At 71.9% G+C, this 44,207-nt stretch carries 39 protein-coding genes; 12 read left to right on the top strand and 27 right to left on the bottom strand.

What is annotated here, in order from left to right:
• From ACZ6R6_RS45085 to menC, 3 genes are all read left to right on the top strand, one after another.
• The coding region (locus tag ACZ6R6_RS45085) for a M20/M25/M40 family metallo-hydrolase (protein WP_470103246.1) at window positions 1-916 on the top strand (916 nt) is incomplete at its 5' end.
• The gene (locus ACZ6R6_RS45080; RefSeq protein ID WP_470103245.1) at window positions 913-1,734 is read left to right on the top strand and encodes a GNAT family N-acetyltransferase; all 822 of its coding nucleotides are present in this window, start codon (window positions 913-915) and stop codon (window positions 1,732-1,734) included. The genes ACZ6R6_RS45085 and ACZ6R6_RS45080, both read left to right, overlap by 4 nt.
• A gap of 162 nt (window positions 1,735-1,896) precedes the next feature.
• Window positions 1,897-2,997, top strand: a complete 1,101-nt coding sequence (gene menC, locus ACZ6R6_RS45075; RefSeq protein ID WP_470103243.1) for an o-succinylbenzoate synthase — start codon at window positions 1,897-1,899, stop codon at window positions 2,995-2,997.
• A 241-nt stretch (window positions 2,998-3,238) separates the two neighbouring features.
• Here the strand turns inward: menC and bla are convergent, their stop codons facing one another.
• On the bottom strand, window positions 3,239-4,216 hold the full coding sequence (bla, locus tag ACZ6R6_RS45070; protein WP_470103242.1) for a class A beta-lactamase: 978 nt from the start codon (window positions 4,214-4,216) through the stop codon (window positions 3,239-3,241).
• A gap of 112 nt (window positions 4,217-4,328) precedes the next feature.
• Between bla and ACZ6R6_RS45065 the strand changes: the two genes are divergently transcribed.
• Entirely contained in the window at window positions 4,329-5,222 is an 894-nt protein-coding gene (locus tag ACZ6R6_RS45065; protein WP_470103240.1) for a LysR family transcriptional regulator, read from the top strand.
• Entirely contained in the window at window positions 5,219-6,121 is a 903-nt protein-coding gene (locus ACZ6R6_RS45060) for a serine hydrolase (RefSeq protein WP_470103238.1), read from the top strand. Before ACZ6R6_RS45065 ends, ACZ6R6_RS45060 begins: the two co-directional genes overlap by 4 nt.
• Before the next feature lie 150 nt (window positions 6,122-6,271).
• Here the strand turns inward: ACZ6R6_RS45060 and ACZ6R6_RS45055 are convergent, their stop codons facing one another.
• The 17 genes from ACZ6R6_RS45055 to ACZ6R6_RS44975 form a co-directional block, all read right to left on the bottom strand.
• Window positions 6,272-6,964, bottom strand: coding sequence for an ABC transporter ATP-binding protein (locus ACZ6R6_RS45055; RefSeq protein ID WP_470103236.1), 693 nt, complete (start codon window positions 6,962-6,964; stop codon window positions 6,272-6,274).
• The gene (locus tag ACZ6R6_RS45050; RefSeq protein ID WP_470103234.1) at window positions 6,961-8,787 is read right to left on the bottom strand and encodes a dipeptide/oligopeptide/nickel ABC transporter permease/ATP-binding protein; all 1,827 of its coding nucleotides are present in this window, start codon (window positions 8,785-8,787) and stop codon (window positions 6,961-6,963) included. The genes ACZ6R6_RS45055 and ACZ6R6_RS45050 overlap by 4 nt, the downstream gene beginning before the upstream one ends.
• The gene (locus ACZ6R6_RS45045; RefSeq protein ID WP_470103232.1) at window positions 8,787-9,794 is read right to left on the bottom strand and encodes an ABC transporter permease; all 1,008 of its coding nucleotides are present in this window, start codon (window positions 9,792-9,794) and stop codon (window positions 8,787-8,789) included. The genes ACZ6R6_RS45050 and ACZ6R6_RS45045 overlap by 1 nt, the downstream gene beginning before the upstream one ends.
• Window positions 9,795-11,381: an ABC transporter substrate-binding protein gene (locus ACZ6R6_RS45040; protein ID WP_470103231.1), complete on the bottom strand. Its 1,587-nt coding sequence runs from the start codon at window positions 11,379-11,381 to the stop codon at window positions 9,795-9,797.
• Between the two features lie 95 nt (window positions 11,382-11,476).
• Window positions 11,477-13,060, bottom strand: a complete 1,584-nt coding sequence (locus tag ACZ6R6_RS45035; protein ID WP_470103229.1) for a PucR family transcriptional regulator — start codon at window positions 13,058-13,060, stop codon at window positions 11,477-11,479.
• Between the two features lie 29 nt (window positions 13,061-13,089).
• Window positions 13,090-13,968: a serine hydrolase gene (locus tag ACZ6R6_RS45030; protein ID WP_470103227.1), complete on the bottom strand. Its 879-nt coding sequence runs from the start codon at window positions 13,966-13,968 to the stop codon at window positions 13,090-13,092.
• Window positions 13,961-15,301, bottom strand: a complete 1,341-nt coding sequence (locus tag ACZ6R6_RS45025) for a serine hydrolase domain-containing protein (protein ID WP_470103226.1) — start codon at window positions 15,299-15,301, stop codon at window positions 13,961-13,963. Before ACZ6R6_RS45025 ends, ACZ6R6_RS45030 begins: the two co-directional genes overlap by 8 nt.
• Before the next feature lie 9 nt (window positions 15,302-15,310).
• The gene (locus ACZ6R6_RS45020; protein ID WP_470103224.1) at window positions 15,311-16,636 is read right to left on the bottom strand and encodes a serine hydrolase domain-containing protein; all 1,326 of its coding nucleotides are present in this window, start codon (window positions 16,634-16,636) and stop codon (window positions 15,311-15,313) included.
• A complete protein-coding gene (locus ACZ6R6_RS45015) occupies window positions 16,585-18,513 on the bottom strand; it encodes a S9 family peptidase (RefSeq protein WP_470103223.1) in 1,929 nt (642 codons plus the stop codon). Before ACZ6R6_RS45015 ends, ACZ6R6_RS45020 begins: the two co-directional genes overlap by 52 nt.
• A 166-nt stretch (window positions 18,514-18,679) precedes the next feature.
• Window positions 18,680-19,852: a hypothetical protein gene (locus ACZ6R6_RS45010; RefSeq protein WP_470103221.1), complete on the bottom strand. Its 1,173-nt coding sequence runs from the start codon at window positions 19,850-19,852 to the stop codon at window positions 18,680-18,682.
• Window positions 19,842-22,460, bottom strand: coding sequence for a heat shock protein Hsp90 family protein (locus ACZ6R6_RS45005; RefSeq protein ID WP_470103219.1), 2,619 nt, complete (start codon window positions 22,458-22,460; stop codon window positions 19,842-19,844). Before ACZ6R6_RS45005 ends, ACZ6R6_RS45010 begins: the two co-directional genes overlap by 11 nt.
• Before the next feature lie 509 nt (window positions 22,461-22,969).
• Window positions 22,970-24,544 carry a M20/M25/M40 family metallo-hydrolase gene (locus ACZ6R6_RS45000; protein WP_470103217.1) on the bottom strand — a complete coding sequence of 525 codons (1,575 nt, stop codon included), beginning with the start codon at window positions 24,542-24,544 and terminating at the stop codon, window positions 22,970-22,972.
• Window positions 24,541-25,947: an MFS transporter gene (locus ACZ6R6_RS44995; protein ID WP_470103216.1), complete on the bottom strand. Its 1,407-nt coding sequence runs from the start codon at window positions 25,945-25,947 to the stop codon at window positions 24,541-24,543. Before ACZ6R6_RS44995 ends, ACZ6R6_RS45000 begins: the two co-directional genes overlap by 4 nt.
• Window positions 25,944-26,882 (bottom strand): ornithine cyclodeaminase family protein, encoded by a 939-nt coding sequence (locus ACZ6R6_RS44990; protein ID WP_470103214.1) that lies wholly within the window; start codon window positions 26,880-26,882, stop codon window positions 25,944-25,946. Before ACZ6R6_RS44990 ends, ACZ6R6_RS44995 begins: the two co-directional genes overlap by 4 nt.
• Complete coding sequence (locus ACZ6R6_RS44985) at window positions 26,879-27,391, bottom strand: MaoC family dehydratase (RefSeq protein ID WP_306869560.1); 513 nt, start codon at window positions 27,389-27,391, stop codon at window positions 26,879-26,881. The genes ACZ6R6_RS44990 and ACZ6R6_RS44985 overlap by 4 nt, the downstream gene beginning before the upstream one ends.
• Window positions 27,388-28,224 carry an HpcH/HpaI aldolase/citrate lyase family protein gene (locus ACZ6R6_RS44980; RefSeq protein ID WP_470103212.1) on the bottom strand — a complete coding sequence of 279 codons (837 nt, stop codon included), beginning with the start codon at window positions 28,222-28,224 and terminating at the stop codon, window positions 27,388-27,390. Before ACZ6R6_RS44980 ends, ACZ6R6_RS44985 begins: the two co-directional genes overlap by 4 nt.
• Window positions 28,224-29,456, bottom strand: coding sequence for an aminotransferase class I/II-fold pyridoxal phosphate-dependent enzyme (locus tag ACZ6R6_RS44975; RefSeq protein WP_470103210.1), 1,233 nt, complete (start codon window positions 29,454-29,456; stop codon window positions 28,224-28,226). Before ACZ6R6_RS44975 ends, ACZ6R6_RS44980 begins: the two co-directional genes overlap by 1 nt.
• A 997-nt stretch (window positions 29,457-30,453) precedes the next feature.
• Here ACZ6R6_RS44975 and ACZ6R6_RS44970 point away from each other — a divergent pair.
• The gene (locus ACZ6R6_RS44970; protein ID WP_470103208.1) at window positions 30,454-31,776 is read left to right on the top strand and encodes a carotenoid oxygenase family protein; all 1,323 of its coding nucleotides are present in this window, start codon (window positions 30,454-30,456) and stop codon (window positions 31,774-31,776) included.
• A gap of 37 nt (window positions 31,777-31,813) precedes the next feature.
• Here ACZ6R6_RS44970 and ACZ6R6_RS44965 read toward each other — a convergent pair whose 3' ends face one another.
• Window positions 31,814-32,359, bottom strand: a complete 546-nt coding sequence (locus ACZ6R6_RS44965; protein WP_470103207.1) for a ferritin-like domain-containing protein — start codon at window positions 32,357-32,359, stop codon at window positions 31,814-31,816.
• 242 nt (window positions 32,360-32,601) lie between these two features.
• Window positions 32,602-33,558, bottom strand: a complete 957-nt coding sequence (locus ACZ6R6_RS44960; protein ID WP_470103205.1) for an FAD-dependent oxidoreductase — start codon at window positions 33,556-33,558, stop codon at window positions 32,602-32,604.
• On the opposite strand from ACZ6R6_RS44960, the gene ACZ6R6_RS44955 reads away from it, so the two are divergent.
• On the top strand, window positions 33,551-33,898 hold the full coding sequence (locus ACZ6R6_RS44955; protein ID WP_470103203.1) for a DoxX family protein: 348 nt from the start codon (window positions 33,551-33,553) through the stop codon (window positions 33,896-33,898). The genes ACZ6R6_RS44960 and ACZ6R6_RS44955 overlap by 8 nt on opposite strands.
• Window positions 33,899-34,114: 216 nt before the next feature.
• On the opposite strand, the gene ACZ6R6_RS44950 is transcribed toward ACZ6R6_RS44955, so the two are convergent.
• Both ACZ6R6_RS44950 and ACZ6R6_RS44945 read right to left on the bottom strand, forming a co-directional pair.
• Window positions 34,115-34,636, bottom strand: a complete 522-nt coding sequence (locus ACZ6R6_RS44950) for a GNAT family N-acetyltransferase (RefSeq protein WP_470103202.1) — start codon at window positions 34,634-34,636, stop codon at window positions 34,115-34,117.
• A 320-nt stretch (window positions 34,637-34,956) separates the two neighbouring features.
• On the bottom strand, window positions 34,957-35,817 hold the full coding sequence (locus tag ACZ6R6_RS44945; protein WP_470103201.1) for an NAD(P)H-binding protein: 861 nt from the start codon (window positions 35,815-35,817) through the stop codon (window positions 34,957-34,959).
• A gap of 79 nt (window positions 35,818-35,896) precedes the next feature.
• Between ACZ6R6_RS44945 and ACZ6R6_RS44940 the strand changes: the two genes are divergently transcribed.
• Window positions 35,897-36,508 (top strand): TetR/AcrR family transcriptional regulator, encoded by a 612-nt coding sequence (locus tag ACZ6R6_RS44940; RefSeq protein ID WP_470103200.1) that lies wholly within the window; start codon window positions 35,897-35,899, stop codon window positions 36,506-36,508.
• Window positions 36,509-36,717: 209 nt separating this feature from the next.
• Here the strand turns inward: ACZ6R6_RS44940 and ACZ6R6_RS44935 are convergent, their stop codons facing one another.
• The gene (locus ACZ6R6_RS44935; protein ID WP_470103198.1) at window positions 36,718-36,984 is read right to left on the bottom strand and encodes a LysE family transporter; all 267 of its coding nucleotides are present in this window, start codon (window positions 36,982-36,984) and stop codon (window positions 36,718-36,720) included.
• On the opposite strand from ACZ6R6_RS44935, the gene ACZ6R6_RS44930 reads away from it, so the two are divergent.
• The gene (locus ACZ6R6_RS44930; RefSeq protein WP_470103196.1) at window positions 36,929-37,222 is read left to right on the top strand and encodes an Lrp/AsnC ligand binding domain-containing protein; all 294 of its coding nucleotides are present in this window, start codon (window positions 36,929-36,931) and stop codon (window positions 37,220-37,222) included. The genes ACZ6R6_RS44935 and ACZ6R6_RS44930 overlap by 56 nt on opposite strands.
• A 261-nt stretch (window positions 37,223-37,483) precedes the next feature.
• Here ACZ6R6_RS44930 and ACZ6R6_RS44925 read toward each other — a convergent pair whose 3' ends face one another.
• The 3 genes from ACZ6R6_RS44925 to ACZ6R6_RS44915 all read right to left on the bottom strand — a co-directional run bounded on the left by ACZ6R6_RS44925 (window position 37,484) and on the right by ACZ6R6_RS44915 (window position 39,588).
• Window positions 37,484-38,011 (bottom strand): GyrI-like domain-containing protein, encoded by a 528-nt coding sequence (locus ACZ6R6_RS44925; protein WP_470103195.1) that lies wholly within the window; start codon window positions 38,009-38,011, stop codon window positions 37,484-37,486.
• The gene (locus ACZ6R6_RS44920) at window positions 38,008-38,859 is read right to left on the bottom strand and encodes a MerR family transcriptional regulator (RefSeq protein ID WP_470103193.1); all 852 of its coding nucleotides are present in this window, start codon (window positions 38,857-38,859) and stop codon (window positions 38,008-38,010) included. Before ACZ6R6_RS44920 ends, ACZ6R6_RS44925 begins: the two co-directional genes overlap by 4 nt.
• A gap of 102 nt (window positions 38,860-38,961) precedes the next feature.
• On the bottom strand, window positions 38,962-39,588 hold the full coding sequence (locus ACZ6R6_RS44915) for an ABATE domain-containing protein (protein ID WP_470103192.1): 627 nt from the start codon (window positions 39,586-39,588) through the stop codon (window positions 38,962-38,964).
• A 91-nt stretch (window positions 39,589-39,679) separates the two neighbouring features.
• Between ACZ6R6_RS44915 and ACZ6R6_RS44910 the strand changes: the two genes are divergently transcribed.
• The 3 genes from ACZ6R6_RS44910 (at window position 39,680) to ACZ6R6_RS44900 (ending at window position 42,961) form a co-directional block, all read left to right on the top strand.
• Window positions 39,680-40,489, top strand: coding sequence for an MBL fold metallo-hydrolase (locus ACZ6R6_RS44910; protein WP_470103191.1), 810 nt, complete (start codon window positions 39,680-39,682; stop codon window positions 40,487-40,489).
• A 421-nt stretch (window positions 40,490-40,910) separates the two neighbouring features.
• Window positions 40,911-42,179, top strand: coding sequence for an MFS transporter (locus tag ACZ6R6_RS44905; protein WP_470103189.1), 1,269 nt, complete (start codon window positions 40,911-40,913; stop codon window positions 42,177-42,179).
• Between the two features lie 314 nt (window positions 42,180-42,493).
• Window positions 42,494-42,961: a hypothetical protein gene (locus tag ACZ6R6_RS44900; protein ID WP_470103187.1), complete on the top strand. Its 468-nt coding sequence runs from the start codon at window positions 42,494-42,496 to the stop codon at window positions 42,959-42,961.
• A 202-nt stretch (window positions 42,962-43,163) separates the two neighbouring features.
• On the opposite strand, the gene ACZ6R6_RS44895 is transcribed toward ACZ6R6_RS44900, so the two are convergent.
• Window positions 43,164-43,898 (bottom strand): DUF998 domain-containing protein, encoded by a 735-nt coding sequence (locus tag ACZ6R6_RS44895; RefSeq protein WP_470103185.1) that lies wholly within the window; start codon window positions 43,896-43,898, stop codon window positions 43,164-43,166.
• Between the last annotated feature and the right edge of the window lie 309 nt (window positions 43,899-44,207).

Here is a 44,207-nt window from a genome sequence, read left to right as displayed (position 1 = left end):
GGCCGGGCTGGTGCAGGCCTTCCACGCGCTGGCCGCGCTGCCGTCGCCGGACGGGGTGTGCCTGCTGGTCACCGGGGACGAGGAGGTCGGGTCGCTGACCTCGCGCGCGCTGATCGAGGAGTCGGCGCGTGGTTGCGCGGCCGCGTTCGTGCTGGAGGCCAGCGCCGACGGCGGCGCGCTCAAGACCGCGCGCAAGGGCACCTCCAACTACGAGCTCGTGGTGCACGGCAGGGCGGCGCACGCGGGCCTGGAGCCTGCGATGGGGGCCAACGCCGGGATCGAGCTGGCCCACCAGATCCTCGCGCTCGGCGCGATCGCCGACCAGGTGAACGGCGGCTGTCCAGACGTTCCGACGGCGGAGACCCCACCCGCGGCCGCGCGTGGACTGCCCCTTCCCCCGGGCCCCGCGGCACCGGGAACGTCGTCCGCCGCGGCGGCGCCCGGCGGACCTGGCGGCCTCGGACCGGTCACCGTCACCCCGACGGTGCTGTCCGGGGGCACCACGACCAACACCGTGCCCGCGCTGGCCAGCGTGGAGGTGGACGTGCGGGTGCCCACCCTCGCCGCGCAGAACCGGGTGGACGAGCTGATGAAGGCCCTGTCCCCCCGGACCCCGGGGACCCGGCTGGAGGTCCTGGGAGGGCCGAACCGCCCTCCCCTGGAGGAGGCCTCGTCGGCCGGACTGTTCGCCCTGGCCCAGCGGATCGCCGCCGGCCTCGGGCTCGCCCCCCTCTCCGGCGTCGGAGTGGGCGGCGCGTCCGACGGCAACTTCACCGCGGGGATCGGCTGCCCCACCCTCGACGGGCTCGGCGCGGTGGGCGGCGGCGCCCATGCCGCACACGAGCACGTGGTCGTGGCCGAGATGCCCGGCCGTACGGCACTGCTGACCGGCCTGATCCGGGCGGTGCTCGGATGATCGGCGCCGCTGACCGGCCCGGTCCGGGCGGTGCCCGGCTGAGCGGCGTGGAGCTGCGCGAACTGCACTCCATCGAGGAGCTGGAGGAGGTCTTCCGGCTGTTCGGCGACATCTGGCGCCCCGCCCCGGGCAGCGCGCCCATCACCGTCGAGCTCATGCGGGCGTTCTCGCACGCGGGCAACTACGTGGCCGGTGCCTACGAGGGCGGCCGCCTGGTCGGCGCGTCGGTCGGTTTCCTGGCAGCCCCCGCCGGGCAGGTGCTGCACTCCCACGTCACCGGCGCCTCCATCGGGCGCGGCATCGGCTTCGCGCTCAAACTGCACCAGCGCGCCTGGGCCCTGGAACGGGGCCTGGAGCGCATCACCTGGACCTACGACCCGCTGGTGCGGCGCAACGCCCACTTCAACCTGGTCAAACTCGGCGCCCGCCCCGAGGAGTACCTGCCCTCCTTCTACGGCGTCATGGCAGACGCGATCAACACCGGCGACGAGTCCGACCGGATGCTCGCCGTCTGGCGGCTGACGGAGCCGCGGGTGCTGGCCGCCGTCCGGGGCGAACCGCACCGGCCGCAGATCCCACCGGACGCGGTGGCCGCCCTGGCCGAACGCGACGGCCGCCCGGTCGCCGGACGGACCGACGCCCCCACGGTACTGGTCGCGGTCCCCGCCGACATCGAGACGCTACGCCGCGCCGATCCCGGCGCGGCCAAGGCGTGGCGCCACGCCGTACGCGACGTGCTGGGCGGACTGATGGAGGAAGGCGCCCAGGTGACCGGGTTCCAGGGCAGATCCTGCTACGTCGTGGAGCGGACCGCTTGATCGGCCCGATCCGCGAGCGGTCCGGCACGGGCCGTGAGACCACCCCGAGCGGCCGCCCGGCCGGCGGAGCGCTCGGGACGCGGCGCGAGCCGCTCGACATCCTGTAACGGGTCGCCTGACCGGCGGCGCTATCGGAAGGAGACGCGGCGGAGGCCGCACACCATGAAGATCACTGGAATCGAACTGCGGCGGATCGCGATGCCGCTGGTCGCCCCCTTCCGCACCTCGTTCGGCACCGCGACCAAACGCGACGTCCTGCTCCTGCGCGTCGTCACCCCCGACACCGAGGGCTGGGCCGAGTGCGTCGCCATGACCGACCCCCTCTACTCCTCCGAATACGTCGACGGCGCCGCCGACGTCCTGCGCCGCTTCCTCATCCCCGCCCTGCCCGCCCACCCCGACGCCCACCGCGTGCACCGGGCCCTGCAACCCTTCAAAGGCCACCGCATGGCCAAAGCCGCCCTGGAGACCGCCGTCCTGGACGCCCAGCTCCGCACCGGCGGCCAATCCCTGGCCGCCTTCCTCGGCGCCACCAAAGACCGCGTCCCCTCCGGCGTATCGGTCGGCATCATGGACTCCATCCCCCACCTGCTCGACGCCGTCGGCGGCTACCTCGACGAGGGCTACCTCCGGATCAAACTCAAGATCGAACCCGGCTGGGACATCGCCCCCGTCCGCGCGGTACGCGAACGCTTCGGCGACGACCTGCTGCTCCAGGTCGACGCCAACGCCGCCTACACCCTCACCGACGCCCCCCACCTGGCCAAGCTCGACGACCTCGACCTGCTGCTCATCGAGCAGCCACTGGCCAACGACGACCTCGTCCAGCACGCCCGCCTCGCGACACTGATGAAGACCCCGATCTGCCTCGACGAGTCCATCGAGTCGGCCGAACACGCCGCCGCCGCCATCACCCTGGGCGCCTGCTCGATCATCAACGTCAAGCCCGGCCGGATCGGCGGCTACCTGGAGGCCCGCCGGATCCACGACCTGGCCCGCGCCCACGGCGTCGCCCTGTGGTGCGGCGGTATGCTGGAGACCGGCGTCGGCCGCGCCGCCAACCTCGCCCTGGCCGCCCTGCCCGGCTTCACCCTGCCCGGCGACACCTCCGCCTCCCGCCGCTACTACGCCACCGACATCACCCCGCCCTTCGAACTGCGCGACGGCCACCTCGACGTCCCCACCGGTCCCGGCATCGGCATCGACCCCGTCCCCGGCATCCTGGACGAGGTCACCACCTCCACCGAATGGATCCCCCTCTGACGGCCGACCAGGGCGATCACAGCACCCGTTGAGGGCCGCGGCGGCGCTCGACAGACCGGTTCCGTCTTCGAAGACGGAACCGGTCTGTCGAGACTGGAGCATCTCGCCCACCCTGCGGGCGACCGCCCGGAACAGCTCCGCTCCGTCGAAGAGGTTCACTCATGGTCCCTGTGGCGAGTGAGGAAATCGAGGCTGGACGACGAGAGGAGACGTACGGTCTTCAATCCCCTCCCGTGTGGCGTCAGAGCTTGCCGAGGCCGCGGGCGAGGATGGCGGCGGTGTCCGCGACGACTCTGTCGTCGGCGGCGGCGTCCACGGCCCTGCGGTTGGTGTAGATCGACATGATGATGGGGGCGGCCGACTTTCCGGGCCAGACGACCGCGATGTCGTTCCCGGCCCCGTACTTCGAGTTCGTGCCGGTCTTGTCGCCGACCGTCCAGGTCTTGGGCAGGCCCGCGCGGATGCGGGCGTCCCCGGTCTTGTTCGCGATCAGCCAGGCGTTCAGCCGCTCCCGGTCCCTGGCGTCGAGGGCGTCACCTGTCGTGACCGCGCGCAGGTCACGGCCCATCGACGCGGGCATCGTGGTGTCCCGCTTCTCCTTGGGGCTCCAGTCGTTGAGCTCGGTCTCCCACCGGTCCAGCCGGGAGGTCGGATCCTTCAGCGTACGGAAGTACGCGGTCAGCCCGGCAGGGCCGCCGATCTGCTTCAGCAGCATGTTGGCCGCGGTGTTGTCACTTCGGGTGATGGCCGCCTCGCACAGCCGGGCGACGGTCATCCCGTCCTTCACGTGCTTCTCGGTGACCGGGGAATGCTCCTGCAGCTCGGCGGTCGTCCAGTGCACGACCTTGTTCAGCAGGCCGGGGTCGGAGGTGCGGGCCTTGTGCAGCACGGCCGCCGCCGCGATCGCCTTGAAGGTGGACAGCAGCGGGAAACGCTCGCCCGACCGGTACGTGATCGTCTTTCCGGTGGCGGTGTCGACGGCGTACGCGCCGATGCGGCCCTTGAAGGACGCCTCCAGCGTGCGCAGCTCCTTCCTGGCCCGGGCTCCGTCCGGTGCCGCCCGCATCGCTGTCGCCGGAGCCGCCGCCGGCGTTGCCGTCAGTGCTGTCGCGGACGGAGCGGCGGACGCGTGACCGGTCGCGGCGGCACCCGTCAGGGGGATGAGCACGAGTGAGGCCAGCGCCGACAGCGGGGCACGTCGAATGAGCTGAGTGGGCATGGGAATGCCTTTCGGCCGCGGATTGGATGCGACGGGAAGTCTCGCGCCGTCCTTTGATGCCGTCAAAGACGGAAGCAGTTGGTTCCATGCTGAAATGGCATAGGGTTACCTCGTGGACGTCCTCGGAGCCTGGCGAGCGTTCGTCAATGTGAGCGAGCGGGGAAGCTTCACGGAGGGCGCGGCGGCCACGCGAGTGCCGCAGTCGGTCGCGAGTCGCCGGATCGCCGCCCTGGAGAAGCACTTCGGGGAGCGGTTGTTCGATCGGTCGTCGCGCGGGGCGATGCTCACGCAGTTCGGCCGTGACATGCTGCCGTCGGCGAAGCGTCTCGTCCGCCTGGCCGACGACATGGAGTACGAAGCGGAACGGGCCAAGCTCAATCCCCTCCGCCTCGCCGTTCCCGACATCTGCACCGTGCGCGACCTGGCACGGCTCGACGCGGATGCGCGCCGGAGCGGCGTCTATCTCGACTTTCACGCCGCCCCGCCGGCCGCGCGGGCGGAACTCGTCCGATCTCGCGAGGTCCGCGCCGCCCTCACGGCGGTACCGCCGAGTGACGCGATCTGGTCCGTGCGGCTCGGGCTCGCCGGCGCCACGGACCTCCTCGCGGCAACCGTCTACGTCGAGACCCTTCGAGCCGGCCGAGCCGCTCAGTCGTCGCGGAGGAGCCGGATCTGGATCCAGCCCGAGGACGACGTCCCCCATATCCGCGACCGCATGTTCCGGATCCGGGATGCCGTCGGTCTCCAGCCCGCGCAGGTCACCGTCTCGGCCACGCTCACCGCCGCCACGGCGGAGGTCCTCGGCTCGACGGATCTCCTCCTGTGCTCGTCCAAGCAGGCCGAGGAACTGGCGCTGCACTGGCGCCCGGTCGGCGAGATCCAGCTCGTCCGCGGCTTCGACGTGTCCGCCGCCGTCGGGGACGACGCGGAGCGCATCCGGGCTCGGCTGTGGGAGGCGATCGCTCGCTGTCTCGGCGCGCGTGACCGGGACGGAAGGACACCGTGAGCGTCGAGAACCTGATCCGTGAACTCCGGCGAACGCTCGACGACGCGGGGCTCCGCGGATCGTTCCTGGTCCGGGACCTGTGCTCCGGCGACGAGCTCGGCATCGAGCCGGACCTCGAGTTCCCGATCGCCTCCCTCGTCAAGATCCCGCTCGCCCTCGCGACGCTCGAACGCATCCGGAAGGGTGAGCTCGACGGCTCCGCGCAGATCCTCGTACAACCGGGCGGGATCACCACTCCAGGGCCGACCGGGCTGAGCAGGTTCCGGCACCCGGCCCGGATCGCCATCGACGACCTGCTCTACCTCAGCACCGCCGTGAGCGACAACACGGCGGCGGACGCGCTGTTCGCCCTCACCCCGCCCGCCGAGGTCTCGGCGATGCTGCACGGGCTGGGGCTCCGCGGCATCACGGTCCGCCACACCATGCGAGAACTCAACGAGACCCCGGCGGAACGCCTCGACCCTCCCGACGTCCATCTCGCCCACTTCCTCGCCATCGAGGCGGGGACGGCCGGACGGGGACACCGGCTTCCGCAGCTCGACGTGACCCGCGCGAACTCGGGATCCGCGCGAGCGCTCATCGAACTCCTGCAGGCACTGTGGACCCTGTCTCCTATCGACCCAGGCGTCACCGAGCGCGTGCGGACCCTCATGGCGGACAACCTCATGCGGCATCGGCTGGCACCCGATTTCAGCTCCGACGCGTCGAGGTGGTCGTCCAAGACCGGGACGCTTCTCAACCTCCGTCACGAGTTCGGCGTCGTCGAGCACGCCGACGGCCAAATCTTCGGTGTCGCCGTACTCACCGAGTCGCGCGTGCCGGCCATCAGCCAGCCCGGAGCCGAGGCGCTCATGGCGCAGGTCGCGCGTACACTCCGCGATCGGCTACGACACATGTGAACAGCCCTCCCCTTCCCGGCCCTCCTCTCGGGCCGGCGCCACCCGGTCGCGCTCGGCCGTGGCGGACAGCCCGGCGACTCCGTACGGCAGGGCCGGCCTCCCGTTCGCCGCCTGTTCGAAACGGGCGGGAAGCGGGAGGCCGGCCGTGTCTCAGGCGTGCCTGAGGCGGGGCACCGCCTCCAGCAGGGAACGGGTGTAGTCGTTCCGGGGTGAGCCCACCACCTCTTCGGTCGTCCCCATCTCGACCAGCCTGCCCCGGTGCATCACCGCGACGACGTCGGAGACGTACCGGACCACGGCGAGGTTGTGCGAGATGAACAGCATCGACAGCCCGAGCTCCTCGCGCAGCGAGCGGACCAGGTTGAGCACCGAGCCCTGGACGGAGACATCCAGGGCGGAGGTGATCTCGTCGGCGACCAGCAACTCGGGGCGCGCGCCCAGTGCCCGGGCGATCGCCACCCGCTGCCGCTGCCCGCCGGACAGCTCGCGGGGGTAGCGCCCCGCCAGCGCGGCGGGCAGCGACACCAGCGACAGCAGCCGCTCCACCTCCGCCTGGCGGGCGGCGCGGGGCACGCGGAGTCCCTCGGCCACCGACGCGCCCACGGTCATCCGCGGGTCGAGGGAGGCGTAGGGGTCCTGGAAGACCATCTGGATCCGCCGCGGATCGCCGCCGGTGATCTCGCCGGTGTACGGCACCAGCCCGGTCACCGCCCTGGCCAGCGTGGACTTGCCCGACCCCGACTCCCCCACCAGGCCGACGATCGCCCCGGCCGGGATCTCCAGCGTGACGTCGTCGACGGCGGTGAACGCGCCGAACCGCACCGTCAGGTTCTTGATGATCATGAAGCCTCCCAGCAGGCGACCTGGTGCGCCTTGCCGTACGGGATCAGGGGCGGGCGCTCGGCGCAGCGGTCGGTCGCCAGCTCGCAGCGGGCCGCGAAGGCGCACCCCGGGCCGAGTTCGGCGGGTGAGGGCTGATGGCCGGGGATGCTGGCCAGCGGCAGGGACCTGTCGGTGTCCATGTCGGGCAGCGAGGCGACCAGCGCGCGGGTGTAGGGGTGCGCGGCGCCGGAGGCCAGCTTCTCCACCGGCAGCTCCTCGACCACCCGGCCCGCGTACATCACCACGACCCGGTGGCACAGCTCGCCGACCACGGCGATGTCATGGGAGATGAACAGGGTCGCCGCGCCGGTCGTGCCGGTCACCTCGCGCAGCAGGCGCAGGATCTGCCGCTGCACGGTCACGTCGAGGGCGGTGGTCGGCTCGTCGGCGATGATCAGCCGTGGCGTGCCCATCAGGCCCATCGCGATCACCGCGCGCTGCCGCATGCCGCCGGACAGCTCGTGCGGATGCTGCCGGGCCCGTCTGTCCGGCTCCGGGATGTGCACGTGCCCGAGCCGGTCCACGGCCCTGGTCCTGGCCTCGGCGCGGCTCGCGCCCTGGTGCACGGTCGCCACCTCCGCGAGCTGGCCGCCGACCCTGAGCGCCGGGTTGAGCGAGGCCATCGGGTCCTGGAAGACCATCGCCAGCGACGTGCCGAGCAGCTTGCGACGCTCCTGTTCCGGCAGCTCTCCGAGGTCGGTGCCGCACAGCCGCAGCCGCGCCGCGCTCACCTCGCCCGGATAGGGAACCAGCCCGCCGATCGCCGACGCGGTCAGGCTCTTGCCGCTGCCCGACTCCCCCACCAGGCCGACGATCTCGCCGGGCGCGACGGTCAGCGACAGCCCGCGTACCGGCGTCACTCCGCCGGGGAAGGTGACGGTGAGGTCCCGCACCTCCAGAACCGCCTCCGGGTCGGACTCGCCGAGCTCTCCTGGCGCGGAGGCGGCCCGCGGGGCCGCCTTCCCCGCCGGTACGGCGGTGCGCGACGCGGCACGTGCCAGGACGTCCCCCAGGAGGTTGAACCCGATGCCCGCGAGCGCCACCGCGACGGCGGGGCCGAGGGCGACGGCCGGGGTGGAGTAGATGCGGTTGAAGCCGTCGAACAGCAGCCGTCCCCAGTCGAACGACGGTGACTGCACGCCCAGGCCGAGGAAGGACATCCCGGCGAGCCCGAGCAGCGCGCCGCCCAGTGCCTGGGTGAGGTTGAGGATCAGCGGCTCGGCGATGTTGGGCAGGACGTGGCGCGCCATGATCCGCCGCCGGGGCACCCCGAGCATGCGGGCGGCCGACACGTAGTCGGCCCCGGCGACCGAGGCGGCGAGCGTCTGGGTGAGCCGGGCGAAGCCGGGCGCGATGGCGGCGCCGATGCCCAGCACGGCCCCTCGCGCGCCGAGTCCCGCGATCACCGCGGTGAACATGGCCAGCAGCAGGCCGGGGAAGGCCACCAGCGCGTTCACCGTACCGGTGACCAGGCGCGCGGGCCGGCGGGGCAGCACCGCGGGGAGCGCGCCGAGCACGGTTCCGCCGATCGCGCCGATGAGCGTGGCCAGCAGGGCCAGGAAGAGTGACAGCCGGCCGGCGACCAGCACCCGGGCGAGGATGTCACGGCCCAGGTTGTCGGTGCCGAGCGGGTGCGCGGCCGAGACTCCCTGGAGGATGACCGCGGGGTCGATGCGCTCGGCCTCGGCTCCCCAGATCGGTGGCCCGACGATCGCCAGGATCACCATGAGCGCGACCAGCGTGGTCCCGGCGAGCCCGGCGGGGGTCCGCAGCAGGTGCCGCATCAGCTCTCCTTCAGGGCGGACGTGGGGTCGAACACGCCGAGCAGCAGGTCGACGAGGAGGTTCACCGTGAGCACGATCGCGCCGTAGACGAGGATCACGGCCTGGGCGACCGGATAGTCCTTCTGGGTGATCGACTCCACGATCCGCAGGCCGAGCCCCGGCCACGCGAAGACGAACTCGACCAGCACGCTCCCGGCGATCAGGCTGGTGAGCAGCAGGCCGCCCACGGTGAGGGTCGCGGTGAGCGTGTTGGGCAGGACGTGCCGCACGTACAGCCGGGCGGCGGGCAGCCGCTTGGCACGTGCCAACCTCACGTAGTCGGTGCCCAGCTCGCGCAGCGTCTCCACCCGGGAGATACGGGCGATCATCGCCGTCGGCGCGATGGCCAGGGCGAGGATCGGCAGCACGTACGATTCGGGCCCGCCCCTGCCGGCGGGCGGGAACCAGCCGAGGCCGATCGCGAACACCGTCACCAGGGCGATCGAGTAGAGGAACTCGGGTACGGCGACGACCGCGCCGGTCGCGGAGGTGAAGGTCGCCTCGGTGCCCCGGTTGCGGCCGTTCTCGGTGCGGACCCCCGCCCACATGCCGAGCGGCACCGCGACGAGCAGGGTCACGACGGTCGCGAGCAGGGCGAGGGCGAGCGTGTTGGGGAGCCGGGCGGCGATGACCTCTCCGACCGGTTCCCCGGTGAGGAACGACGTGCCGAACTCCCCGCCCAGCACGTTGCGGACGTAGGACACCAGCTGGGACAGGATCGGCTGGTCCAGCCCGAGCGCGGCCCGCCTGGCGGCGATCAGTTCCATCGGCGCGGCGGGGCCGAGCGCGGCGCGCACCGGGTCGCCCGGGATCAGGTGGATCATCGCGAACGACGCGACGAGCAGCACGGTCAGCGAGATCACGAACCGGACGAGGTGCCGCAGCACGAACGCGCCGCGCGCCCGGCCCGGGAGCACCCGGCCGGCGAGCAGGCGCCCGCCGGCCGGTGGGAGAGAGGTCCCGGCCACTCAGCCCGCCTCGGTCATCCGGATGGAGGTCGGGATGAACAGGCCCGCCATCGTGTCGAACTTCGCGTTCTTGGCCGCGGTCAGCGCGGTGGTCTCCACGACCGGCACCAGGTCGGCGTTCTCGAACAGCGCGGACTCCGACTCCAGCCAGAGCTTGCAGCCCTCCTCGGCGGGCTTGAGCTGGGCCTCGGCCACCAGCTTCTCGTAGCGGGCGTTGGCCAGGTGGGAGAAGTTGGCGCCCTTCGGCGCCGCCGGGCCGGACAGGAAGCCGACGAGCTGCGTGGGAAGCGTGACGCCGATCGGCAGCCAGACGACGTCCCAGTCCTGGGTGGCGTTGAGCGACTCCGACAGCTTGGTGTCGATGACGCCGTTCAGCTTGACGGCGACGCCCGCCTTCTTCCACGCGGCGGCGAGGTATTCGGCCGCGGCCTGCGTGCCCGGCCCCTTGGTGGTGGCGTAGAGCAGGCGCAGCTCCAGCTTCCGGCCGTCCTTGGCGCGGACGCCGTCGGCGCCGGCCTTCCAGCCGGCGGCGTCCAGCGCGGCGCCCGCGGCTGCCGCGTCGAACGCCGGGACGTGGCCGGTGACGGTGTCGCCCTGGCACGGCCGCGGCTCCAGCACCAGCCCGGTGGCCGGGCGGCCGGTGCCGCCGGAGGCGATCCCGGCGAGCTCCTTGAGGTTGATCGCCTGGGTGAGCGCCTTGCGCACCGCCGGGTCCTTCGCGGGCCGGTCGTCGCCCTGATGGTAGAAGAACTGCCCGGTGTCCGCGGCCTCGACGGTCTTGCCCATCCCCGGGCTGGCCTCCAGGCGGGCGCGGTCGGGGCCGTAGATGACCGCGCCGTTGAGGTCACCGGAGATCAGCAGGTTCGCGGCGGTCTGCTCGTTCGGCACGACCTTCATCACGATCTTGGCGGGCATGCCCGGCTCCTTCGTGGTGGCGCCGCCCGGCCCCCAGGTGTAGTCCTTGCGGATCTGGAAGGTGTAGCGGTCGCCGGGCACCGCCTCGGTGAGCGTGTAGGGACCGGAACCGGAGGTGCCACGGGCCAGCACCGAGCGGTCCTCGACCCCCTTGCCGCAGACGATGAACATCAGCGGGGTGCTCTGCAGGATGAAGCTGAAGGGCTTGGGGGTGGAGAGCGTCACCGTCCCCGCCGCGTCGTCCGCCTCGGCCTTCATCCCGGTGGGCACCAGCACGCCGTAGATCGGCGACTTGGCGGCCGGGTCGGCGATGTGGTTGACATTGGCGGCCACGTCGGCGGGGGTGAGCTTGGAGCCGTCGGAGCAGGTGACGTCCTTGCGGAGGGTGAAGGTCACCGAGTCGGGTTTGACGTCCCACTTCTCGGCCAGCCCAGGGATGATCTTGCCGCCGGGACCGATGCGGGCCAGCGTGTCGTAGGACAGCGACAGCACGGTGTTGGTGACTCCCAGCACGCCCATGGCCGGGTCGAGCACCCCGGGGTCACTGCTGATCGCGAAGGTGAAGGTGCCGCCGTCGGCGGATCCGCCTGACGGGGAGTCCGCCGTGCCGCCGCACGCGGCCACGGACAGGCTGAGGGCGCCGAGCACGGCCGCCACTCCTGCGTTTCTCATCGGGACTCCAGGAAGGTGGGGGTGATGCCCCACATTTGCCTTTTCCCGGCGATCCTTCTTCGTCCTCCGCCACGAAAAGCCCGGAACCCATCGTGCTACCGCCCGAAGAGCCGCATCTGGAGCATCACGGTCAGGCGCGCCTCGGGATCGGCCAGATCCAGGCCGCTGATCTCGGCGAGCCGCTTCAACCGGTAGCGGAAGGTGTTGGCGTGCACGTGCACCCGGGCCGAGGCGGCGTTGACGTCGCCGAACGCGTCCAGGTAGGCCCGCAGGGTGGCGACCAGCTCGCTGCCGTGCTCCGCGTCGTGGCTCACCAGCCGTTCGTAGGGTCCGGTGGGGACCTGCTCCTCGGCCTCGACCAGGTCCGACAGCTGCAGCAGCAGCGCCTCGAAGTGCACGCCGGTGTAGCCGGCGACCGCGCCGGACGCCTCGCGGGCGCGCAGCACCCGCAGCGCCCGGTCGGCGTCGGCCCGGGACCTGGCCACCTCGGCCAGGTTGCCCGCCAGGCGCCCCACGCCGATGTTGGCCGCGTGCCGGGGGCCGACACGGACGAGGAAGCTCTCGGCGACCCGCACGGCCCGCGCCTCCTCGTCGCCGCCGGCGTGCAGCGGCAGTACGGCGTAGGCCACCGAGCCGACCAGCGCGGCGGCGGCCTTGGGGTGGATGGCCCCGACGTGCAGGGCGAGCGCGTCGCAGAATCGCTGCCTGTCGCTCTCCCGGTGCGCGGCGTCGGCGTGCGATCCGCCGCTGAGCTGGGCCGCGAGCACGCACAGCCGCCCGCTGGCGACGCCGAGCCGGCCGGCCGCCTCGGCCGCGTCCCTGCCGCCCGCCAGCACGGTGGAGAGCAGGTCGGCGCGGAGCCGGCGCCTGGTGTCCGCTCCGGCCCGCTGCCGGAGCAGCTGCAGCGCGACGATCTTGGCGGCGTCGGCGAGGGCGCGCTGCCGCTGGTCGCTCAGCGGTTCCCGCACGGCGGCCCAGATGGAGCCGAGGATCTCGTCTCCGGACCGGACGGCCACCGCCGCCCGGTTGATGCTGTCGTCGTCCAGCTCCATGTAGATCGGCTCGCGGCTCTGGTAGAGCTGGCGGAAGAATCCGCGCTCCTCCAGCATCCGCCGGTACCGTTCCGGCACCTGGCGGCCGAGCACGGTCTCCACCCTGCCGGGGTCGGCCTCGTCCTGGCGCCCGGAGTAGGCCAGCACCCGCGACGACCGGTCCTCGATGGTGACCGGCGCGTCCAGGAGCGCGCACACGGCGTTGGCCAGCGCGAACAGGTCGTCCGGCGGCGCCTCCCCCGGTTCGGCGAGGTCGCCCTCCGCCAGCAGGGAGCGCAGCAGCGCGGCCACCTGCGCCCAGGAGGCGGCACGGGTGAGACCCAGCACCGCCACCCCGGTCTCCAGGACCTTTGTCCGGACGAGCTCGTCGACGTCCACCGGTTGCTTGACGACGACGCCCGCCGCCGGGCCCGCCGCGTCGAGCAGGGCACAGATCTGCTCGGCGCGGTCGACCCCGACGGCGAGCAGGATGCCCCCCTCCGGGAGCAGCAGCTCGTCGAGGGGGTCGTAGATGTGCACGCCTGTGACCTCGGCGTCGAGCTCCCCCGGGGAGGCCGCCACATCCAGCACGGTGCTGCCCAGGTCCTCCAGGATCCGCTGCAGGCTGGCCCGGGGCCGATTGGTCATTCCCTCAAGATAACGGACATAGAGCGACATTATTCTCTTAGGTGATCAATGGCCACGCGGGCCGCATGGCCGATCACCCTGTCGGCCTTGGGCAACCGGAAAGCGAGTGAGTCGGTCCGCAGGAAGACCGCGACGGCGTAGCGCCTCCCGTCCGGATATTCCACAACACCCGCCTCGTTTCGGACACCCCAGAGCGTGCCGGTCTTCCCGGAGACCTTCACCTCGTCGCCGAACCCCGAGGAGAGCCGGTGCGGCCAGATCTGGTTGCCCATGATCCGCCGTACCTCCGCGCAGGCCTCCGGCGGACCGGCCTCGTCCCGCCAGATCTTGGTCAGCAGGGTCGTGGTCTCGCGGGGCGTGCCCGAGGTGGTCCGTTCAGGGTCGAGGATCGACAGCGCCCGGATCCGCTCCTCGCTCACCCCGGCGAGCTCCTCCTCGTCGAAGGCGCCGTCCCCGCCGGAGAGGCCCAGCTCGGTCACGGCGCTTCCGAGCAGCTCGGCGCAGCCGCCGATCAGGCGGGTGCGCTCCAGGCCGAGCCCGCGCAGCGTGGCGTGCAGGTTGTCGAGCCCGACCCGGCGCAGCAGCACGTCGGTGGCCGCGTTGTCGCTCATGGTCATCATGAAGTGGGCCAGGTCGCGCAGGGTGAGCGAGACGTCGTCGGCGCAGCCGGAGGTGCCGATGCCGCCGTCCTTGTCGGCGGCGGTGACGATCAGCCGCTCGGTGCGCTCCAGGGTCCCGGCCGCGGCCTGCCTGGCGTACTCCAGAACGATCGGGACCTTGAACACCGAGGCGAGCACGACCGGCTCGTCGGCGCCGAGACCGATCTCCGCATCGCCGTCGACGTCACGGACATGGATGAAGCCCTCCACGTCCGCGTCGTCGAACGCCTCTCGCAGCGCCTCACACATGGGGCAGCGCCCGCCCGTTGTGGATGTAGGCGGCGCGGCCGTCCTCCACCACGAAAGTGATCGTCTCGTACCCGCCGCCCTGCGGCTCCGCCGCGATGAAGGAGTGGCCGGAGTGGTGGACGAAGCGGGTGGTGGTGCCCGGGGTGCCCGCCTTGACCATGAACTCGCCGGGGATCATCGTGATGTCCAGGCCGCCGTCCGCCCCGGTCACCTCGTAGGCGATCATCGGCCCCTCGTACCTGCCGGTGTACGGCGTGGGGTCCACGGCCCGCGGTGTCCCGGCCGGGACCGGGAAGTCCGGGACCGGGAGCCCGGTGACCTCGCGTATCACCGGCAGCACCACGTCGACGAGCAGACCGAGGAAGTCGCCGCCGTTGGCGCTCATCGCGATCGCGAAGTCCGCTCCCGGCACGACCCGCCAGAACGTGCTCTGCCCGATCGTCCCGCCGTCGTGACCGTAGACCTCGCCGCCCCAGTCGAACAGCTCGAAGCCCAGGCCCCAGCGGTCGGCCAGCAGCCCGGAGATCCCCGGCACCTCGACCTGCGCGGTCCGCATGGCCGCGACCGACTCCTCCGACAGCAGCCGGGTGCCGTCCTCCGCGAGACCTCCGGCGACGAACATCCGGCCGAAGCGGACCAGCTCGCGCGGGGCCAGGCACATGGTCGAGCCCGCGGAGGCGTTGGAGCGCGGCATGACCCACGCGTGGTGGACGGTGCCCTCGGGTCCGACATGACCGGCCGCCGCCCGGAACAGGATGGCCTCCTCGGGCAGGAGCGCCGAGTGCGTGGCACCGAGCGGGTCCAGCAGGCGCTCGCGCATCACCCGCTCCCACGTGGTGCCACGCACCCGCGCGACCAGGGCGCCGAGCACGCAGTACCCGGCGTTGCAGTAGGAGAACATGGCTCCGGGGGCGTGCACGTGGCCCGCGTCGTGCAGGAAGTCCACATACTTGTCCAGGCAGTCGTCGCCGCGCCCGGTGTCCTCGAACAGGTCGCCGTCGAAGCCGCCGGTGTGGGTGAGCAGGTGCCTGACCGTGATGACCTTCTCCGCGCCGTCGGCGACGGCGAACTCCGGCAGGTAGTCGACGACCGGGCGGTCCAGCTCGACCAGCCCCTCGTCGACGAGCTGCATCACGAGGGCGGCGGTCCAGACCTTGGTGGTGGAGCCGACCTGGAAGACGCTGTCGGTCGTGGTCTCCACGCCGATGTTCCTGTTCACCACGCCGGTGGCGACCTCGACGAGCCGCCCGCCCGCCCAGAAGGCGAGCGCGGCGCCGGGCACGCCGTGCCGCCGGGCCGCCTCGTCGAAACGCGCCTGCAGGTTCTCAAGCATGCCGGCTCCTCAAGCGATCTTGGGCGTGGCGCGCACGCCGAGGTGGACGTACGGCGAGCCGTCGGCGAGCTCGTAGAAAACGGCCGACAGCCACTGCTGCTCCCCTTCCGGACGGCCGACGAAGGTGACGTCGTCCACCGGGACGAGGTCGAACTCCATGGGCGGCTGCATCCCGGCGAGGGCGCCGGTGACCTCGTTGTACAGCGAGAGCCGACCGTCGCGGGCCGTCAGCGTCATCCGACTGCCCGCCCGCTCGTACACCCCGGCGTACCGCTCGACGTCGGTCTCGAACGGCTCGTCCGGCGGTCCCAGCACCGGCGGGACGGTCAGGCCGAGCAGCTCGTCGAAGAGCTCGACGGCCAGGGCGTGCTGGAACGCGGCGGTGTGGCCGCCGTTGGCCAGCACGCACACCACCGTCTCGGTGTCGGGGACCGCCCAGAGCATGGCCGCCTGGCCGATGGTGTTGCCGCCGTGGGAGATGACCCGGCGCCCCTGCCACTCGTCCAGGATCCAGCCCAGGCCCCACTGCTTGCCAAGGGTGTACGGGTTGGGGATGTCCACCTGCGGCTCCCACATCACCCGCGGGTCGGCGAGCAGCCCGGTGCCCAGGTGCGCTCGGGCGAAGGCGACGACGTCGGCGGGACGGGCGCAGATCAGCCCGGCCGGGCCGCAGGAGCGCATCAGGCCCCAGACGGGGGCGGGCGCTCCGTCCATGTGGCCCATGGCTCCGCGGAAGCGCAGGACGTCCTCCGGGAGCGTGTGGGTGTGGGACAGGCCGAGCGGCTCGATGATCTGCTCGCGCAGCGCGGCGTCCCACACCTTGCCCGTGAGGCGCTCGATGACGCGCCCGGCGATGGTGAATCCCGCGTTGCAGTACGACTGGGTGGCGCCGAGGGGGTGGTTCTGCGCGAGGTCCGCGCAGGCCTCGACGTACTTCTCGATGCAGTCGTCCCCGCGGCCGGTGTCGAGGAAGAAGTCGCCGTCGATGCCGGAGGTGTGCGAGAGCAGGTGCCTGATCGTGACGGTCTTGGTCACCTCCGGGTCGGCGACCCGGAACTCCGGCAGGACCTGGACGACCGGGGTGTCGAGCGTCAGCTCACCCCGCTCGACGAGAAGCATGATCTGGGTGGCGGTCCACACCTTGCTGACCGAGCCGATCTGGAAGAGCGAGTCGGTGGTCACCTCCACCCCGGTGTCCACGTTGAGCACGCCCGCGGCGAACTCGTGGACCTCCCCCTCGTGCAGGAAGGCCAGGTTCGCGCCGGGAACCTCGTACTCGGCGATCAGCTCTGCGAGACGGTCGTGCCAGCGACGGGGATCCATTGCTCCAGCCACGCGACGATCCTTTCGTTGTAGTCCACCCGATGGGACGGGCGGCCGTTGAGGATGAACATGTGGGAGCCGCCGGGATAGCGGACCAGCCGGACCGGCACGCCCCGCTCCCGCAGGGCCGCGAACCACTGCTCGGCCTGACCGACCGGGCACCGGTCGTCGTTCTCGCCGTGCAGGATGAGAGTGGGTGTGGTCACCCGGGCGACGTGGGTCATCGGGGACTGGCCCGCGATGTCGCCGCCGCACTCGTACGTCTTCAGAAAGTGTCCCGCGTCGGAGGTGCCGGCCATGCTGACCAGGTCGCTGACGCACCCGCCGGGGACGGCCGCCTTGAACCGGCCGGTCTGGGTCGGCAGCCAGCAGGACATGTAGCCGCCGTAGCTGTATCCCGTCACCGCGAGCCGGTCGGGATCGGCGATGCCGTCGGCGACCAGCTCGTCGATCGGGCCCAGGAAGTCGCCGGTGTCGGCGATCCCCCAGGCGCCGAGGGCCGCGTTGTAGAACGCCTCACCGTAGCCGTCGCTGCCGCGCGGGTTGACGGTGAGCACGGTCCAGCCCCGGGCTGCGAGCACCTGGTGGTAGAGGTGCACGCCGTCGAAGACCGGCGCCCACGCGTTGTGCGGGCCGCCGTGCACGTCCAGCAGGAGCGGTCCGGGCTCGGTGAGCCTCTCGTCCCGCAGCACGAACCCCTCGACCTCCGTCCCGTCGGGGGCGGTGAAGGTACGGCTCCGCGGGGTGAACAGCTCGACGTCGGGGAGCGCGTGGGCGGTGAGCCTGGTCACGACCGGCGCCGTCGTACCGGAGACGGCCGAGCCGTCGCCCGGCGAGACGTCGGCCCGGCCTGCGGGGAACTCCGCGAGGTAGACCTCCCCCGCGCTGTACGGCGTGGCGGCGACGTAGGCGATCCTGCCTCCGGCGGCGCTGACGCCGGCGACCACCTGATCCCCGCCGACGATCTTCTCGCCGGGGGCGCGGTACAGGTGGGTGAATCCTCGGTCACGGGCGCAGAAGATCAGGTCGTCCCCCGCGAGCTGGGGCGCCGCACCGGGATAGCCGGGCGCGCCGACCATGACGTTGCGGTCGAGCCCGGTCTCGACCTCCACGAGCCCGTCCGTCCCGAGGCTGAACAGGCGGGTGTGCCCGATGGGTTCGCCGGCGAATCCCGCCACCAGCAGCCGCCCGCCCAGCCACCAGGCACCCGTGCAGATCACGCCGGCACCGGTGAGCAGTTCGGGCTCGCCGCCCGAGACGTCGACCGAGTAGACCGCACCCGTGACGGCCAGATCGCGGTCAGGCTCCATGCTCGCGGCGAAGGCCAGCTTCCGCCCGTCCGGCGACCAGGACGGCTCGCCGGCATGGAAGTCACCCGAGGTGATCTGCCTGGTCTGTCCCGTCGCCACGTCCACCACGGACAGGTGCGTGGTCAGACCGCGCAGCAGGCCCGCGCCGTCCGCCTTGTACTCCAGGCGGTCGGCCACGACCGGGGCGTGCGGGTCGGGGTCGCCGTGCGGCGCGCTGTAGGCGATCTCGGCGCCGTCGGGAGACCAGACCGCCGCACCCGCGCCCAGCGGCGCGGCGGTGAGGACGCGAGGCTCGCCGCCGTCCATCCGCAGCAGATGGAGCTGCGGTCTGCCGTCCACGGGACGGAGGAAGGCCAGCGAGTGCCCGTCGGGCGACCAGCGCGGGGCGGAGTCGCGCGGCCCGCCCGTCAGCCGCCGCGGCTCGGCGCCGGGGGCCGCGAGCCAGATCTCGGAACGGTTTTCGTCGGATTCCCGGTCGGTGGCCGCGACCACGTAGGCGACGTCGCTTCCGCCGGGGCGCAGTCGGGGATCTTCCGGCACCGCGATGCGGTAGAGGTCGCTGGGGGAGAGGCGAGGCATGTCCGAACGTTAGGCCGCACTCGCCACCGCTTCTTCGGTCTTCATGACGAACCGGGCCCGATCCGTTTGTGCCGTTCTCCAATCGCCCCGCGTCGGCGCGCGGGGCAGGGGGCGGCCCTGCCCTCCCGGGGCGGAGGGAACGCGCCGGGACACGCCCGGCCCCGGCCTACAGCGGCAGCTCGTCCAGCAGCCTGAGCCGCCTGGCCATCCGGTCACGGCTGTGGTGCCCCTGGAGCTTGGCGTCGGTCCGCGCCCCGAGCCGGTCGGCCAGGCGGTAGAGGACGCGGGCGCGGCGCGCCTCCTCCGCCGCCGACCGGGGCCAGGCGGGGTCGGGCGGCACCAGCGGCCCGGGGACCTGGTAGTCGAACGACATCGGGGGCAGGCCCAGGAGCCACCGGGCGGCCGACAGGTGATACTCGCCGAGCAGCTCCCGGTAGGACAGCGCGTCCCAGAGGGAGGTGGCGTGCCGCAGGTGCGACAGCGCGACCAGGCCGGCCCGCGCGTCCCAGAGCCGGTGGGCGATCACCTGCGACCACACGAGGTAGACGGAGGTGCCCCCCGCCCGGTCCGGTATCCCGGATCTGCCCGAGGTGAGCTGCAGGAGCTTCTTCTGGAGGCCGACCGCCTCGTCGTGGCGCCCTTCGCTCCACGCGATCTCCGTCCGCGCCTCCAGCAGCCATTCCTCCCGCTGCGGGGAGCCGGCGCCGGGCAGCCGTTCGAGGTCGGCCAGGGCCCGCCTGGCCGCGGCCGGGTCGCCGGCCCTGCTCGCGTAGAACACCAGCCGGTAGAGGTAGAGCGCCGTGTTCGCCTCATCGACCGGGCCGGCCGGCCGGCGCACCGCCCAGCCCTCCCGCGCCAGTGCCAGCGCTCTGGGCAGGTCGCCCCGGTCGTACTCCAGGCTCGCCCGCTGGAACAGCAGGACGTGCCGCAGCTCCTGGAGCCTGTTGCCCCGCAGGAACTCCTCCGCCATCCGGTGGGTGCCCTCGATGACCGGCAGCTCGGCCGGGATCGCGCGCGCCGCGTCGTACCAGACGCCCAGGGCCTCGAAGACCGTGTCCGGCGTCCCCTCCACGGGCCCCCCGGGCAGCGCCCTCGCGACCGCGACCATGGCCTCGGTGACCCGTCCGAGCATCAGGAGGCTGTTGCCCTGCTCCACCAGCGCCACCGCCTGGGTGCGGACGTCGCCGAGCGCCTCGGCCAGGTCCGCGCACCGGCCGAACAGTTCGGCCGCCCGCATGTAGTGGCCGAGCCTGTGCGCGCGGTCGCCGAGGCGGCCGTTCCATTCGAGACGGATGCGCACGGCGGTCTGGGCGATGCCGCTGAGCGCCTCAGAGGCCATCGGTCAGCTCCCGGAGCATCTCGCGGACCGCGTTGACCTTGTACGGGCGCAGGCCGGTCTGCTCGGTCAGCGCCACCGGATCGTGGGCCAGCAGGTCCTCCACCGTCGTGCAGACCCTGCGCAGGGCGGAGACCTCCGCGCCGGAGAGCTTGACGTCGAGGCCGCGCAGCAGGGTCGCCGACAGATACCGTCGCCTCCTGGCGGTCATCAGCCGGCCGATCCCCTCGTGGCTGGGCTGCCCGTCCCGCTCCACCGCCCGTCGTATCGCCTCCGCCAGCTCCTCCACACCGTCAGAAGGCGAGCCGTAGGGGATGTAGAGCTTCTCCTTGATGTCGGAGGGCACCTCCTGCCTGGCCTCGCGGTGCCGCAGCGAGAAGATCGGCCGGTCGTCCCCGGCGAACATCGCGGCGCCGAGCTCCAGCATGACGTTGGGGTTGAGGTCGCTGATCTCGGCGATGAAGCCGTGCGCCCGGCTCATGTGCTCGCGGGTGTTGTCGAGCAGGCCCGACCGGTAGGTGTGGTCGCGGGCGAGCATCACCTCGAAGAAGTACGGGCCGCCCTCGAAGACCCTGCGCACCGCCTGCTCCAGAACCGCGTACTCCTCGGAGAACGGGGCGATCATGAAGAGCAGCACGTGCGGGGGCCGCTTGGCCACGAGCGCGGCGTGGCTCTCCCGCAGCGCCAGCGCCTCGCGGCGCTCGCGCTCCACCATGTCCTGCAGGCCGGCCAGGTCGTTGCGCTGGTTCACCACCCTGTCGCACAGGCGCAGGAACTGGCGGTGGATCGTCTCGGCGTTGTCGTGGGTGAGCAGGTTGCGCGAGTAGAGGACGGCGCTGGTGTACATCGCGTACATCAGGTCCTGGGCGACCGGCTCCCTGTTCATCGCCGCCAGCTGCCTGACCAGCGGGTTGGTGGCGTTGAGCTGCAGGTAGACGGGCCGCCTGCGGCTGCGCTCCAGCGCCTCGTTGGCCACGTCCTCCAGCTGCGAGCGGAACCAGGGCTGGATCACGATGTCGCGGAGCTTGAGCTCGGCCTCGCTCTCCGGGGTGAGGATGATGACGGCCGGGAGCTCCGGCGGGGCGAACCTCCGCATCCGCACGTCGATGTTGGTCACCCCGGCCCGGCGCAGCGCCCATTCGGCGTTGGCCTCGAGCTGGCGGAAGGACTCCTCCTCCTCGCGCGACAGCCGCTGGAAGATCGCCGGGTCGTCGGTCGCGTCCAGCCGTTGCAGCCAGACGCGCCCGGCGTTGTACATCGAGTATTTCTCCAGCAGCGCCTCGTCGAACTCCGCGCCCGCGTTGATCACGCACCAGCCGGTCGCGTCCGCCAGCCGGTAGAACTGGGCGGCGGCCCCGGCGAAGGCGAAGTAGTAGATCGGCGCCTTGTTCCCCGTCTCCGGCCGTGGGGAGTTCTTCGTCAGATATTCCTCGAGCGACATCAAACTGCGGTTGGTCTCGAAGAGGAGCAGGTCGGCGACCTGGGCGAAGAAGTCGTCGTGGACGAGCGCCATGCCCTTGAGGTGGTAGTGGTGCCAGAGGTTGATGTGGACGAAGGTGTTGCGCTCGTTGCGGGCGAGGTCGGCCAGGTGGTCGACGATGACCTTGCCCAGCTCCTCCCTCAGGAACCTGAAGCTGGAGTGCGTCCGCTGCACGTTGTCGCGGGCCGCCGTCGGCAGCAGGTCGGGGCTGTCCACGAGCCCCCGGACGAACTTCGCCCAGGGCGGCAGGAGGTCGACGTCGTCCGCCCGGACGAACATGCGCCGCACGAAGATGTCGACGACACCGGTCGTGTCGAGGTCGGGCAGGTTCCGGTCGGAGATGTAGAGGGCGCCGCGTGCCCGGCACTCCCCGTCGATGTCGATCGGGATGACGGTGAGCGGGGTGTCGTTGTGATATCTGCGGCCGAGATACTGGCGGTAGGCCTCCAGCTTCTCGCCCGGGGAGTGCCAGACGTCCCGGTGCCAGGGCGCGTCCATCGCGTTGACGGGCCCCTTGCCGTCGACGTTGATCGGGAAGCGGATGAAGTCGCAGTAGCGGATCACGGTCTCGGTGATCCGCCGCGGGTCGACCAGGTAGCCGTGCTCCGGCCCGAGGTGCAGGATCACCTCCGTCCCCACGCCCGGCTTGTCGTCGTCGTAGAGCTCGCAGACCGTGCTGCCGGAGTTGTGCCAGGCCAGCGCCCCGCCGGTGGCGGACTTGCGGGTGCGCACCACCACCTTCGTCGCCACGACGAAGGCGGAGAGCATCCCGATGCCGAACTGGCCGATCAGCGCGAACGCCTCCTCCCGGCCCTCGGCGCGCAGTTTCCTGCTCAGCGAGCCCGTCCCGGTGGACCCGATGACGGAGAGGAACCTCTTGACGTCCTCCTCGTCCATGCCGATCCCGTTGTCACGGAATATCAGCACCCCGTCCTTCGGATGGACCTCGATCTCGATCCTGCCGCTGACGTCCTCGCTCTCGGACTGGCGCAGGACGATCGAATCGTGGGCGTTCTGGATCAGCTCGCGTACGAACACGTCGGGGTCGGCGTAGAGATGCCGGGCGAGGAGCTGGATGAGCCCCTCGAAGTCGGTCTCCATCTTGAATGTCTCGCGTGGACGGCCCGCCATCGCCACTCCCTGCCTCGACAACGCCATCCGGCTGATCACGGCCATCGATGTCCGCCGCACAAAATGGCCGGAAATGGCTACCCGGATCAAGTCTAGCCATCGCCAAGAATGTATAGGAGTTCGGTGCGAGAAAGTAATGATCGACTTTCTCCAGAAAATAACGCAAAAGGGAAATAATTCATAATTTGGACAGTGTTCCGGTGTTCTCCCCGCCGGGACCACGCATATCTCACGCGCCACGGACGGGCCGCCCGCCCATGGAACGGCGGCCCCTCCGTCCCTCCCGGGCGCTCCCTCCGTCCCTCCCGGGCGCCCCCCGCCGCCCCGGCCCGACCCGGCAGGCAGGCCGAGCCCGACCCCGGCCGCCACTCCCCCGGCGGGGGACTGCGCGGCCACATACAGGACCGTCAACCAGTGGTCGGGCGCCTTCCAGGGCGGGGTGACCGTCAAGAACACCGGCGCTCCCGGAGCACCGCCTGGACGGCGCGCTGGAGCTTCGCCGCCCGCGGTCAGCCCGTCCGCATCCCGGCCAGCATCCGGTACACCATGTCGGTGCCGGTGCGCAGCGCCGTCACCCTGACCCGCTCGTCGTCGCCGTGCATCCGGGTCACCGTGTCGCCGTCGACGGCGTAGGGGTACAGCCCGTAGACCGGGATCCCCTTGTCGCGCCAGGGGCCCGCGCTCGTGTTCGCCTCGAACTGCGAGGGGACCACGCCGATGCCGGGATACGTCTCGCGCGCGGCCCGCCTCCACATGTCGTACACGTCGGTGGTGACGGAGGAGGTCGGCCGGGAGAGCGTCTTGCGCACCCGGGCGAGGATCTGCTCCTCCGTCTCGTCGGGGCGGCCGACCACCCGGACCGTCACCGACCGCTCGGCCACCAGACGGCGGATCTCGGCGACCACCCGGGCGGGGTCCTCGCCGTCGGGGACGAAACCCACGCGCACGTCGGCACGGGCCGTGGAGGGCACGATGCTGGTGTAGTAACCGGCCTGCTGGCCGAGGAACGACAGCGTGGCCCGCAGCATCGGGGTGTGCACCCACGGGTAGTCGCTGAGCTCGATGACCCTGGCTCCCGCGGCGTCCCGCTCCTGCTGGGTCCCGGCCGCCAGCAGCCGGGTGATCGCCCTGGAGAACTCCTGGTCGCGGGTGCTGCGGGCGAGCACCGTGAAGTACTCCCTGACCAGGTCGCTCAGCCCGATCGCGGGCCGGTGGCGGGCCAGCCGGGCCAGGGCGCCGCCCAGCCGCCCGACGGCGGGCCCGTCGTCCGGGTGCGAGGAGTGCGTCGTGACACCGGTGGCGGTCAGCTCCAGGAGGAGGGAGACCCGGTCCCGGCAGGACAGCGACGCGAGCATGGGAGTCGTGCCGTCCGACTGGTTCAGCACCCAGCCGCCCTCCGTGACGGCCACTCCGGCGGTGACCTTGTCGTAGTGGTTGTCCACCAGCCACTGCGCGCCGTACGGCCCGCCCTCCTCGTCGCAGTCGGACAGGAAGATGATGTCCCGGTCGAACTCCGCGCCCTCCCGGACGTGCCGCAGGAGGGCGGCCATGAACGCGGCGGAGGCGCCCTTCATGTCCACGGCCCCGCGGCCGTAGAGCCAGCCGTCCTCGACCGCGCCGCCGTAGGGATCGCGGCTCCAGCGGCTCCGCTCCACCGTGACCACGTCGGAGTGGGCCATGAAGAGCAGCGGCGGGCGGTCTCCCCCGCCGGTGACCCTGGCGATGAGGTGCACGTTGTCGGCCTTGGGGGTCGGGACGAGCTCGGTCGGCACGCCCGCGGACCGCCACAGGCCCTCCAGCATGCGGGCGTGCGCCAGGGTCACGGCACCGCCGCCGGTGTCCGAGCCGCTGCGCCCGGCGTGCGAGGTGTCGAACTTGATCATTTCGGCGGCGAGGGCGACCGGGTCCGTGCCGCTCACCGTCACCCGGGCCGCCGGAGCGGGCGAGGGCGGCTCCACCGCCGCGTGCGCGCGGGCGGCGGTGACGTCGGCGGTCCCTCCCACATACCCGCCGACGACGGCGCCGCCGGCCTTCAGCATCGCCCGGCGGGAGATGCCCGACGCGGGTTGGCCTGCAGAACTCAAGAGATCTCCTCATGGACGGGGACCGGCCGGGACCGGATGGCGAACGGCACGGCGGCGGCGGCCAGGAACCCGGCCGCTGTGATCATGAAAGCCGCCTGGTAGGCGTGGAGCGTCGGGGACGCGGTGCCGGCGACCGTTTCGCCGGCCAGCACCGCGCCGGTCACCGCGCTGCCGGCGGCGGCGCCGATGGTGCGCAGCACGGCGTTCGTGCCGTTGGCCACGGCGGTCTGCCCGGGCGGCACCGCGCTGTTGACGTAGACGGGGATGGCGGCGAAGGCCAGGCCGGTGCCGAGCCCGAACACGCCGCCGGCCAGGTAGACGTCGACCGCCGAGTGGTGCCGGACGGTCAGGAAGATCATCGCCGCCGCGCCGAGGAGGCCGCCGAGCACCAGCGGCGTCCGCGGGCCGCGCCGGCCGATCAGTGCGGCGGCGAGCGTGCCGGCGGCCAGGTTGCCGGCTGAGTTCGGCAGCAGCATCAGGCCCGCGATCAGCACGGTGGCCGAGAAGCCGAAGCCGTACTCCTGCGGCACCTGGGCGAAGGACGTCATCACGATGTAGGCGCCGTACATGCCGAAGCCGGTCAGCGTGGCGGCGAGGTTGGTGAGCGCGACCGTCGGCCGGGCCAGCATCCTCAGGTCGATCAGCGGGTGAGGCGTCCTGCTCTCGACCCGGAGCCAGAGGGCGCAGACCACCGCGGCCACCGCCAGCAGCCCGAGAACCCGGGTGCCGGTCCATCCCCAGCCGTTGCCCTGGCTGACCGCGACCAGCAGCGCGCACAGCCAGACCGCCAGGGTGACGGCCGCCAGCGGGCTCGTCCCGCCCCCCTCCCGGTCGGTCCCCCGGTCGGCCGGGACGGACAGCGCGACCGCCGTCGCCGCCAGCAGTCCGAGCACGAGCAGCAGCCAGAAGACCGCCCGGTAGTCCCACCACTCCATCAGCAGGCCGGCGGCCACCACCCCGAGACCGCTGCCGATGCCCATGCTGGTGCTGACCATGGCCATCCCGCGGGCCGCCCGCTCCGGGGGGAGCTCGGCCCGGATGACGCCGAACGCCAGCGGCAGCACGCCCCCGCCGATCCCGTGCAGCGCCCGCGCCACCAGCAGCAGGGCGAAGGAGTGGGTCGAGACCGCCAGCACCGAGCCGGCGACCGTGCCCAGCAGCGACAGCAGCAGCAGGCGCCGGCGGCCGTGCAGGTCGCCGAGCCGGCCGAGGATCGGGGTGAGCACCGCGGCGGCCAGCAGGTTGGCGGTCATCACCCAGCTGACGTCGGAGGCGGACACGGCGAACTCGCCGGCCAGCGACGGCAGGATCGGCACCACCATGGTCTGCGCGATCGGCTGCACGGTCATGGCGCACAGCATCGCGGCCAGCAGGCCGCCGGAGCGGCGCGCGGTGAAGGTCACCGACGCGCACCGCCCAGCCGCTTCAGGATGTGCGCCGTGGTCTCCAGGTCCAGGAACCCGTGGCCCACCGAGCTGAAGACCGTCCGTGCCGCGCGCAGCTCGGGCCCCCGGCGCAGCGCCTCCTCCAGCTCCAGCGCCCCGTGGTGCCAGTGCCCGGCCTCGCGGACCGCGGTCGCGCGGTCCTCCACCAGCAGGACGCTGCTCTCCAGCAGTTCGGCGCTCACCTCCCGGGACTCGGGGGTGTGGGAGCCCATGCAGTTGACGTGCACCGGCGGCGGGAGGTCGAAGCCGGTCAGCAGCGGCTCGCTCGACGTCGTGGCGGTGCAGACGACGTCCTGGCCCTCGACGGCCTCGCGGAGCGAGGAGGTGACGGCCACCTCCACCGCGCCGCCGAGCGAGCGCCGCGCGCGGTCGGCGAAGCGGCGGGCCCGGTCCGGGTCGCGGCCGTAGACCGTCACCCGGTCGAGGTCCCTGACCGCGGCGGCCCCGCGTACCTGTTGCAGGGCGAGCGCGCCCGTCCCGACCACGCCGAGGGTCCGGGCGTGCGGCGTCGCGCACAGGTCGGTGACCACGCCGGTGATCGCCGCGCACTTGACGTCGGTCAGGGCGGCGCCGTCGAGCACGGCCAGCGCCTCGCCGGTGCTGATCGAGAACACCACCACCACCGCGTTGACGGTGGTCCTGCCCGGCCCCGCCCCGCCGCCCGCGTCGACCAGCGCGGCGACCTTGGTCACGAACAGGTCGTGCGGGTCGCTCATCGACGGCATGGCGCCGAAGACCGAGTAGGGGCTGTCGCGGACCTCCATGAACCTGGCCGGGGTGACGGAGTGGCGGCGCACGTCGTCGCGTAGCGAGTCCTCCATGTCCCCGATCAGCTCACGCAGGTCGGCGCCCGCCTCGATCTCGGCGCCGCCGACGACCCTGAGGGCCGTCATGCCGGGTCGATCCCGCCGCCCAGCGGGATCAGCGCCGACCGTGTGAAGACCACCACCAGGGTGCCGTCATCCTTGAGGCCCTTCGTCTCGAAGGTCACGATGCCGGCGGTCGGCCGCGAGCGGGACGGCCTCATGGCGACGACCTCCGTCTCCGCGTAGAGCGTGTCCCCGACGAAGACGGGGTTGGGCAGCCGGATGCTCTCCCAGCCCAGGTTGGCGATCGCCTTGGCGCTGGTCCCGTTGGTGCTCATCCCGCCGACGATGGAGAGCGTCACCAGGCTCGACACCAGCGGCCGGCCGAACTCGGTGGTGCGCGCGTAGGCGTGGTCGATGTGCAGGGGGTGGTTGTTCAGCGCGAGCAGGGACTGCCATACGTTGTCGGTCTCGGTGACGGTCCTTCCCGGACGGTGCTCGATGATGTCCCCGACCTCGAACTCGTCGTAGAACACACCACGGTTCTCGCGGTAGCGGCGCCCGCCGAGGTGCTGGAACGCCTGAACGTCTTTCATTCATCCTCCACAAGCGCCAGAATGCTCCGCGCCTTCTTCAAGAACGGGGGTCCGACCATCAGGCTGCCGACGGTCAGGATGCCTGCGCTTTCGCGCTCGAACGTGGAGACGACCTCCTGCGCCCATTCCACGGCCTGGGCGGTGGGGCTGTAGATCTCGTTGATCACCGGAAGCTGGCGGGGATGGATCGCGATCTTCCCGCTGAATCCCATGTCGGCCGACCTGCGCGACTCCGCGCGCAGGAGCCCGAGGTCGTCGAGGTCGAAGGTGGGCGCGTCGACCGCGTCGATCCCGGCGCCACGGGCGGCCGTCACCACCTGCGACCGGGCGAAGAGCATGGCCTCCCACTCCATGGAGGCGCCCATCTCGGCCGCGTAGTCGGCGAGCCCGAACGTCAGCGCCACCAGCCGGTCGCTGCAGGTGGCGATGCTCATCGCGTCGGAGACGCCCTTGGGGGTCTCCACCAGGGCCCACAGCCGGCTCCTGCGGCCGGCCCGGCCGAGCACGCCGTCGACGTGCTCGATCTGGTGCGGCGACTCCACCTTCGGAACGACGATGATGTCCGGCTCGGTGGGGCTGTCCAGAACCGCGATCAGATCCTCCAGGCCGTCCCTGGTCTGGAGGCTGTTGATCCGCAGGCCCAGCGTGCCGGTCACCTCGGCGCGCTCGAGCCGCAGGAACTCGTTGCGCGCCCTCTCCTTGTCGGTCTGCGGGACCGCGTCCTCCAGGTCGATCAGGTTGATGTCGGCGCCGGCGGCCTGGCCCTTGATGAAGCGGTCCATCCGCAGGGCCGAGGTGACCATCAGGCTTCTGCACAGATATGTGGTGTTCATCAGATCACGTGCGGCAGCACGTCTTTGTCGAGGAGATCGCAGAACCGGGTGAGGTCCTCCCGGTCGATGTCCGCCCGGATCATGATCCGCAGCCCCTCCCTGCCCCGGGAGGTGATCGGGTAGTAGACCGGCGCCGAGTAGAAGCCCTCGCCGAACAGGCCGTTCGACAGCTGGACGGCGAGCGCGGTGTCGCCGACGGCGAGGGCCCGGACAGGCAGCTTGCTGCCCTGGAGCCCGGTGGGCACCCGTCCGTCGAAATAGCTGATGTTGTCCTGCAGCGAGCGCTGGAGCTCGCCCAGTTCGGGGCTGTCGTGGATGCCGACGCACGCCCGGAGGCTCCCGAGGTTGGCCACGCCCATGCTCTGCGACCAGCACATCGGCCCGGCGAAGATGTTGATGAGGCTTTTGACGTTCTGCCGGCCCAGCATGATGATGCCGCCGGCGCACCCGAAGCCCTTCTCCAGCGAGCCCGTGACGAGGGTCAGCGGATTCAGCTCACCGAGCTGCGACTTCACATATCCCTCGCCCTTGTCGCCCCAGACGGAGATGGAGTGCGAGTCGTCGAACCACAGGAACAGCCCGTAGCGGTCCTGCAGGGCCAGCAGGTCGGCCAGGTTGGCCACGCCGCCCATCGAGTAGGCCCCGTCGGCGATGTAGGCCACCCTCGGATACTTCTTGCACATGTCCTCGATGAAGTTCATGTCGTTGTGCGGGCTGGTGAAGACGGGGCTCTCGTCGGCGCACACCGGTTTCATCACGTCCATGCAGAAGTGGCTGCGCTTGTCGAAGACCGTGACCCTCGGCTTGCCGTCGATGAGCACGCCCGAGGAGACGAGCGGCAGGAGGGCGGCGGTGGCCACCGTGCAGGACAGCGCGACCAGGCACTGGGCGTCGAACAGCTGCGAGAACCCCTCCTGCACCTCGTTCATGAGGGCGGGCTGCATCCGGGTGGGCGTGATGCCCAGCCCGGTGATCCGCTCCTGCTCCAGGGCGTCGATCGCCCCCTGGATGACGGCGGGGTGCCGGTTCAGCCCGAGATAGGAGTAGGAGCTCATGTTGACGAACTCGCGCCCGTCCGAGACGTCGGCCAGGACTCCGTCCGTGCCGTTTCTCACGTAGAGGTCTATCAGCCCCTTGTCCTCGGCGGCCTGCCAGCTGGCCTGGCTGTGGGCGAGCATCTTCTGGGTGTTGCGGAACTTGCGGGGGCCGTACAGCTCTGTGTCACTCATCATTGCCTTCCTGATCGAACGGGTCCACCCCGAGGCGGACGGCCGGTCACCGGTGGGGGCGCGCGGCCGCTCCCGTACCGTCCCGGGGCGGGACGGCGGGACACGCGCGGGCCGCGCCAGGTCTGTCACGGAGCGCGCACGCGCGGGCTCACGGCCTCCGGCTGGATCCGGCGGCCGTGTCGGTCTCCGGGCCGTGACGGCCCGGGGCGGCGGCGGAGATCACCACCGGCCGGGAGCGGCCGGCCGGTCCGGCGGGCGGGCGGAGCCGGCGCGGCCCTTCCGGCGCCGGGCCTGCCGGAGCGGGGCACCCGGGCGGCGGCCCGCTTCCGGCGGGCCTTCTTGATGGCGAGGGGACGCATCCGGCACGCGTGGCGGAACTCCCCCGCGCGCGGGGACGGCTCGCACGTGTTCGACCGGGAGCGCGCCGCCGGCCCCCCGGTCGCATGACGACAGTCTTGTTACGTCAATGGATCCCGACTCGGGCGGCGAGGGCGGAATTTCCCGGCCATCACACCGTCCGGCCGGATCGACTTCACCGATATCGCAGCCCTCCGACACGTCCCCGTCTGCACGGACACAAAAAAATAAGCAGAGCGGTGTCAGGGAAATGCCAAAATGTCGACGGCGGACCGGCACAACGGTTAACGCCGCATTTCCATCCGTCCACCCCGAAGCTACGACCAGGGATTACGCCACATCGGACAGGACACCCCGCAGTAGACCGGACAGTGAATTTCCCCATTTCTTTGCTGTCTACATAAATAGAGGTATCAGCCTCGGACGATCGATGTCAACACCGGTCATTTATGTCTGGCTCCATTAAGTCAAAAACGGTCAACTGGCGTGTCGAGGCCGGAGTGCCGGAGGAGCCGCCGCCCGTGCCCGGCGGGCGGGTGCGGGGCCCGCGCCGTCAGGTCACGTCTTGCCCGGTCCTTGATGCGCGGGCGGTGGAGACCTCCCGGCACGGCGTGCCATCGTCGAGGAGGAGGGGGGACGGTCCATGACTCCGCTGTACTTGCAGGGCTTCCTCGCGCCGGTGCCCGACGAGATCGACGCCTTCGACCTGCCGGTGAGCGGCGCCCTTCCCCCCGCGCTCACCGGCCGCTACTTCCGCAACGGTCCCAACCCGCTGCCCGGCCGCGATCCCGGCCACTGGTTCACCGGGCCCGGGATGGTGCACGGGGTACGGCTGCGCGACGGCCGCGCCCAGTGGTACCGCAACCGCTGGGTGCGGACCCGCGAGCTCACCGAGGGCGCGCCCTTCGTCCGGGACGACCTCTCCGTCGATCTCACCGCGGTGCCCGCCAACACCCACGTCGTCCCGCACGGGGGCAGGATCTTCGCGCTGGTCGAGAACGGCCTGCCGTACGAGCTCACCGCCGAGCTGGAGACGGTCGGTCCGTGTGACTTCGGCGGCCTGCTGACCACCGCCATGACCGCCCACCCCAAGCGCGACCCGCTCACCGGCGAGCTGCTCTTCTTCGGCTACGGCTTCACCCCGCCCTACCTCACCTACCACCGCCTGTCGGCGGAGGGGAAGCTCGTGGAGAGCCGGGAGGTCGCGGTGCCGGGCCCGACGATGATGCACGACTTCGCCATCACCGCCGGTCACGTCGTCTGGATGGACCTGCCCGTCGTCTTCGACCTGGGGCTCGCCGGGGGCGGGAGCGTGCCGTACCGGTGGGACGACCGCTACGGAGCCCGCCTCGGGGTCATGCCGCGCACCGGCGGCGCCGAGGCGACCTGGTACGACATCGAGCCGTGCTACGTCTTCCACACCGCCAACGCCCATGAGGACGGCTCCGGCCGCGTCGTGCTCGACGCCGTCCGCTACACCCCCGCCGCGTTCGCCGCGGTGTGGGACGGCCTCGGCCGCAGTGCCCACCCGGCGGCCAGGGCGGCCGTGCGCGGGACGGCCCACCTGCACCGGTATGTGCTGACCCCCGGCGAGGACGCCCGGGAGGAGCAGCTCGACGACCTCGAGGTGGAGTTTCCCACGCTGAACGACGGCCGGACCGGTGAGCGCAACCGCTACCTCTACGCGGTCTCCTCCGAGGCGATCGTCAAATACGACGTGCGGAGCGGGGCGAGCACCGTCCACAAGACAGGCCCGGACCGGATGGCCGGCGAGGCGGTCTACGTCCCGGCCGGGGACGCCCGGGGAGAGGACGAGGGCTGGCTGATCTCCATGGTCACCGGCGGGCCGGGCGTCGGATCGGAGCTGGTGGTCCTCAACGCCGCCGACCTCACCCGGGTGGCCTTGGTACGGCTGCCGCGCCGGGTCCCGGCCGGTTTCCACGGCTCCTGGATCCCGGACGGCTGAGCCGGTGGGGCGCCGCGGCGCCCCACCCCGGGGCGGCTCAGCGCCTGGGCGCGTCGGGGAGCCTTTCCAGCAGCGCCTTGAGATCGTCGGCGTGCTCCTCCTCCTGGGCGAGGAGGTCTTCGAAGATCCGCCTGGTGGTCACGTCCCCGTCACCGAGCCACTGGACGATCTCGGTGTAGGAGGCGATGGCGATCCGCTCGGCGACCAGGTCCTCCTTGATCATCTCTATCAGGTCGAGGCTGGCGTCGTACTCCGCGTGCGCGCGGGTGGACAGCGTGTCGGGGTTGAAGTCGGGCTCGCCGCCGAGCTGCACGATGCGCCGGGCGAGCCGGTCGGCGTGCTCCTGCTCCTCGGCCGCGTGCTCCAGGAACTCCGCGGCCACCGGCTCGGCGTAGAGGCCGCTGGCGGTGTAGTAGTGACGCTTGTAACGCAGGACGCAGACCAGCTCGGTGGCCAGCGCCTCGTTGCACACCTGAATCACCCGGGGCAGATCGGCGCCGTAGGCCGAGGTGATCGGCCCCTTGTCGATCTCCTGGCGGGCCCGGGCACGGATTTCCTTGATGTCGGTCAGAAATTCAGCCATGCCTCCTCCCCTACCCCGAATCCCCGATCCATCAAATCTCCCGGTCCGTCAACAGGAGGGCTTGACGTGGCACGGGCAGGATCGTCGTCGCTGACCGGCTCCCCGGCCGGGCCGGGCTCGACCCGGCCGCCGCCCCCGCGCCCGCCAGGCCGATGCCGGTTGACCGTCCGGGCACGGCCGATGCCGGTTGACCGTCCGGGCACGGCCGATGCCGGTTGACCGTCCGGGCACGGCCGATGCCGTCAAAGGCGGCGGACGCCCGAGCCCTGCTCACCGGCCGCCCGGAGGAGCTCCTCGGCGTCGTCGACCGGCGGGTGGATCCCCTTCAGGATCATGCGTTTGCGCTCCTTCGCATCCGCTCCGGTCAGCTGCACCTCCCGGTCCCAGCCCCTGGTGGTGACGGCACCGGCGGCCCCGAGATCGAGGCAGGTGACGTACGGGGGCGGCGCGAAGTCCATCAGCGGCAGCCGGAGCAGGTCGGCGGCGGCGTTGTGTCCGGCCACCTTCCCCATGGGGATGGCGTGCTGGCAGCACTGCAGGGCGTAGTGGTCCGGGTCGGCCCGGGCGGCGGCGACGTCACCTGCGGCGAACACGTCCCCGAAGACTCGCAGCCGCCGATCGACCATCAGGCGGCCCAGCCGGTCCCGGTCGCCGGGGACGTGCGAGGCGAGCGGACCGGCCTGCACGCCCGCCGTCCACACGCCCGCGTCGGCCGCGATCCGCGTGCCGTCGGAGAGGACCGCGCCCTCGTCGTCCACGGCGACGAGGCTCGTACCGAGCCGCGTCCGGACCCCCAGCTCGGTCAGGGCCGCCTCGATCACGGGTCGCGGACCGGGCCCGGGATCGGGCCCGACGGCGTCCGAACGCTCCACCAGCACCACGTCGCCGCGGCTCGCCAGCTCGGTGGCGACCTCCAGACCGGTGAACCCCGCTCCGACGACCACGGCCGTGAACCCGTCCGCCCCTCGCAGGCGGGCCGCAAGCCGGGCCGCGCCTTCGACGGTGTCGACGTCGAACAGGCGCTCGGTCCCGGGCGGCTCCGGCCGGACCAGACGGCTGCCGGTGGCGAGCGCTGAAGAATTTTCCGCCGTCCTGTCACACTCACGTGCCCCACGGGGTCGAGGCAGTGAGGACCTGAAACACACCCGGCCGGTGGATCCCCACCGGCCCCCCTGATGAGGAGCGTTCCTGATGCCCATCGCCTACGTCGTCGTCACTGTTCTGGCCGCCGCATGGGTGGGCTTCTCGGCGCTGTCCATCTTCATCCGGGCCAAGTGGGTCGCGGAGCCCCTGACCGACTACGGCGTCCCCCGCTCGTGGTGGCCCTGGCTCGGCGCGGCCAAGGCCGCGGGGGCGGCGGGGCTGCTGGCCGGCCTCGCCGTCCCGGTCATCGGCGTCCTGGCGGGGATCGGCCTGGTGCTGTACTTCACCGGGGCCGTCATCACCGTGATCCGGGCACGCTCGTACTCGCACATCCCCTTCCCCCTGCTGTACCTGGCGCCGGTGGTCGCCGTCCTGGCACTGGGATACGCCGCCTGAGCGCCTCCACCATCTCGACGGCCGGGCACCCCACCGACGGGGGCCCGGCCATCGGGCTGACCGGCTGAGATCGCCGGACTGTTCTTCCCGGGACCGAGGCGATCTCGGAGAAGACGGCGGTGGAGAGGGTGAGCAGGATGTCAGGTGCTCTGGGGGTGCGGATCCGTCGGGGAGGGCCGGGGCCGGCAGCGGTGCCCCGCTGCCGGCCCCGTGGGGTCACCGCCGGGTCGGGGCCGGTGCTGTGGCGCGGTATCGGGCCGTGTTCTCCTCGGCCTCAGTGCTCCAGCGCTGGAAGCCGGCCTTTTCCAGCACCCGGATCGAGGACGGGTTCGACAGCTCCACAGTGGCGTGGACCGTGTGGACGCCCGGTGCGGTGAAGGCGAACTCGGTCAGCGCGCGGGTGGCCTCGGGGGCGTAGCCGCGCCCCCGCCGGGAGGCGACGACGCCGTACCCGATCTCGACGGCACCCTCGCCAGGCGGCCAGAACAGGCCGATCGAGCCGACGACCAGGCCGCCGGCCCGCTCGATGATCTGGCGGTGCCCGTACTCCCCCAGCCATGCGGGGTTGTCGGCGAACAGTCCGACGATGACGTGATCGCCCTCGGCGGGGAAGTCCTCGGCCCAGTGGGCCTGCCGGGCGCCGTCCAGGACGGCGGTGACCTCGCTGGGCGTCCACCGCCGCAGGACGAGGCGGTCGGTGACCAGATCGATGTCGGTCATCGGGAAGAAGGAAGACATGTGGAACTCCTGATCGTCGGAACGACCCGGACCGCGCTCAAGCTCGGTCGGACCGGAGGAAGGCATGCTGAAAACAGCCGCTGGCAGCCATATTCATCAACCTCCCTCACCACACGATGACCAGGCGTCTCTCACGCCGCCGCGATGCTAACAATCCTTCCGCGCTCCGGGCAAACCACTTTCAGGCGGTCCTGCGGCCGCGGTGCGGTCAGCGTGGCGGGGGGATCCGGCCCGAGGACGGCCCGGCCGGGGCTGGCAGCGCGGCTGCCGGTCCTACCCCGAGGACGGCCCGGCCGGGGCTGACCGCGTGGCTGCCGGTCCTACCGGAAGGCGGCGATGTGGCGCTGGGCCCAGTCGGCGAAGGTGCGGGGCGCGCGGCCGAGGACCTGCTCGACGTCCGGGCTGACGCGCTGCTCGCCGGGGGTGGGCTCGCCGATGATGTCCAGGGTCGTCTCGACCACGGGTTCGGGCATGAACCGCAGCATCTGCGCGCGGGCCTCGTCGCGGGTCTGCTCGACGAACCGGACCGGCTCACCGAGCGCGTCGCCGATCGCCTCGGCCCGTTGCCGCGGCGTGGTGAGGGCGGGCCCGGTCAGCTCGTAGACCCGGCCCGCGTGACCGTCCTCGCGCAGGGCCGCGGCGGCGACTTCGGCGATGTCGGCCGGGTCGATGAACGGCAGGCCGACGTCACCGAACGGCGCGGCGACGGTCCGCCGGGTGCGGACCGACTCGGCCCAGGCGTAGGCGTTGGAGTTGAAGCCACCGGGCCGCAGGATCGTCCAGTCCAGACCTGACTGCCGGACGGCCTCCTCGATCGACCGTCCCGTGCTCCCGTGGGAGGAGGAGTGGGGGCGGGTCACGACTCCCTGGGAGGACAGCAACACGATCCGTCCGACTCCGCCGGCTTTCGCGTCACCGAGGATGTCGCCGACGACGCCGCTCGGGTTCTCGGCGGCCGACGTGAAGTCGCCGGAGATCAGCAGGAAGAGCGCGTCTGCCCCGTCGAGGATGGGCCGCAGGCTCGCCGGATCGGTCAGGTCGGCGGCGACGGCCGGCACTCCCTGCGGCACGTCGGACCCGGTGATTTTCCGCGACACGGCCGTCACCGGCTCGTCCGCCTCGGCCAGCGACCGCACCAGCGTCCGCCCGATGTTCCCGGTCGCTCCCGTTACCACGATCATACTGTCTCCTAATTAGTTAGCTGACTTACTTGGATGGACGGTAGCACATCCCGGCGGGCACGCGTCTATAGTTAGTGGGGTGACTGACTCAACGAAATCCCGGGAGCGGGGGGCCGACAAGCGACGGCGGCTGACGGCCGCCGCCGCCCGGGTCCTGCACCAGCAGGGCGTGGAGCGCACCACCATCGCCGACATCGCCCACGCCGCCGACGTCCCTGTCGGAAACGTGTACTACTACTTCAAGACCAAGGACGAGCTGGTCCAGGCCGCCCTGGCCGAGCATTCCGGATACCTCACGGAGCTCACCGGCGAGCTCGACAGGCTCCCCGACCCGCTCGAACGCCTCAAGGCCCTGGTCGGCACGTGGGTCGGCCAGCGCGACGTCGCGGCCCGCTATGGCTGCCCCACCGGCACCCTGGCCGTCGAGCTCGACAAACGCGCGGAGGGAGGCATGGACCTGGAAGCGGGCAGGGTCATCCGGTCACTGCTGGACTGGGTGGAACGCCAATTCCGCGAGCTGGGACTGCCCGACCCCGGCGACCTGGCGATCGCGCTCGTCGGCGCCTACCAGGGCATGTCACTGCTGGCCAACGCCCTGCGCGACCCGGAGATCATGACCCGCGAGGGAAACCGCCTCACCCGATGGCTCGACACCCTGCCCGACGACGCCGCCAGGCACCCGGCCCCTTGACCCCCGGGCTCCATCGGCCCCTTTCTGAGTCCCCGGGCTCCACCGGCCCCCTTCGCGAACGCGACCAGCGCCCCTCGGCAGTGTGAACGCCGCACCGGCATCGGCCAGGCCGCCTCCGGGTCGGTGAACTGCGGCAACAGTGCCAGAAACAGCAGGAACACCTTCGGGTTGAGCCCACTGACGCCGGCGCCCTTGGCCGGCCGCCGCAGTCATGAGCCGGTCGCCTGCTCGCCGCCGGCCTGCGGGGCCGGCGGGCGGGTGAGCATGCCCACGCCCAGCCACACCAGACAGGCCGCACCCACCGCAGTCAGCACGGTCAGCACCAGCGGCGAGCGGGCCACCAGGGCGGCCACGCCGGCCGCCACCACCGCGGTGGCCGCCAGATGACCGGCCGGAAGTCCGCCCACCGCGGGCGGCACCGTGCGGTGGCGCAGTCCGGCGGCGATCGCGTATGCCCGGTCCGCCCCCGGTGTCACCACGAACAGCGAGGACACCGCCCAGAACTTCGAACAGGCCGTCGCCGCCGTCCCCCACGTCCTTCAGGCCCAACGGCTCTTCGGCGACCCCGACTACCTGCTGCGTGTCATCACCCGCGACCTGCCCGCCTTCCAGCGGCTCCACGACGAGCGGCTGGCCACCCTGTCCGGCCTCCAGCGCCTCAGCTCCACCCTGGTCATGAAGAGCGTCGTGGAAAACCGGCCCCTGCCTCTGTGAGCCACCGCCCTGCCGCATGCAGTTGACGGCCGGGACAGGCCCTGGCCCGCGGCACGACATCTTGGTCCGGACGGTTTCGAGCGGAGTCGTTCAGGTCCTCCTGTCGGAGGCGCCCCCCGGACGTCCGGGGGTCGATCGGCATGGGGCACCGACGAGCCTGGCCGGCGCTCCCCTCCGCCCCTGTGGGCGGGAACGCCTCCATCTCTGCGGGCGGGAACGCGAAGAACCCGCCCGCCGCGCCGTCAGCCGCTCAGGACCAGCTCATCCCCGCCCACCCGCGGCGTGCCGTACCGGCTGACGCAGCACCGTCCTCGGCTCCGGGGCATCGAACGCGGTGAGGTAGATCTCGTGGTGCGGGCCGTTGGCGACCAGGCCGTGCTCGGCCATGTGCTCGTCGAGGAGCTTGAGCGAGCGCGCCTCCTCGCTGTAGGGCCCCTCGTGCAGCACCTCCACGCACTCACCCTCGGTGAAGGTGACCACCTGCACCCGGTCGACCGCCGCGCCGGAAGGACGGACCGCCTCACGCGCCCGCTCCAGCGCCCCCGCCTCCGGCAGGGCGGGCAGCGGCAACAGCAGGTGCCAGCGCCACTGCTCACGCGGCACCGTCAGCGGCGGCTGGTCGCTCTCCACCCACCAGCGGCCCTCCATCGGAGGCATCGGCACGCCCATCGCGCCTGCGACGGCATACAGCGCCCCGATGGCACCGACATGCTCGGCCCCGCCGGGCTCACCCAGCCCGGTGACGTTCAGGCAGGTGGTAGGCCCGTAATGAGCAGTGGTTACAGTCATGACTCCTCCAACAGAAGCATCAAGTGAGTGACCAGCTGGTCTGGCGAGGTGACGGCCGGGTCGGACACATACACCTCGCGAATCGGACCCACCGGCTGGTGACCGCGCTCGGCGCACCAGGCCAGCAGGGCATGGGCGGTCAGGTTGATCTGGTCATAGGGACCGACATGGGTGGCGGCCGCCAGCACGCCCCCGGGCAGCAGCGCGTCGCCGGGCGCGGCCGTGACCAGGGCCGCGCCGACCTCCACCGGATCGGTCACATCCAGCGGGAACAGACCGATCAGCTGCGGCGGCCCGCTTGCCCCACCCGCTGACCGGCCCACCGGCATCCCGGGCCCGCGCACCGGCCCGTCCGGCCCATCGGCCATCTCGCCCAGCCGGTGAGCGGCCAGCAGCTCGGCGATGGCCTCGCCGGTGGCGCGAGCGATGTCGCCGGGACCGGCGGCCAGGCGGCGCGTCAGCCGTACCCGCAACGGCTCCTGCCGCACCAGCCGGATCTGCGCCTGGGGCAGGCCGTCGGCCATGACCCTCCGCAAGATCGCCAAGGTACGGCGGCGCCGCTCGAGCTCGGCCTGCAGCTCCTGCTCCACCTGCCCCAGGGCGCCCGCCGTCCCCGACAGCACCTCGGCGATGGCCGCCAACGGCACATCCAGCGACCGGAGCAGCCCGATCGTCAACGCCTGGCGGGCCTGGCCGGCCTGGTAGTAGCGGTAGCCGGTGTCCTTGTCGACGTAGGCGGGCTCCAGCAGGCCGAGCTCGGCGTAGTTGCGCAGCTGTTTGACGCTCAGCCGCGACAACCGGGCGAAGGCCCCGATCGGCAGCAGGTCCTGCAGGTGTTGCTCGTGCATGGGATCCAGCATGGGCCCTCCCCCGAGGGGAGAGTCCAATCGCTGTCCGGCAACCTATGTCCGGAAAGTCCCCGCGCTGGCTGTGGCCCCAGGCGGCCCGTGTCAGCCGTGTTCCGGCGAAACCCTCTCCGGCGCGTCCTGGGGGTGGGTGCGGCGGGCGTAGGCGCGGGCGGCACGGGCACGGTCGCCACAGCGGATGGAGCACCAGTGGCGGCGGCCGTGGCGCAGCAGGTAGCGGTTGCAGGGGGCGGAACCGCAGAGGGTGAGCCGCTCAGCGTCGGGGCCGGTGAGGAGGTCGGCCGCATTGGCGGCGAGACTCGCGAGAGCGTGGTCGAGGATCTCGTTGGTGGGGCACGGGGCCGCGCGGTAGGGGCCGTTCTTCTCGTCCCAGTACAGCAGGGCGGCCGTGGGGACCCTGCTCAGCGCGTCATTGACGGCGGACAGAGCGGCAGGCAGGGCGGGAAGTCCCGCAACGCGGGAGGCGCACAGCGACCTGAGGTGTTCGCGCAGCGAGCGCAGCTGCGCCGCGCACATCTCCTGCACCCCGGCGTCGGGCGGAGCGAGGTCGCGTTCCACGAGCCACCGCTGCGTCGCCGCGGGGACGCCGAGGAGATCGATGAAGTGCCCCCCGGGCAGCGCGATGACGCTGTTGACGAAGTCGAGTGCGAGGTACTGCTCCGCCCCCGGCGCGGGCGGCAGCGCAGACTCGGCGGTCGCGGTGTCCCTCATGCCTCTCATGGTACGGCTTGCATTCATCCGTGATGAACAACTACGGTCACTTCACGGATAGATAAGTCTTCATCCGTGAGGGAGTTCCGTCGTGTCCGCTACCGGCACCATCCATGAGCAGTTCCCCGTCCGCGTCTTCGGCGGCCCGACCGCCCTCTTCGACTACGGCGGGTTGAGGTTTCTCACCGACCCGACCTTCGACGCTCCCGGCGACTACTACGCTCCCGACGACCACCAGAGGTCCGGCCCCCCGATCCTGACCAAGACCGCGCCCTCCTCCGCCGCGCCCGCCGACCTCGGCCGCGTCGACGTGGTCCTGCTCTCCCACGACGAGCACCCCGACAACCTCGACGACTCCGGCCGAGCCCTGCTCGCCGACGTCCCGCTCACCCTCACCACGCCAGGCGGCGGACACCGCCTGGGAGACGGGGCCAAGGGGCTGGCCGACTGGGAGTCGATCGAACTGGACCGCCCCGGCGGCGGCAGGATCACCGTGACGGGCGTGCCCGCCATCCACGGGCCCGGCGAACGCGAGGGGGTCGAACCGGTCACCGGTCAGGTCGTCGGATTCGTCCTGACCGGGGAGGGCCTGCCCACGGTCTACGTCAGCGGCGACAACGCCTCGCTCGACCTGGTCAAGGAGATCGCCGCGCGTTTCGGCCCGGTGGACACCGCCATCCTCTTCGCCGGGGCTCCCCGCTTCCCCGTCCTCTTCGACGGCGCGCTGATCGTCCTCGACAGCGCCCAGGCCGCCGAGGCCGCCGAGATCCTCGGCGCCCGCCGGGTGGTTCCCGTCCACTATGACAGCTGGGCCCACTTCACCGAGGGCCGCGACGAACTGGTAGCCGCCTTCACCGCCGCCGGGCTGGCTGACCGCCTGGACCTGGGCGACCTGGGCTGACCCGGGCAGGCCGGGCGCCGGCCGCCACCTTGGCCGGGCCCGCCGGCTCCCGGCCTCCACCGGGTCGGCCTGCCACAGCAGCACCCACATGCCTTCCCCGACGCGGCCTGCCACAGCGGCGTCCGCACGCCTTCCCCGGCGTTGCCCGCCATGGCCCGGCGCCGACCGAGCGCTGGGCGGCGCGGCTGCCGCCGGACCGCTGGAGCACATCTGGCGGCCTCGAAACGGCGGCCGCCGCGCTGATCAGCGCCGTGGCCGCCCGACCTTGCGACGCCTCCCGAGCCAGCCCCACCCGTGAGCCCGTCGGCCCCGCCCCGTTCAACCCGTCGGAACCGCCCCGCTCAACCCCGTCGACCTCGCCCGTCGGAACCGCGCCGGCGGCGCCGTCCGGCCGGGCCACGCCTGTCGAAAGAACTCTCTCGTGACGACTTCCACGCCTGCCCGGATCGAGGACCTCCCGCGCTCCCGGGCGCAGCGCCGCATCCTGATCGTCTTGGTCGCCGCCCAGGTCCTCAGCGGCGCCGGACTGGCCGCCGGCGTGACCGTCGGCGCCCTGCTCGCGCAGGACATGCTCAGCTCCACCAGCCTCGCCGGTCTGCCCAGTGCCCTGGGCACCGCCGGTTCCGCGCTGGCGGCCGTCGCCGTCGGGCGCATCTCTCAGACCCGTGGCCGCCGCCCCGGCCTTGCCGTCGGATATCTGACCGGTGCCGTCGGCAGCGCGGGCGTCATCGCCGCCGCCGTCGCCGGCAACCCCCTCCTGCTGTTCCTCGCACTGTTCGTCTACGGCGCCGGCACGGCCACCAACCTGCAGGCCCGCTACGCCGGAGCCGATCTGGCCGCACCCGCCCACCGCGCCCGCGCCGTATCCACCGTGCTGGTCGCCACCACCCTGGGCGGTGTGGTCGGCCCCAACTTCGCCGCGCCCACCGGCGCCCTCGCGCGCACCCTCGGCATCCCCCACCTGGCCGGGCCGTTCCTTCTCGCCGGCGCCGCCTACGCGGCGGCCGCCTTGGTCCTGGCCATCTGGCTGCGCCCCGACCCGCTGCTGCTGGCCCGCGCCCCGGAGGCCGAACGCACCGCCGCAGCGTACGCGCAGCAGAGCGACGCCGACGGCCGGCCACGCCCGGCGCCCGAAAGGCGCCGCCCCGGCGTGCTGGTCGGCGCGCTGGTCATGGTGCTCACCCAGCTCGTCATGGTCGCGATCATGACGATGACGCCTGTCCACATGCACGACCACGGCCACGGCGCCGCCGCCTCCGGCCTCGTCATCGCCATCCACATCGGCGCGATGTATCTGCCTTCGCCCCTGACCGGCTGGCTCGTCGACCGCTACGGCCGCCTCACGATCGCCGTCGCCTCCGGGCTGGCCCTGCTGGCCGCCGGAATCGTCGCCGCCGGCGCCCCCGGCGACTCCGTCGCCCAACTCGCGGCAGCCCTCGCGCTGCTGGGTCTGGGCTGGAACTTCGGCCTCGTGGCCGGCACCGCGATCATCACCGACGCCGTCCCGCTGGCCACCCGCGCCAGAACCCAGAGCCTGGTCGACGTCGCCATCGCCATCGCCGGCGCCTTCGGCGGCATGCTCTCGGGCCTGGTCGTCGCCATCACCGGCTTCCCCACGCTGGCCCTCGCCGGCGGCGTCGTCGCCCTCGCGCTCCTACCCGCCATCGCCGCCATCACCCGCAACCGATAACGGGGTGTCACCGGAACACGGCTGACACGGGCCGCCTGAGGCCACAGCCAGAGCCCGGACTTTCCGGACATAGGTCGCCGGGCGCTGTCTCCGCCGGCTGCCCCTCCTCCGCGAACGGGTGCCGCCCACCACCCGGCGATCATCACACACCGTCACCGCGACCGGGCGTGAGGTGGCCGTCAACGATGTCAGTGAGTGTTCGCATGGAGTTCAGTCAGTGCACGCTTGGCGCCGGACTCAAGATCGATAGCGTCCTCGCGTGTCGTTTCGCCCGTGATCCAGGCACGGTCCATACGTTGAGGAGTTTGAAGTTGATGGTGTTCCGATCGCTGTCGCATCGAGGCAGGGCGCTCAGGCTGATCATGGCGGGGGCCCTGGGGGCGGGCGCGCTGCTCGCCTCGGCGGGGACCGCGCATGCCGCCGCCAATCCGTACACCCCTGAGGGGGTCTGCGGTTCGGGCTACCATGTGATCGATTCCAGGACCTTGACGCACCTGAACGGCAGCTCCGGCGGCAAGGTTTACCTGCTCTACAACAACTCCAACGGCTACAACTGCGCGGTCACGATCAAAAGCGTGTCCGTGGGGGTGGCCACCAAGACCGGCGTGAAGATGATCATCGGCAACACGCCCTACGAGCAGAACGGCACCTTCAAGTACTACGCGGGCCCCATCAGAGGTGCCGGCGCGGGCAAGTGTGTCTGGACGAACGGCTACACCTTCAAAAGCGGGGGCTACACCAGCTACGCCGCCAGCATTCCCGAGGGCCACTGCGGCAGCTGAAACGCGTCAGGCGGACCGGCCCGCGGACCGGGGAGCGCAAGGAGCCGGGAGGCCCCCAGGTCAGGTCCGGGGCAGGGCCCCGATCGAACACGGCGCGGGCGTGAACCGCGCGCAGCGCGAAGGTCCGGCGAAGTCCACGGCGCGGGCCACGCCGCCCGATGTTCGGTGATCCAGAGATGTTCGGTGATCCAGGGAAGAGAACCTAGCGCCGTGGCGCCGTGTGGGCCCGCCGGGCGCGGACGGCCAGCAGGGTGAGCCAGCCCAGGCCGACGGTGACCGCGGCGCGCTGGAAGAGCCCGCCGAGCTGGACCAGCCCGGCGGCCTGCTCGAACGCGACGGTGGCCAGGACGAACGTGCCCACGAAGGCGACGGCGCTGGCGGCCGAGTAGATCGCCCATGCGCGCTCGCGGCGCGCGGCGGAGCGGAGGGCGAACACCATGCAGGCCGCGGCCAGCGCCGCGAAGCCGGGCAGCGCGATCAGGTCGTGGACGGCGGCGTGAGCGCTGCCGTACTCCACGAGCCTGTCCGGGGTCCCCGGCGGATAGCCGCTAACCGGGTCGGTGGTGAAGATCCCTGCGCCGATCAGCTGGACCGCCCACACGCCGATCAGCGCCGGCCCCCAGACCGAGCCCCGAGCCGGCCCCTCGACGCCCCGGAGCACCCGCCGCAGGCCGACGGCGAAGGCGAGCGTCAGCAGGCCCGTGACGATGAAGGCGGCGCTCTGGGTCCATCCGGAGTCTCCGAGCGCGAGCGAGCTGACCGGATGGCGCAGCGGGTCGTAGCCGGCGCGGGTCGCGCCCTCGACGAGGAACGCGGCGACGAACAGCGGGCCGGCGATCACACCGCAGGCGAGCAGCCGTCTCGTCGTCGCATGGGCGTGATCCGGCCGTGACGGGCCGCCGGCGGGTGGCGGGGCGGCCAGTAGGGTGCCTCTCATGAATGTCAATCTAAGTTGACATGGCGACCCTGTCAACCAATGTTGACGGCCGGACGGCGTGGCCCTGGACCCTAGGCTCCCGCCGCCGGAGGGGCCGGCGTCCGGGCGCACAAGCACGGGACAAGTCCCTTTCGATCGCGCGCCAAGACAGATGACACCCCCGAGATCCGTGTCGTTGATCCGTGGCCGGGTTCCGTGGCCGGGTTCCGTGGCCGGTTCCGTGGTCGCCACGGATGCGGGCCGGCCAGGCCGGAAGGAAAGCTGTGCATAGGCGAACAACGGGTCGAGATGACCCACGAGCACAGGAGT

The organism is Streptosporangium sp. NPDC048886 (assembly GCF_055586905.1).
Note: the sequence above shows the minus strand (reverse complement) of the source record. Positions and strands in the feature narration are given on the sequence as shown.

Excerpts from the sequence above, each read along its gene's own strand:
- ACZ6R6_RS45080 (WP_470103245.1), top strand. The coding sequence starts at position 913 with ATGATCGGCGCCGCTGACCGGCCCGGTCCGGGCGGTGCCCGGCTGAGC.
- ACZ6R6_RS44955 (WP_470103203.1), top strand. The coding sequence starts at position 33,551 with ATGCCCATCGCCTACGTCGTCGTCACTGTTCTGGCCGCCGCATGGGTG.
- ACZ6R6_RS45005 (WP_470103219.1), bottom strand. The coding sequence starts at position 22,460 with ATGGCGGGCCGTCCACGCGAGACATTCAAGATGGAGACCGACTTCGAG.
- menC (WP_470103243.1), top strand. The coding sequence starts at position 1,897 with ATGAAGATCACTGGAATCGAACTGCGGCGGATCGCGATGCCGCTGGTC.
- ACZ6R6_RS44970 (WP_470103208.1), top strand. The coding sequence starts at position 30,454 with ATGACTCCGCTGTACTTGCAGGGCTTCCTCGCGCCGGTGCCCGACGAG.
- ACZ6R6_RS44980 (WP_470103212.1), bottom strand. The coding sequence starts at position 28,224 with ATGAACACCACATATCTGTGCAGAAGCCTGATGGTCACCTCGGCCCTG.
- ACZ6R6_RS44945 (WP_470103201.1), bottom strand. The coding sequence starts at position 35,817 with ATGATCGTGGTAACGGGAGCGACCGGGAACATCGGGCGGACGCTGGTG.
- ACZ6R6_RS44990 (WP_470103214.1), bottom strand. The coding sequence starts at position 26,882 with ATGACGGCCCTCAGGGTCGTCGGCGGCGCCGAGATCGAGGCGGGCGCC.
- ACZ6R6_RS45050 (WP_470103234.1), bottom strand. The coding sequence starts at position 8,787 with ATGCGGCACCTGCTGCGGACCCCCGCCGGGCTCGCCGGGACCACGCTG.
- ACZ6R6_RS45040 (WP_470103231.1), bottom strand. The coding sequence starts at position 11,381 with ATGAGAAACGCAGGAGTGGCGGCCGTGCTCGGCGCCCTCAGCCTGTCC.
- ACZ6R6_RS45055 (WP_470103236.1), bottom strand. The coding sequence starts at position 6,964 with ATGATCATCAAGAACCTGACGGTGCGGTTCGGCGCGTTCACCGCCGTC.
- ACZ6R6_RS44915 (WP_470103192.1), bottom strand. The coding sequence starts at position 39,588 with ATGAGGGACACCGCGACCGCCGAGTCTGCGCTGCCGCCCGCGCCGGGG.
- ACZ6R6_RS44950 (WP_470103202.1), bottom strand. The coding sequence starts at position 34,636 with ATGTCTTCCTTCTTCCCGATGACCGACATCGATCTGGTCACCGACCGC.
- ACZ6R6_RS45025 (WP_470103226.1), bottom strand. The coding sequence starts at position 15,301 with ATGCTTGAGAACCTGCAGGCGCGTTTCGACGAGGCGGCCCGGCGGCAC.
- ACZ6R6_RS44920 (WP_470103193.1), bottom strand. The coding sequence starts at position 38,859 with ATGCACGAGCAACACCTGCAGGACCTGCTGCCGATCGGGGCCTTCGCC.
- ACZ6R6_RS44965 (WP_470103207.1), bottom strand. The coding sequence starts at position 32,359 with ATGGCTGAATTTCTGACCGACATCAAGGAAATCCGTGCCCGGGCCCGC.
- ACZ6R6_RS45015 (WP_470103223.1), bottom strand. The coding sequence starts at position 18,513 with ATGCCTCGCCTCTCCCCCAGCGACCTCTACCGCATCGCGGTGCCGGAA.
- ACZ6R6_RS44925 (WP_470103195.1), bottom strand. The coding sequence starts at position 38,011 with ATGACTGTAACCACTGCTCATTACGGGCCTACCACCTGCCTGAACGTC.
- ACZ6R6_RS44985 (WP_306869560.1), bottom strand. The coding sequence starts at position 27,391 with ATGAAAGACGTTCAGGCGTTCCAGCACCTCGGCGGGCGCCGCTACCGC.
- ACZ6R6_RS44975 (WP_470103210.1), bottom strand. The coding sequence starts at position 29,456 with ATGATGAGTGACACAGAGCTGTACGGCCCCCGCAAGTTCCGCAACACC.
- ACZ6R6_RS45010 (WP_470103221.1), bottom strand. The coding sequence starts at position 19,852 with ATGGCCTCTGAGGCGCTCAGCGGCATCGCCCAGACCGCCGTGCGCATC.
- ACZ6R6_RS45035 (WP_470103229.1), bottom strand. The coding sequence starts at position 13,060 with ATGACCAATCGGCCCCGGGCCAGCCTGCAGCGGATCCTGGAGGACCTG.
- bla (WP_470103242.1), bottom strand. The coding sequence starts at position 4,216 with ATGCCCACTCAGCTCATTCGACGTGCCCCGCTGTCGGCGCTGGCCTCA.
- ACZ6R6_RS44895 (WP_470103185.1), bottom strand. The coding sequence starts at position 43,898 with ATGAGAGGCACCCTACTGGCCGCCCCGCCACCCGCCGGCGGCCCGTCA.
- ACZ6R6_RS44960 (WP_470103205.1), bottom strand. The coding sequence starts at position 33,558 with ATGGGCATCAGGAACGCTCCTCATCAGGGGGGCCGGTGGGGATCCACC.
- ACZ6R6_RS45030 (WP_470103227.1), bottom strand. The coding sequence starts at position 13,968 with ATGTGTGAGGCGCTGCGAGAGGCGTTCGACGACGCGGACGTGGAGGGC.
- ACZ6R6_RS44900 (WP_470103187.1), top strand. The coding sequence starts at position 42,494 with ATGGTGTTCCGATCGCTGTCGCATCGAGGCAGGGCGCTCAGGCTGATC.